Source organism: Streptomyces sp. NPDC052042 (genome assembly GCF_044548345.1).
In the GTDB taxonomy this organism is placed as follows: Bacteria; Actinomycetota; Actinomycetes; order Streptomycetales; family Streptomycetaceae; genus Streptomyces.
On record NZ_JBIUBU010000012.1, the window covers coordinates 115,343 to 171,481 of the forward strand.

48 protein-coding genes and 1 riboswitch (2 of these 49 only partly in view) are annotated in these 56,139 nt (G+C 72.2%); of the genes, 32 read left to right on the forward strand and 16 right to left on the reverse strand.

The genetic code is table 11. From position 1 onward, the window contains the following. On the forward strand, nucleotides 1-373 hold the 3' portion of the coding sequence (locus ACIHCL_RS20860; RefSeq protein WP_399863834.1) for a glutathione peroxidase. 116 nt of this gene lie to the left of the window's left edge; only the last 373 of its 489 coding nucleotides appear in the window; its start codon lies off the left edge, out of view; its stop codon occupies nucleotides 371-373. A gap of 48 nt (nucleotides 374-421) precedes the next feature. Here ACIHCL_RS20860 and ACIHCL_RS20865 read toward each other — a convergent pair whose 3' ends face one another. Further along, nucleotides 422-1,648, reverse strand: a complete 1,227-nt coding sequence (locus tag ACIHCL_RS20865; RefSeq protein ID WP_399863835.1) for an acyl-CoA dehydrogenase family protein — start codon at nucleotides 1,646-1,648, stop codon at nucleotides 422-424. Nucleotides 1,649-1,821: 173 nt separating this feature from the next. Between ACIHCL_RS20865 and ACIHCL_RS20870 the strand changes: the two genes are divergently transcribed. Continuing rightward, complete coding sequence (locus ACIHCL_RS20870) at nucleotides 1,822-2,472, forward strand: TetR family transcriptional regulator (RefSeq protein ID WP_399863837.1); 651 nt, start codon at nucleotides 1,822-1,824, stop codon at nucleotides 2,470-2,472. 33 nt (nucleotides 2,473-2,505) lie between these two features. On the opposite strand, the gene def is transcribed toward ACIHCL_RS20870, so the two are convergent. Continuing rightward, a complete protein-coding gene (gene def / locus ACIHCL_RS20875) occupies nucleotides 2,506-3,060 on the reverse strand; it encodes a peptide deformylase (protein WP_399863838.1) in 555 nt (184 codons plus the stop codon). A 107-nt stretch (nucleotides 3,061-3,167) separates the two neighbouring features. Here def and ACIHCL_RS20880 point away from each other — a divergent pair, with 107 nt between their 5' ends. The 5 genes from ACIHCL_RS20880 to ACIHCL_RS20900 all read left to right on the forward strand — a co-directional run bounded on the left by ACIHCL_RS20880 (nucleotide 3,168) and on the right by ACIHCL_RS20900 (nucleotide 7,623). Then, nucleotides 3,168-4,406, forward strand: coding sequence for a MurT ligase domain-containing protein (locus ACIHCL_RS20880; RefSeq protein WP_399863839.1), 1,239 nt, complete (start codon nucleotides 3,168-3,170; stop codon nucleotides 4,404-4,406). 34 nt (nucleotides 4,407-4,440) lie between these two features. After that, nucleotides 4,441-5,172, forward strand: a complete 732-nt coding sequence (locus tag ACIHCL_RS20885) for a type 1 glutamine amidotransferase (RefSeq protein ID WP_399863841.1) — start codon at nucleotides 4,441-4,443, stop codon at nucleotides 5,170-5,172. Nucleotides 5,173-5,312: 140 nt separating this feature from the next. Then, on the forward strand, nucleotides 5,313-6,338 hold the full coding sequence (locus ACIHCL_RS20890) for a 6-phosphofructokinase (RefSeq protein WP_399863842.1): 1,026 nt from the start codon (nucleotides 5,313-5,315) through the stop codon (nucleotides 6,336-6,338). Nucleotides 6,339-6,448: 110 nt separating this feature from the next. After that, nucleotides 6,449-7,399, forward strand: a complete 951-nt coding sequence (locus ACIHCL_RS20895; RefSeq protein WP_399863843.1) for a cytochrome c oxidase assembly protein — start codon at nucleotides 6,449-6,451, stop codon at nucleotides 7,397-7,399. Between the two features lie 65 nt (nucleotides 7,400-7,464). After that, nucleotides 7,465-7,623 carry a hypothetical protein gene (locus tag ACIHCL_RS20900; RefSeq protein WP_399863845.1) on the forward strand — a complete coding sequence of 53 codons (159 nt, stop codon included), beginning with the start codon at nucleotides 7,465-7,467 and terminating at the stop codon, nucleotides 7,621-7,623. A 58-nt stretch (nucleotides 7,624-7,681) separates the two neighbouring features. Here ACIHCL_RS20900 and ACIHCL_RS20905 read toward each other — a convergent pair whose 3' ends face one another. Next, complete coding sequence (locus ACIHCL_RS20905) at nucleotides 7,682-8,077, reverse strand: SSI family serine proteinase inhibitor (protein WP_399863846.1); 396 nt, start codon at nucleotides 8,075-8,077, stop codon at nucleotides 7,682-7,684. 337 nt (nucleotides 8,078-8,414) lie between these two features. Further along, nucleotides 8,415-10,019 (reverse strand): alkaline phosphatase D family protein, encoded by a 1,605-nt coding sequence (locus tag ACIHCL_RS20910; RefSeq protein ID WP_399863847.1) that lies wholly within the window; start codon nucleotides 10,017-10,019, stop codon nucleotides 8,415-8,417. Between the two features lie 307 nt (nucleotides 10,020-10,326). Here ACIHCL_RS20910 and ACIHCL_RS20915 point away from each other — a divergent pair, with 307 nt between their 5' ends. The 5 genes from ACIHCL_RS20915 to ACIHCL_RS20935 all read left to right on the forward strand — a co-directional run bounded on the left by ACIHCL_RS20915 (nucleotide 10,327) and on the right by ACIHCL_RS20935 (nucleotide 17,572). After that, nucleotides 10,327-13,227, forward strand: coding sequence for a family 78 glycoside hydrolase catalytic domain (locus ACIHCL_RS20915; RefSeq protein ID WP_399863848.1), 2,901 nt, complete (start codon nucleotides 10,327-10,329; stop codon nucleotides 13,225-13,227). After that, complete coding sequence (locus tag ACIHCL_RS20920) at nucleotides 13,224-14,528, forward strand: ABC transporter substrate-binding protein (protein WP_399863850.1); 1,305 nt, start codon at nucleotides 13,224-13,226, stop codon at nucleotides 14,526-14,528. Before ACIHCL_RS20915 ends, ACIHCL_RS20920 begins: the two co-directional genes overlap by 4 nt. Continuing rightward, complete coding sequence (locus ACIHCL_RS20925; RefSeq protein WP_399863852.1) at nucleotides 14,525-15,496, forward strand: carbohydrate ABC transporter permease; 972 nt, start codon at nucleotides 14,525-14,527, stop codon at nucleotides 15,494-15,496. The genes ACIHCL_RS20920 and ACIHCL_RS20925 overlap by 4 nt, the downstream gene beginning before the upstream one ends. After that, nucleotides 15,493-16,392, forward strand: a complete 900-nt coding sequence (locus ACIHCL_RS20930; protein WP_399863853.1) for a carbohydrate ABC transporter permease — start codon at nucleotides 15,493-15,495, stop codon at nucleotides 16,390-16,392. Before ACIHCL_RS20925 ends, ACIHCL_RS20930 begins: the two co-directional genes overlap by 4 nt. A 130-nt stretch (nucleotides 16,393-16,522) precedes the next feature. Next, nucleotides 16,523-17,572, forward strand: a complete 1,050-nt coding sequence (locus ACIHCL_RS20935; protein ID WP_399863854.1) for an NAD-dependent epimerase/dehydratase family protein — start codon at nucleotides 16,523-16,525, stop codon at nucleotides 17,570-17,572. A gap of 95 nt (nucleotides 17,573-17,667) precedes the next feature. Here the strand turns inward: ACIHCL_RS20935 and ACIHCL_RS20940 are convergent, their stop codons facing one another. Both ACIHCL_RS20940 and ACIHCL_RS20945 read right to left on the reverse strand, forming a co-directional pair. Beyond that, entirely contained in the window at nucleotides 17,668-19,245 is a 1,578-nt protein-coding gene (locus ACIHCL_RS20940) for an alpha/beta hydrolase (protein WP_399863855.1), read from the reverse strand. Between the two features lie 484 nt (nucleotides 19,246-19,729). Next, nucleotides 19,730-20,023 (reverse strand): type II toxin-antitoxin system Phd/YefM family antitoxin, encoded by a 294-nt coding sequence (locus tag ACIHCL_RS20945; RefSeq protein WP_399863856.1) that lies wholly within the window; start codon nucleotides 20,021-20,023, stop codon nucleotides 19,730-19,732. A gap of 700 nt (nucleotides 20,024-20,723) precedes the next feature. On the opposite strand from ACIHCL_RS20945, the gene ACIHCL_RS20950 reads away from it, so the two are divergent. The 3 genes from ACIHCL_RS20950 (at nucleotide 20,724) to ACIHCL_RS20960 (ending at nucleotide 22,689) form a co-directional block, all read left to right on the forward strand. After that, a complete protein-coding gene (locus ACIHCL_RS20950; RefSeq protein WP_399863971.1) occupies nucleotides 20,724-21,359 on the forward strand; it encodes an ATP-dependent Clp protease proteolytic subunit in 636 nt (211 codons plus the stop codon). A gap of 7 nt (nucleotides 21,360-21,366) precedes the next feature. Next, nucleotides 21,367-21,675, forward strand: coding sequence for a hypothetical protein (locus ACIHCL_RS20955; protein WP_399863857.1), 309 nt, complete (start codon nucleotides 21,367-21,369; stop codon nucleotides 21,673-21,675). A gap of 371 nt (nucleotides 21,676-22,046) precedes the next feature. Next, nucleotides 22,047-22,212, forward strand: a riboswitch (cyclic di-AMP (ydaO/yuaA leader). 3 nt (nucleotides 22,213-22,215) lie between these two features. Further along, the gene (locus ACIHCL_RS20960; protein WP_399863858.1) at nucleotides 22,216-22,689 is read left to right on the forward strand and encodes a C40 family peptidase; all 474 of its coding nucleotides are present in this window, start codon (nucleotides 22,216-22,218) and stop codon (nucleotides 22,687-22,689) included. A gap of 122 nt (nucleotides 22,690-22,811) precedes the next feature. Here ACIHCL_RS20960 and ACIHCL_RS20965 read toward each other — a convergent pair whose 3' ends face one another. Both ACIHCL_RS20965 and ACIHCL_RS20970 read right to left on the reverse strand, forming a co-directional pair. Next, a complete protein-coding gene (locus ACIHCL_RS20965; RefSeq protein ID WP_399863859.1) occupies nucleotides 22,812-23,243 on the reverse strand; it encodes an ATP-binding protein in 432 nt (143 codons plus the stop codon). A 334-nt stretch (nucleotides 23,244-23,577) separates the two neighbouring features. Beyond that, nucleotides 23,578-24,720, reverse strand: a complete 1,143-nt coding sequence (locus ACIHCL_RS20970) for an 8-amino-7-oxononanoate synthase (protein ID WP_399863860.1) — start codon at nucleotides 24,718-24,720, stop codon at nucleotides 23,578-23,580. A 142-nt stretch (nucleotides 24,721-24,862) separates the two neighbouring features. On the opposite strand from ACIHCL_RS20970, the gene bioB reads away from it, so the two are divergent. The 9 genes from bioB to mug all read left to right on the forward strand — a co-directional run bounded on the left by bioB (nucleotide 24,863) and on the right by mug (nucleotide 34,468). Next, complete coding sequence (gene bioB / locus ACIHCL_RS20975) at nucleotides 24,863-26,032, forward strand: biotin synthase BioB (protein ID WP_399863861.1); 1,170 nt, start codon at nucleotides 24,863-24,865, stop codon at nucleotides 26,030-26,032. Beyond that, complete coding sequence (locus tag ACIHCL_RS20980) at nucleotides 26,025-27,329, forward strand: adenosylmethionine--8-amino-7-oxononanoate transaminase (protein ID WP_399863862.1); 1,305 nt, start codon at nucleotides 26,025-26,027, stop codon at nucleotides 27,327-27,329. Before bioB ends, ACIHCL_RS20980 begins: the two co-directional genes overlap by 8 nt. A 1-nt stretch (nucleotide 27,330) precedes the next feature. Continuing rightward, nucleotides 27,331-28,065 carry a dethiobiotin synthase gene (bioD, locus tag ACIHCL_RS20985; protein WP_399863863.1) on the forward strand — a complete coding sequence of 245 codons (735 nt, stop codon included), beginning with the start codon at nucleotides 27,331-27,333 and terminating at the stop codon, nucleotides 28,063-28,065. Between the two features lie 157 nt (nucleotides 28,066-28,222). Beyond that, a complete protein-coding gene (locus tag ACIHCL_RS20990; RefSeq protein ID WP_399863864.1) occupies nucleotides 28,223-28,642 on the forward strand; it encodes a GNAT family N-acetyltransferase in 420 nt (139 codons plus the stop codon). 305 nt (nucleotides 28,643-28,947) lie between these two features. Further along, nucleotides 28,948-30,288: a hemolysin family protein gene (locus tag ACIHCL_RS20995; RefSeq protein ID WP_399863865.1), complete on the forward strand. Its 1,341-nt coding sequence runs from the start codon at nucleotides 28,948-28,950 to the stop codon at nucleotides 30,286-30,288. Continuing rightward, complete coding sequence (locus tag ACIHCL_RS21000; RefSeq protein ID WP_399863866.1) at nucleotides 30,285-31,304, forward strand: hemolysin family protein; 1,020 nt, start codon at nucleotides 30,285-30,287, stop codon at nucleotides 31,302-31,304. The genes ACIHCL_RS20995 and ACIHCL_RS21000 overlap by 4 nt, the downstream gene beginning before the upstream one ends. Before the next feature lie 237 nt (nucleotides 31,305-31,541). After that, nucleotides 31,542-32,390, forward strand: a complete 849-nt coding sequence (locus ACIHCL_RS21005) for an SGNH/GDSL hydrolase family protein (RefSeq protein WP_399863867.1) — start codon at nucleotides 31,542-31,544, stop codon at nucleotides 32,388-32,390. 68 nt (nucleotides 32,391-32,458) lie between these two features. After that, on the forward strand, nucleotides 32,459-33,892 hold the full coding sequence (gene purB / locus ACIHCL_RS21010) for an adenylosuccinate lyase (RefSeq protein WP_399863972.1): 1,434 nt from the start codon (nucleotides 32,459-32,461) through the stop codon (nucleotides 33,890-33,892). A 21-nt stretch (nucleotides 33,893-33,913) separates the two neighbouring features. Beyond that, the gene (gene mug, locus ACIHCL_RS21015; protein WP_399863868.1) at nucleotides 33,914-34,468 is read left to right on the forward strand and encodes a G/U mismatch-specific DNA glycosylase; all 555 of its coding nucleotides are present in this window, start codon (nucleotides 33,914-33,916) and stop codon (nucleotides 34,466-34,468) included. A gap of 45 nt (nucleotides 34,469-34,513) precedes the next feature. On the opposite strand, the gene ACIHCL_RS21020 is transcribed toward mug, so the two are convergent. Next, nucleotides 34,514-34,951: a hypothetical protein gene (locus ACIHCL_RS21020; protein WP_399863869.1), complete on the reverse strand. Its 438-nt coding sequence runs from the start codon at nucleotides 34,949-34,951 to the stop codon at nucleotides 34,514-34,516. Between the two features lie 456 nt (nucleotides 34,952-35,407). Between ACIHCL_RS21020 and ACIHCL_RS21025 the strand changes: the two genes are divergently transcribed. Next, a complete protein-coding gene (locus ACIHCL_RS21025; protein WP_399863870.1) occupies nucleotides 35,408-36,565 on the forward strand; it encodes an ROK family protein in 1,158 nt (385 codons plus the stop codon). A gap of 280 nt (nucleotides 36,566-36,845) precedes the next feature. Here the strand turns inward: ACIHCL_RS21025 and ACIHCL_RS21030 are convergent, their stop codons facing one another. Beyond that, the gene (locus ACIHCL_RS21030; RefSeq protein ID WP_399863872.1) at nucleotides 36,846-37,613 is read right to left on the reverse strand and encodes a GntR family transcriptional regulator; all 768 of its coding nucleotides are present in this window, start codon (nucleotides 37,611-37,613) and stop codon (nucleotides 36,846-36,848) included. Between the two features lie 636 nt (nucleotides 37,614-38,249). Here ACIHCL_RS21030 and ACIHCL_RS21035 point away from each other — a divergent pair. Both ACIHCL_RS21035 and ACIHCL_RS21040 read left to right on the forward strand, forming a co-directional pair. Next, the gene (locus tag ACIHCL_RS21035; RefSeq protein ID WP_399863873.1) at nucleotides 38,250-39,623 is read left to right on the forward strand and encodes an SWIM zinc finger family protein; all 1,374 of its coding nucleotides are present in this window, start codon (nucleotides 38,250-38,252) and stop codon (nucleotides 39,621-39,623) included. Further along, nucleotides 39,620-42,322: a DUF6493 family protein gene (locus tag ACIHCL_RS21040; protein ID WP_399863875.1), complete on the forward strand. Its 2,703-nt coding sequence runs from the start codon at nucleotides 39,620-39,622 to the stop codon at nucleotides 42,320-42,322. Before ACIHCL_RS21035 ends, ACIHCL_RS21040 begins: the two co-directional genes overlap by 4 nt. Nucleotides 42,323-42,631: 309 nt before the next feature. Here ACIHCL_RS21040 and ACIHCL_RS21045 read toward each other — a convergent pair whose 3' ends face one another. Further along, nucleotides 42,632-43,876, reverse strand: a complete 1,245-nt coding sequence (locus ACIHCL_RS21045; protein ID WP_399863876.1) for a trans-sulfuration enzyme family protein — start codon at nucleotides 43,874-43,876, stop codon at nucleotides 42,632-42,634. A 59-nt stretch (nucleotides 43,877-43,935) separates the two neighbouring features. Between ACIHCL_RS21045 and ACIHCL_RS21050 the strand changes: the two genes are divergently transcribed. Then, on the forward strand, nucleotides 43,936-44,433 hold the full coding sequence (locus tag ACIHCL_RS21050) for an Lrp/AsnC family transcriptional regulator (protein WP_399863878.1): 498 nt from the start codon (nucleotides 43,936-43,938) through the stop codon (nucleotides 44,431-44,433). Nucleotides 44,434-44,481: 48 nt separating this feature from the next. Next, nucleotides 44,482-46,167: a DUF885 domain-containing protein gene (locus ACIHCL_RS21055; RefSeq protein ID WP_399863879.1), complete on the forward strand. Its 1,686-nt coding sequence runs from the start codon at nucleotides 44,482-44,484 to the stop codon at nucleotides 46,165-46,167. A gap of 218 nt (nucleotides 46,168-46,385) precedes the next feature. Here ACIHCL_RS21055 and ACIHCL_RS21060 read toward each other — a convergent pair whose 3' ends face one another. The 4 genes from ACIHCL_RS21060 to ACIHCL_RS21075 all read right to left on the reverse strand — a co-directional run bounded on the left by ACIHCL_RS21060 (nucleotide 46,386) and on the right by ACIHCL_RS21075 (nucleotide 52,577). Continuing rightward, nucleotides 46,386-49,532, reverse strand: coding sequence for an AAA family ATPase (locus tag ACIHCL_RS21060; protein ID WP_399863881.1), 3,147 nt, complete (start codon nucleotides 49,530-49,532; stop codon nucleotides 46,386-46,388). After that, nucleotides 49,529-50,695, reverse strand: a complete 1,167-nt coding sequence (locus ACIHCL_RS21065; protein WP_399863883.1) for an exonuclease SbcCD subunit D — start codon at nucleotides 50,693-50,695, stop codon at nucleotides 49,529-49,531. Before ACIHCL_RS21065 ends, ACIHCL_RS21060 begins: the two co-directional genes overlap by 4 nt. Before the next feature lie 177 nt (nucleotides 50,696-50,872). Further along, complete coding sequence (locus ACIHCL_RS21070; protein ID WP_399863885.1) at nucleotides 50,873-51,820, reverse strand: ornithine cyclodeaminase family protein; 948 nt, start codon at nucleotides 51,818-51,820, stop codon at nucleotides 50,873-50,875. Nucleotides 51,821-51,950: 130 nt separating this feature from the next. After that, nucleotides 51,951-52,577: a YigZ family protein gene (locus tag ACIHCL_RS21075; RefSeq protein WP_399863886.1), complete on the reverse strand. Its 627-nt coding sequence runs from the start codon at nucleotides 52,575-52,577 to the stop codon at nucleotides 51,951-51,953. A gap of 58 nt (nucleotides 52,578-52,635) precedes the next feature. On the opposite strand from ACIHCL_RS21075, the gene ACIHCL_RS21080 reads away from it, so the two are divergent. Beyond that, nucleotides 52,636-53,043 carry a CoA-binding protein gene (locus ACIHCL_RS21080; protein WP_399863888.1) on the forward strand — a complete coding sequence of 136 codons (408 nt, stop codon included), beginning with the start codon at nucleotides 52,636-52,638 and terminating at the stop codon, nucleotides 53,041-53,043. A 69-nt stretch (nucleotides 53,044-53,112) separates the two neighbouring features. Here the strand turns inward: ACIHCL_RS21080 and ACIHCL_RS21085 are convergent, their stop codons facing one another. After that, complete coding sequence (locus tag ACIHCL_RS21085; protein WP_399863889.1) at nucleotides 53,113-53,445, reverse strand: hypothetical protein; 333 nt, start codon at nucleotides 53,443-53,445, stop codon at nucleotides 53,113-53,115. A 724-nt stretch (nucleotides 53,446-54,169) separates the two neighbouring features. Here ACIHCL_RS21085 and ACIHCL_RS21090 point away from each other — a divergent pair. Further along, nucleotides 54,170-55,246 (forward strand): XRE family transcriptional regulator, encoded by a 1,077-nt coding sequence (locus ACIHCL_RS21090; RefSeq protein WP_399863890.1) that lies wholly within the window; start codon nucleotides 54,170-54,172, stop codon nucleotides 55,244-55,246. Between the two features lie 389 nt (nucleotides 55,247-55,635). Then, nucleotides 55,636-56,139: the 5' portion of an aminoglycoside N(3)-acetyltransferase gene (locus ACIHCL_RS21095; RefSeq protein WP_399863891.1), read on the forward strand. The gene runs 357 nt beyond the window's last position; only the first 504 of its 861 coding nucleotides appear in the window; its start codon is at nucleotides 55,636-55,638; its stop codon lies off the right edge, out of view.

A 56,139-nucleotide genomic window follows, 5' to 3' on the forward strand; every position in this document is an offset into this window, starting at 1 on the left:
GCAGTACGCGGGTCTGGAACGGCTCCAGAAGACGTACGCGGACCGCGGCTTCACCGTGCTCGGCGTGCCGTGCAACCAGTTCGCCGGTCAGGAGCCGGGGAGTGCGGAGGAGATCCGGACCTTCTGCTCGACGACGTACGGGGTCACCTTCCCGCTGCTGGAGAAGACCGAGGTGAACGGCGAGGGCCGCCATCCGCTCTACGCCGAACTGACCGCGCTGGCGGACGCGGACGGCGAGGCCGGTGACGTCCAGTGGAACTTCGAGAAGTTCCTCGTCTCGCCGACGGGCGAACCCGTCGCGCGGCTGCGTCCGGGAACGGATCCGGAGTCCCCGGAGCTCGTCGCCGCCATCGAGGCCCAGCTGCCCGCCTGACGGCCTGCTCCGCGCGGGCCCGCGGGCGGTGCGGGCCCGCGCGCCGCGTCAGCGGATCTGCATGCCCGAGAGGCTGCGGGCGATCACCAGGCGCTGAATCTCGCTCGTGCCCTCGAAGATGGTGTAGATCGCCGCGTCCCGGTGCATCCGCTCGACCGGGTACTCGCGGGTGAAGCCGTTGCCGCCGAGGATCTGCACGGCCTGCGCGGTGACCTTCTTGGCCGTCTCGCTCGCGTAGAGCTTGGACATGGAGCCCTCGGCCGAGGTGAACGGTTTTCCGGTGGTGGCCATCCAGGACGCCCGCCAGACCAGCAGCCGGGCCGCGTCGATCTGCGTGCGCATGTCCGCGAGCTGGAAGGCCACGCCCTGGTTGTCGATGATCGGCCGGCCGAACTGGGTGCGGGTCTTCGCGTAGTCCAGCGCCACCTCGTAGGCGGCGCGGGCGGTGCCGACGGCCATGGCGCCGACCGCGGGCCGGGACGCCTCGAAGGTGGCCATCGCCGCGTTCTTCACCCGCTCGCCGCCGGACGCGGCGCGCTCCCGGGCCCTGGCCAGCCGCTGGTCGAGCTTCTCCTTGCCGCCGAGCAGGCAGTGCCCGGGGACCCGCACGTCCTCCAGGACGACCTCGGCGGTGTGCGAGGCCCGGATGCCGTGCTTCTTGAACTTCTGGCCCTGGGAGAGGCCGGGGGTGTTCGGCGGCACGATGAACGAGGCGTGCCCCTTGGAGCCGAGCCCGGGATCGACCACCGCGACGACGACGTGGACGTTGGCTATGCCTCCGTTGGTCACCCAGGTCTTGGTGCCGTTCAGCACCCACTCGTCCTTCGCCTCGTCGTACACCGCTCGGGTACGCATCGAGGCGACGTCGGAGCCCGCGTCCGGTTCGGAGGAGCAGAAGGCCGCGACCTTGACGTCGTCGGCGTCCCCGTACATCTGCGGGATCCAGGTGCCGATCTGCTCCTCGGTGCCGTTGGCGAGGACGCCCACGGCCGCCAGGCCCGTACCGACGATCGACAGGGCGATGCCCGCGTCGCCCCAGAACAACTCCTCCATCACCATCGGGATGCCGAGCCCGGTGGGGTCGAAGAACTGCTGGGCGTAGAAGTCGAGGGAGTAGATGCCGACCTTGGCCGCCTCCTGGATGACGGGCCAGGGCGTCTCCTCACGCTCGTCCCACTCCGAAGCCGCCGGGCGGATCACGTCGGCGGCGAAGCCGTGCAGCCAGTCGCGGACCTGCTTCTGGTCGTCGTTGAGTTCGAGCGTGAAATCGGCCATCGTCCCCTCCGGGTACTGCACTGGAAATCCGCCATTACCGACGGTAACAGCAGTCTGTTACCGCCAAGTAGCCTCTGTCAACCACTCGGGTGCCGATCCACGCGGCCCCGGAGCAGGGTGTTACTTTGCGCAGGCAGGACGCAATGGCACGGCAGGGGCGGGGAGAGGGCGACATGGAAACCACACCACGGGCCGAGCGGCAGCGGACAGCGGCCGAGAACCGCCGCCGCGAGCTGCTGGAGGCCGCCGACCGCGTGGTACTCAGGGACGGACCGGGCGCCTCGATGAACGCCATCGCGGCGGAGGCCGGGATCACCAAGCCCATCCTCTACCGCCACTTCGGCGACAAGGGCGGCCTCTACCGCGCCCTCGCCAAGCGCCACACCGACGCCCTGCTGATCGCCCTGCGGGCGGCGCTCGACGCGCCCGCCGAGCGCCGTCGGCGCGTGGAGTCGACGCTCGACACCTACCTCGCGGCGATCGAGGCCCGGCCGCAGGTGTACCGCTTCCTGATGCACCCGTCCGACGACTCGGCGGTCTCGGTCGAGCGGGGCTTCGACGTGGGGCGGCACTCCGCCCCGCTGCTGCGCAGGCTCGGCGAGGAACTCGCCAAGGTGATCGTCGAACGGGTGGACCTGGGCCCGGACGGCGAGGCGACGGCCCGCATCTGGGGGCACGGCATCGTCGGCATGATGCACGCCGCGGGTGACTGGTGGCTGGGCGAGCGCCCCTGCTCCCGCGAGCAGCTGGTCTGGAGCCTGGCGGATCTGCTGTGGGGCAGGCTGGCCGCCGTGGACGACCGGCCCGAGGGCCCGGGTTTCTGAGGAAAGGGACCCTCCGGACTCCCCGCGCCCCGGTCAGCCGTCCCGCGCCCAGGGTGCCCGGCGGGCCGCGCGCAGCGCCCTGGACCGGCGCAGCCCGGTGAGCCGGTCCGTGTAGACCCTGCCTTCGAGGTGGTCGCACTCGTGCTGGAGGCAGCGGGCGAAGAAGCCGGTCCCGGTGACCCGGACCGGCTCGCCCCCGATGGTCACGCCCTCGACGACGGCCCGGTCGAAGCGCTGGGTGCCTGCCTCGACTCCGGGCAGCGAGAGACAGCCCTCCGGGCCGCGCACGGTGACGCCGTCCGCCTCGACCAGTCGCGGGTTGACGACGTGTCCGAGGTGCCGGACGTCCTCGTCGTCCGGGCAGTCGTAGACGAACACCCTCAACGGGACACCGATCTGATTGGCCGCGAGCCCCACACCGCGGGCCGCGTACATGGTGGCGTACATGTCCTCGACGAGGCGGGCGAGCGACGGGCCGAAGTCCGTGACGGGTTCGCAGACGCCGTGCAGCACCGGATCTCCGAACAGACTCATGGCGCGAACCAGTCCGGAACTGCCGGGGATCGGGCGTTTTCGCATGGCGGCCATCGTACGTTCCGCCGGGCCCGCGCCCTTCCCCACGGTGCCGAGGTGCGGTCCTCGCACCGGACATCGATAGGCTGGTGCGCGGACCGATGCAAGGAGGATCTAGGACGATGGCAGGCAACACGGAGCCGCTGTCGCCGCGGGCGAAGCTGGCCGTGACGGCGGGTAGGGCCGCGGCGGCGGTGTCGCGTGCCGCGGGGCGCGGCAGCGGATCGGTGATCGGCGGCCGGGTGGCGCTCAAACTCGACCCCGACCTGCTGGGGCGGCTGGCGCAGCACCTGGACGTGATCCTCGTGTCGGCGACGAACGGCAAGACGACGACGACCCGGCTGATCGCCGAGGCCCTCCGGGCCGCGGGCCCGGTCGTGTCCAACGCGCTCGGCGCGAACATGCCCGCGGGCATCACCTCGGCGCTGGCGGGCGGCTCGGACGCGCAGTACGGCGTGATAGAGGTCGACGAGAAGTACCTCGCCGGAGTCGCGCGGGACACGACGCCCAAGGTGATCGCCCTGCTCAACCTCTCCCGCGACCAGCTGGACCGCGCCGGGGAGACCCGGATGCTCGCGGAGAAATGGCGCGAGGGTCTGTCCGGCTCGAAGTCCGTGATCGTCGCCAACGCCGACGACCCCCTGATCGTCTGGGCGGCGTCCTCGTCCCCCAACGTGGTGTGGGTGGCGGCCGGCCAGGCATGGAAGGACGACGCCTGGTCCTGCCCGTCCTGCGGCGGTGTGATGCAGCGCCCCGGTGACGACTGGTTCTGCGGCGAGTGCGGATTCCGCCGCCCGGCCCCCAGCTGGGTGCTGCACGGCGACTACGTCCTGGACCCGCACGGTTCCGCCTGGCCCATCCGCCTCCAGCTGCCCGGCCGCGCCAACAAGGCCAACGCCGCCACGTCCGCCGCCGTGGCCGCCGTCTTCGGTGTGCCGCCGCAGGTCGCGCTGGAGCGCATGTACCAGGTACAGGCCGTCGCCGGCCGCTACGACGTGGTGACCTTCCAGGGCCGCGAGCTGCGGCTGCTGCTGGCGAAGAACCCGGCGGGCTGGCTGGAGACGTTCTCCCTGATCGACCCGCCGCCCAGCCCGGTGGTCCTGTCCGTCAACGCCCGCGGGGCGGACGGCACGGACACCTCCTGGCTGTGGGACGTGGACTACACCCAGCTCGCCGGCCACCCGATCTTCGTGCTCGGCGACCGCAAGCTGGACCTCGCGGTGCGGCTCGAGGTGGCCGGTGTCGACTTCCGGGTCTGCGAGAGCCTCGACGAGGCCGTGCAACAGGCCCCGCCCGGCCGGATCGAGGTCATCGCCAACTACACCGCCTTCCAGGACTTGCGCCGCCGTGTCGGCAACTGACCCCGGTCCCGGCCACCTCCGGAGAGGACGAAGCATGAGCAACAACGGTCTGCGCGTGGTCTGGGTCTACCCGGACCTCCTCAGCACCTACGGCGACCAGGGCAACGTGCTGGTGGTCGAGCGCCGGGCCCGGCAGCGCGGCCTGGAGGTCCAGCGCGTCGACGTGCGCAGCGACCAGCCGATCCCGACGTCCGGCGACATCTATCTGGTCGGGGGCGGTGAGGACCGGCCGCAGCGCCTCGCCGCCGAGCGGCTGCGCCGGGACGGCGGGCTGAACCGGGCCGCCTCCAACGGCGCCATCATCTTCTCGGTCTGCGCGGGGTACCAGATCCTCGGCCACGAGTTCATCAACGACCTCGGCGAGCGCGAGCCCGGCCTCGGGCTGCTCGACGTGGTCTCCACCCGCGGCGAGGGGGAACGGTGCGTCGGCGACGTGCTCGCCGACATCGACCCGCGGCTCGGTCTGCCGCCGCTGACCGGGTTCGAGAACCACCAGGGCGTCACCCACCTCGGGCCGGCGGCGCGGCCGTTCGCCCGGGTGCAGTTCGGCCGGGGCAACGGCACCGGGGACGGCACGGAGGGCGCGTACAACGACACCGTCTTCGGCACGTACATGCACGGGCCCGTGATGGCGCGCAACCCGCTGATCGCGGACCTGCTGCTGAAACTGGCGCTGGACGTCAACGCCCTGCCCCCGGCGGACGACCGCTGGTACGAGGCGCTGCGCGCCGAGCGCATCGCCGCGGCGACCCAGCCCGCCTCATGAGGCGTTTTCCGCTCAGCTGAGCAGCGTCCAGCAGGCGGACGCCCGGTTCGGCCCCGCCACCGCACGCCGGTAGGGTGGCGGGGATCCAGCCGGACGACGGGGTCCGGCCGTCGGCCCACGTTGCAAAGGTTTCCCGGGCAATGCGAATTGGTGTGCTCACCTCCGGCGGCGACTGCCCCGGCCTGAACGCCGTCATCCGGTCCGTCGTGCACCGCGCGGTGGTCGACCACGGCGACGAGGTCATCGGCTTCCACGACGGGTGGAAGGGGCTCCTGGAGTGCGACTACCGCAAGCTCGACCTCGACTCGGTCGCCGGCATCCTCGCGCGCGGCGGCACGATCCTCGGTTCCTCCCGGGTCCAGCCCGCCCATCTGCGCGGCGGCGTCGAGCAGGCCAGGGGGCACGTCGCGGACCTCGGTCTCGACGTGATCATCCCGATCGGCGGAGAGGGGACGCTGAAGGCGGCCCATCTGCTGTCCGAGGCGGGCCTGCCGATCGTCGGCGTGCCGAAGACCATCGACAACGACATCGCCGCCACCGACGTGACCTTCGGCTTCGACACCGCCGTCGGGGTCGCCACGGAGGCACTCGACCGGCTCAAGACCACCGCGGAATCGCACCAGCGGGTGCTGATCGTCGAGGTCATGGGCCGCCACACCGGCTGGATCGCCCTGCACTCGGGCATGGCGGCCGGGGCGCACGCCATTGTCGTGCCGGAGCGGCCCTTCGACATCGACGAGCTGACCGAGCTGGTCGGCAAGCGCTTCTCGGCCGGGAAGAAGTTCGCGATCGTCGTCGTCGCGGAGGGTGCCAAGCCGCGCGAGGGCTCCATGCAGTTCGAGCAGGGCGCCACGGATGTCTACGGGCACGAGCGGTTCGCCGGAGTGGCGACGCAGCTCTCCACCGAGCTGGAGCAGCGCCTGGGCAAGGAGGCCCGCCCGGTGATCCTCGGCCATGTGCAGCGTGGCGGCACCCCGACGGCGTACGACCGCGTCCTCGCCACCCGTTTCGGCTGGCACGCGGTGGAGGCGGCGCACCGCGGCGAGTTCGGGATGATGACGGCGCTGCGCGGCACGGACATCACGATGGTGCCGCTGGCGCGGGCCGTCGAGACCCTGAAGACGGTGCCGGCCGAGCGGTACTCCGAGGCCGAGTGCGTGCTCTGACGATCTCCGCCACGCATAGCCGCCCCCGGTCGCAACCGTGACCGGGGGCGGTTCTACCCTGGTCGGGACAACCGGCGCGTATCGGGGACGTCCCCAGCGGGAGTGAACAGATGGATCACAGCGGGCACGGCATGAACATGGACCTGCCGCCGTTCACGCTGGAACGGGGGCTCGAGTTCTCCCCCGACGCGTTCTTCCTCATCGGCTGCCTCCTCGCACTCGTCCTGTACGGGTACGGCGTGCTGCGGCTGCGGGGACGCGGGGATGCGTGGCCGGTCGGCCGGACCTTCTTCTTCGTCACCGGCGTGCTGAGCATCGCCCTGGTGATGTGCACCAAGCTCAACGACTACGGCATGGTCATGTTTAGCGTGCACATGGTGCAGCACATGGTGATCAGCATGCTGTCGCCGATCCTGGTGCTGCTGGGCGCTCCGGTGACCCTGGCGCTGCGCGCGCTTCCGGTCGCGGGCCGCGGCCGCACCGGACCGCGCGAGCTGCTGCTCAAGCTGCTGCACAGCCGGTACATGCGGGTCATCACGCATCCGGTCTTCACGATCCCGATGTTCATCGCCAGCCTGTACGCGCTGTACTTCACGCCGCTGTTCGACTTCCTGATGGGGTCGAAGACCGGGCATGTCGCGATGATGGTGCACTTCCTCGCGGTCGGCCTGGTGTTCTTCTGGCCGATCATGGGCGTCGACCCGGGCCCGCACCGGCCGGGCTATGTGATGCGGATGCTGGAGCTGTTCGCGGGGATGCCGTTCCACGCCTTCTTCGGCATCGCGCTGATGATGGCCACGACGCCGATGGTCGAGACGTACCAGCATCCCCCGGCCTCGCTCGGCATCGACGCGCTGAGCGACCAGAGCGCGGCGGGCGGCATCGCCTGGGCGTTCAGCGAGATCCCCTCGGTGCTGGTGCTGATCGCCCTGGTCTTCCAGTGGTACCGCTCCGAGCAGCGGGCGGCGAGGCGCTCCGACCGTGCGGCGGATCGGGACGGCGACCAGGAGCTTCAGGCGTACAACGCCTATCTCGCCTCCCTGCAGGCGCGCGGACGGTAGCGGCGGGCCCGCCTCCGGGCGAGGATGGCACCCACGGCCGCGGGGCCGGTGAGGAGGGTGCGGACATGTCCGGGTCCACGAAGTCCATGGGAGTGCTCACGACGGTCGCCCTGGTGGCGGTCACCGCGTACACCGTGGCGCTGGGAAGCAGTGGCTGGCTCTGGTTCGGCTGGGTGGTGCTCGGGCTGATCACTCTGGGGATGGCCGCGATGCACCGGTCCTGAGCCGCCTCCTTCCGGGCGGGTGGCCCGGAAGGAGGCGCGTTGCGGTCCCGGGGCCGGTTCAGAAGCGGAAGACCGGTCCGGTGGCGACGTCCAGTTCGCAGGCGTTGGAAAACGTCCTGCGCCAGGAGACGCGGCGCCCGTCCCAGATACCGGTGGCCTCGGCCGTCACCGGGTCGAACTCCTTGGTGCACAGGTGCGGGTCACCGGGCAGGGCGTCGAGATCGCCGCCGGCCGCCGCGATGTCCGCGCAGGCTGCGGCCGTGTGCGGGTGGTGTCCGCCCGGCCGGGGCGGACAGACCAGTCCGACGCCTCGGATCCAGGTGTGCCCGCCGCCCGAGACGGTGAGGAAGAGGTCGCCCTCGGGCGCCGGGCCCACGGACGGGGCGGCCGTCGCGGGTGCCGCGGCGGTGAGGGCGAGCAGGGCGGTGGTGGCGAGTACGGCGTGCAGGCGCATCCGGGTTCTCCTCTGGCTGGGGCACGGGGTGTCTCCCGGCCGGCCGGGCGTGTCCCCGGGGTGATCGGGACGCCCGGCCGTCGGGGAACCCCGCATGGTGCTCGCGGGGGTTCGCACGGTCCAAGGCGCCGCGCCGCTACTCCCCCGTCCGGGGGCGGCCCGTGCACCCCTGCGGAGCAACGGACACCGGCGGGAGCCCCGCCCGTGGAGCCGCGCGCCCCGCGTCCACCCGTGCGGACCACGCGCCCCGGCACCGCCCGGACCACGGCTTCTCCCGGTGCGGCCGGGTCCGGGCCCCGCCCCGGCCCGCTTCTCCCCCGGCATGGCCCCGCACCGCTCAGGCGGGCCGGACCCCGGGGCGGCCCGCCTCGGTCACGAGCGAGAGGCGGGTCGAGACGGGGGCGCCGGGGGCCGTGACGTACGGGAGCACCCGGAAGTCGGCCCGGCACCGCTCCCGGGTGAGCGAGCAGCGCACGTACCCTCGCTGGAAGTTGGTGAACTTGATGTGCTCGTTCGCGGCGAGGATCCGGGCGCCGGACGGGTCGAGGTCCATGCCGTCCTTCGAGGTGGAGATGGACGAGCCGACGAACTCGACGCCGAGCGTGGGGGAATCCGGGTCGCCGAAGTCGCGCTTGAGGTCGGCGGCGAGGTGGCGGTGCATGTCTCCGGTGAGCACGACGGGGTTGTTCACGGAACGGTCGGTGATCTCCTTGAACAACCGCCTGCGCGCGTCGACGTAGCCGTCCCAGAAGTCCATCACGAAGGACTGGCCGGGGCCGGGCTCGGTGTCGACCTGCGAGACCGGGATCTGCTGGGAGATCATGTTCCAGGTGGTGCCGGAGCGCCCGAGGCCCCGGTACAGCCACTGCTCCTGCTCCGGGCCGAGGATGGTCCGGCCGGGTGCGAGCCGTTCCTCGCAGCCGCTCCTGATGCCGTCGCCGCAGGGCTGGTCGTCGCGGAAGAGCCTGGTGTCGAGGATATGGAAGGTGGCCATCCGGCCGTAGCGCAGGCGGCGGTACATCCGGGCCTCGAAGCCCTTCGGTCTGTTTCCCAGCCGCAGTGGCAGATGCTCGTAGTACGCCTGGAAGGCCGCCGCCGCCCGCTGCCGGAAGGCCGCCGGGTCCTGGTCGGGTTCGTCGTCGGCCTTGGACCGGTCGCGCGCCCAGTTGTCCTCGACCTCGTGGTCGTCCCAGACGACGGCGAACGGATGGGCCCGGTGGGCGGCGATGAGGTCGGGGTCGAAGCGGTGCAGGGCGTGGCGGTTGCGGTACTGCACGAGGGTCGTCGGCTCGGGACGCAGTTCGGCGGCGACGGGGACGCCGCGCACGCCGCCCATGGCGTCGATGGGATTCTCGTAGATGTAGTCGCCGAGGTGCAGGACCAGGTCGACGTCCTCCTCGGCGAGGTGCCGGTAGGCGGTGTAGAAGCCCTCGAACCACGCCTGGCAGGAGACGAAGGCGAAGCCGAGTTCCCTGGGACGGCCGTCCGGCGGGGGCGCGGTGCGGGTGCGGCCGACGGGGCTGTGCACACCGCCGGCGCGGAAGCGGTAGTAGTAGTGCCGTCCGGGTCGCAGGCCGGTGACCTCGACGTGGACGGAGTGGGCGAGTTCCGGCACCGCCCGCGTCTTCCCCCGCCGGACGACGGACCGGAAGCGTTCGTCGTGGGCGACCTCCCATTGGACGTCGACGGCGTACGGGGGCATGCCGCCGGTCCCGTCCGGGGTCAGGGGCCACGGCGCGAGCCGCGTCCACAGCACCACCCCGTCCGGCCACGGATCGCCGGACGCCACTCCCAGGGCGAACGGGTCGTCCCGCAGGGGTGCGTCCCCCCAGGCGTCGGACGCGGTCAGCCCGGCCGTGGCGAGGGCCATGCCGACCGCTCCGCCGAGCATCGCCCGTCTTCCGAACCCCCTGGTGTCGCCCGCACCGCTGTTCATTCGCATGCGACTCGTCCCTTCGTCGGGCGGAATCCCGTCCGGTACGAGATGGGATCGGCGCGTGATTTCACGTCCGCACCTGTGTTGATCACACGGTGAATATCACAGGGGATCAGACGCCACAAGACCGCACGCCGGGTCCTTAATTCCTTTTGAACAGGGGCAGTTGAGCGGGATTCGACCAGGTGACGGGAGGTGCGGGACCGAGCCGCACCATAGCCTTGACACCCCTTTGAGGGGCTTCTAGTCTCCACGCCACAGAATGGCCGTTAGATTTCACAACGGGAAACTCGGGCGACGGAAGGACGTGCTCGTGTCCGGTTCCTCGGCAGTGGACGCGACCCGCTCAGCCGGTGGGAGCCCCGAGGAACGGCCCGGTGCACGGCCGCTCGGGCTCTCGGGCCTGCGGTGCGAGCACCGCACCACCCCACTGGGCATCGACGAACCGTCACCGCGGCTCTCCTGGCGGTCGGCGTCCGACCTGCGCGGCGACGACCCCGTGGCCTACCGGGTCCGGGTCGCCGAACGCCTCGCGGACCTGGACGGGGGCGAGGGACTCCTCTGGGACACCGGCCGGGTGGCGGACGGCGGCGCGATCGCCGTGGTGTACGCGGGGCCCGCCCTGCGCGAGCACACCCGCTACCACTGGCGGGTCTCCGTCTGGACGGCTCGCGCGCAGCGGCCCGTCGACGCCACCTCCTGGTTCGAGACCGCCTTCGTCGGCGCCGCGTCGTGGCGGGCCTCCTGGATCGCCCACGACCCGCGCCCGGTCGACGTGATGGACGCCCCCACCGAAGGCTCCCTCGCGCTCGACAGCCACGGGCTCGCGCCGTGCCCGCTGCTGCGGCGCGCCTTCGCCACCCCGGCCGTCACGCGCGCCCGGCTCCATGTGAGCGCCCGCGGCCTGTACGAGGTCCGGCTCAACGGCGTGCGCGTCGGGGACGCCGAACTCGCGCCCGGCTGGACCGACTACCGCCGCCGCGTCCAGTACCAGACGTACGACCTCACCGCCCTGCTGCGGGACGGCGAGAACGTGCTGGCCGCGACCCTCGCCGACGGCTGGTGGAGCGGATTCGTCGGCTTCGAGCCGCGCAGGGCCGGGGCCCACTACGGCGCGTTCCCCTGGTTCCTGGCCGAACTCCACCTCGCCGGCCCGGACGGTCCGGGCAGCGTCGTCGCCACCGACGGCGCCTGGCGCACCGGCACGGGCGCCGTCCGCCACGCGGATCTGCTGATGGGCGAGTGCCACGACCTGCGGTACGGGACCGAGGGCTGGGACCTGCCCGGCTTCGACGACTCCGGCTGGTCGCCGGCCCTGGTCACGGACGCCGGCCACCGGCTGCTCGTGGCCTCCGTCGACGAGCCCGTCCGGGCGATGGCCCGACTGCGTCCGCGTGCGGTGACCCGCCTCTCCCCCGATGCGCACATGGTCGACTTCGGGCAGAACCTGGCCGGCCGCGTGCGGCTGCGGATCGGTGAACTCGCCGCCGGGGCACGGGTGGTGATCCGGCACGCCGAGGTACTGGACGAGTCGGGCCGTCTCTACACGGCGAATCTGCGCACCGCCGCCGCGACCGATGTGCTCGTCGGGGACGGCCGCCGGGACATCGTGTTCGAGCCGCGCTTCACGTATCACGGGTTCCGCTACGCCGAGATCAGCGGGCTCCCGGACCTCGCCGCCTCCGACGTCGTCGCGGTGGCGCTGCACAGCGACACACCGTGGGCCGGGGAGTTCGACTGCTCGGACGCCGAACTGCGGCGGCTCCACGCGTGCGTGGCATGGGGGCAGCGCTCGAACTTCGTCAGTGTGCCCACGGACTGTCCGCAGCGCGACGAGCGGCTCGGCTGGATGGCCGACGCCCAGGTCTTCCTGCCGACGGCCGCGCTCAACGCGGACGTGGCCGCGTTCTTCACCAAGTGGCTGCGCGACGTCGACGACGCCCGCACCCCCGACGGCGGGTTCGGCAACGTGGCCCCGCGCATGGTGGGCGTCGCGGACGAGGGCGCGCCCGGCTGGGGCGACGCCGGGGTGATCGTCCCGTGGCACCTCCACCGGGTCTACGACGACGACCGGTTCCTGGCCCGCGCCCTGGACGGCATGTGCGCCTGGGTGGAGCTGATCCGTCGTCACAATCCGGACCTGGTCTGGCGCAGACGGGTGGGTCCGCACTTCGCCGACTGGCTCGCCCCCGGGCCGCCCACCCCCCGTGAGGTCGTCGCCACGGCGTACTTCGCGCACAGTGCCCGCCTCACCGCGAGGGCCGCCGGCGTCCTGGGCCGCGAGGACGTCGCGGTCCGTCACCACCGGCTGGCCGACGCCGTCCGCGCCGCGTTCACGGAGCACTTCGTCACCGTCGAGCGCTCCGCCGGCGGCCGGCCGGAGGTGCGTGTCGCCGGGGACACCCAAACGGGCTGCCTCCTCGCGCTCGCCTTCGACCTGCTGTCCCCGGAGCTGGCCGACGCGGTCGCGCGCCGTCTGGCCGAACTCGTGGAGGACGCGGGCCCCGCCCTGCGGACCGGGTTCCTCGGGGTGGCGCTCGCCGCGCCCGTCCTGGACGCCCACGGACGGGCCGATCTCGCCCACGCGCTCCTGCTCCGCGACGAGGTCCCGTCGTGGCGGTTCCCGCTGCGGCACGGCGCCACCACCGTCTGGGAGCGCTGGGACGGGTGGACCCCCCAAACGGGCTTCAGGGCGCCGTCGATGAACTCCTTCAACCACTACGCGCTCGGCTCGATCGGCGAGTGGCTGTACCGCGGTGTCGCCGGGCTCGACCAGGCGCCGGACTCGACCGGGTACCGGCACCTGCGGATCAGACCGCGCCCCGGTGGCCTGCGGCACGCACGGGCCCGGTACGAATCCGTCCGCGGCACGGTCGAGGCGGGCTGGGAGCGCGAAGGCGGCCGGATCATCCTGCGCGTACGGGTGCCTCCGGGCGCCACCGCCGACGTGTACGTGCCCACCACGGACCCCCGCTCGGTCCGCGAGTCGGGAACGGTCCCGGACACCGGCGGCGGCCACCTCACCCTGCTCGGGTCCGCCGCCGACCACGTCCTGTACCGGGTGGCCTCGGGCACCTACCGCTTCACCGCCGCCTTCCCGCCGCCGGGTGCGCAGGACGGCCCCACCCAGTCGGCTTCCGTCCCGGCCCGCCCGGTGCCACCACCGGTGGCGACGCCTCCGTCCGCCCGCCCGCCCGAGGAGGACCCACCATGACGAAGGGCTTCCCCGACCGGCCCGGCCGGGGTGCGTTCGACCGCCGCGGATTCCTCCGGACCGGTGGCTCGCTCGCGGCGCTCGCCGCGCTCCCGCCCGCGCTGACGGCCTGCTCCTCGAAGAGCGGCTCCGGAGCGCTGCGCGTCGTCGGCGTCGCCGATCAGCAGCGGCCGCTGGAGGAGCTGATCGGACGGTACCGCGCGTCCCGCCCGGACGCCCGGTTCTCGACCTCCTTCGCGCCCACCGACCAGGTGCAGACGCTGGTGCGCACCCGGCTCGCCGGAGGCAACGCCCCCGACGTCCACGTGCTCTACCCCGGCAGCGGCAGCGCCATGTCGATGGCCGAGCTGGCCCGCGCCGGGCTGCTGACCGACCTCAGTACCCAGCCCTGGACCGACGAGGTGCCGGAGAGCTTCCGTGCGGCGTACCGGCACGAGGGCAGGACCTATCTGTACTCGGCGGGAAGCAGCGTCATCGGCGCCGTCCACAACAAGAGGGTCTTCGCCGGGGCGGGCGTCGAACCTCCCCGGACCTGGAGCGAACTCCTCGACGTGTGCGCCAGGCTGAAGGCGAGGGGCGTGGTGCCGATCGCACTCGGCGCGCAGACTCCCTGGGTCACCCAGCTGATCACGTACGCCCTGGTGCCCAACGCCGTCCACGCGAAGAACCCCCGTTTCGACGCCGACATGGCCGCGGGGCGGGCGCGCTTCCGCGGCTCCGGCTGGGCCGACGCACTGGGCCGGTACCGGGAGTTGCAGCGCCGCGGCTTCTTCAACGCCGATCCCAACGGCACGACCTACGAACAGCAGACGGCGATGGTCGCGAGCGGGCGCGCGGCGATGGCCGTCCAGGTCTCCGCCGTGCTCGGCGCCTTCCGCCGGGCCGCGAGGGAACCGGACGACCTCGGCATGTTCCCGTTCCCCGGCGGTGACGATGCCGCGGACCAGTGGATTCCGGCAGGGATCGTCGTCGGCCTCGGCATCTCCGCGCACTCCCGCAGAGCTTCATCGGCGAAGGCGTTCGTCGAGTTCCTGGGCAGGCAGGAGAACGTCGACCGCTGGGCGCGGTCCGTGGCCGCGATCCCGTTCACCCGCGGCCCGTCCACCCGCGTCGATCCCGTGCTCAAGGACTTCCTGCCCCTCATGGACGGCGGCCGGGCCGTCCCGTTCATGGACCAGGGATGGCCCAACGCCGAGGTGCAGCCCGCCCACTTCGCCGCCGTGCAGGACCTGCTGGCGGGGAAGACGGACGTCGACGGCGCCCTGCGGCGGATGGACGAGGCGTACGGGAAGACGCCGTGACGGGCACGTCCGAGCGGCCCGCCCCCGCCGCCGCGGGCCGCTCCGGGCGCGGGGCGGGCGGCGGCCCCCGGCCCGCCGCCCGCCGGGTCCGACGCCGCGACCACACCATGCCGCCGTGGCCGTTCGTGGTGCCCGCGCTCGTGGTGTACGGCGTCGTCGTGCTGTACCCGAGCCTGGCCGGGGTGCTGTACGCCTTCACCGACTGGTCCGGCATCGGCGGCTTCTCGTTCACCGGCCTCGGCAACTTCCGCATCCTGCTCGACGACGAGCGCGCCCTGGCTTCCGTCGGCAACACCCTGCTGCTCACCGTAGCCGTGGTCGTCGTCCAGAACGGCGTCGGGCTGCTGCTCGCGCTGGGCGTCCATGCCCGCATCAGATCCCGGGCCGTGCTGCGGCTGGTCTTCTTCGCCCCGGCCGTCGTCAGTCCCGTGATGGTCGCGACCCTGTGGAAGTACGTCTACAACCCGGAGAACGGCGCCGGGCTCAACGGTCTCCTGGGCGCGGTGGGGCTCGGCGCTCTGCGCCGGGACTGGCTGGGCGACCCCTCGCTCGTCCTGTGGTCCGTCGCGGCCATGGTCGTGTGGCAGTACGCCGGCTACTCGATGGTCGTGTTCCTCGCCGGGCTCCAGGGCGTGCCCGTCGAACTCCACGAGGCCGCGCGCATCGACGGCGCCGGGACCTGGCAGCGCTTCCGCCACGTCACCTGGCCGCTGCTGGCCCCGGCCCTGACGATCAACGTGATGCTGTCGACCATCGGCGGCCTCAAGCTCTTCGACCAGGTCTACGCCGCCACCAACGGCGGTCCGGGCACGGCCAGCGAGACCCTGTCGACCGTGCTGTACAAGCAGGCGTTCGTCTACGGGAAGTTCGGCTACAGCACCGCGGTGGCCCTCGTGCTGGCCCTGTTCGTCGCCGCGGTCTCGCTGGTCCAGCTCCGCGCCCTGCGCGCGAGGGAGGTCACCTTGTGAGTTCCACGACGACCGCGTCGCCCGTGAGGAGGCGCCCCGGACGCGGACGGAGCGGGCACCGGGGCGGATCCGCCTTCCGGCGGGGATACGGGCCCTATGTGCTGGAACTCGCCCTGGTGGCCGTCGCCGTCGTGTTCCTGTTCCCGGTGTACGCGCTGGTCACCCTGGCGCTGAAGGACCCCCGGCAGATCGCCGAATCGCCGCTGGCCCCGCCCGCGCCGCCCACCCTCGCCAACTTCGGGGATGCCTGGTCCTCCGCGAAGCTCGGCCCGGCCCTGGCCAACAGCACGGTCATCACCGCCACCAGCCTGCTGCTCCTCGTCGTGCTGGGCTCCACCGCGGCCCGCTTCCTCGCCCACCGCGCCCGCGGCGTCGGCTACGGGCTGTACGTCCTCTTCCTGCTCGGCATCGTGCTGCCGTTCCAGCTCGGCATGATCCCCCTCTACGAACTCGTCGACGGCCTGGGCTGGCTCGGCACGTACCAGGGCATGGTGCTCTTCTACACGGGCATCCAGCTTCCGTTCACCGTCTTCCTGTACACCGGTTTCGTCCGGGCCCTGCCGCCGGACTACGCGCAGGCGGCGCTCATCGACGGCTGCGACCACCGCCAGGCGTTCACCCGGGTCGTCTTCCCGCTGCTGCGCCCCGTCACCGGCACCGTGATCATCCTCAACGCGGTGTTCGTCTGGAACGACTTCTTCACCCCGCTGCTGTACCTCGGCGGATCCGACAAGGAGACCGTGCCGGTGGGCGTGTTCGCCTTCGTCGGCCAGTACGTCTCCGACCACGGACTCGTCTTCGCCGGACTCGTGCTGGCCGCGCTGCCGGTCCTGGTGGTGTTCGCACTCCTCCAGCGCTATGTGATCAAGGGCTTCGCGGGCGGTCTCAAGGGCTGAGGGGCACGCATGGCACACCGGGACGGCCTGCGCCGGACCGGGAGAGTTCCCGCAACGCTCACGCCGACAGCGAATCCGCGCTCGGTGAACTCCGCTGCCGTGGACGACGATTCCGGCCTAGCGTCGCCCCATGAGCATCGGACGCGCATGGGTACTGGGAGCGACGGGACAGATCGGGCGGGTGGCCGTGCGGGCACTCGTCGAGGACGGCTGGGAGGTGACGGCCGCTTCGCACGGCGGTGGCAGGGACGAGCGGTGGGACGGCGCGGTGCGCACGATGGCCCTCGACCGGAACGAGGACGGGGCGCTCGCGGCGGCACTGGGCGACGGCTGCGACGTCCTGGTCGATCTGGTGGCGTACGGGGCGGACCACGCCCGGCAGTTGACCGGACTCGCGGACCGCATCGGTTCCGCGGTGGTCATCTCCAGCGGCGCGGTGTACGCGGACGATCAGGGGCGCGGCTTCGACACGCACGACGAACCCGACGGGGCCCCGCGCTACCCCGTGCCGATCCCGGAGACGCAACGCACCGTACCGGCGGGCGACACCACGTACGCGACGCGGAAGGTCCGACTGGAGCAGGATCTGCTGGCGGCGGGCGAGGCGCTGCCGGTGACACTGCTGCGGGCGGGGGCGATCCACGGCCCGCACTGCCGCTCGCCCCGCGAGCTGTACTTCGTGAAGCGGGTCCTGGACGGCCGGGCGCGGCGGGTGCTCGCCTTCGGGGGCACGTCCCGTTTCCATCCGGTCCATGTCTCCAACCTGGCCGAGCTGATCCGGCTGTCCGCGCGGCGGCCCGGTTCGCGGGTGCTCAACGCCGGTGATCCGCAGGCGCCGACGGTCGCGGAGATCGGCGAGGCCGTCGACGCGGTGCTCGGGCGGCGGACCGAGAACGTGCTGATGGCGGGCGCGCCCGGGGAGGACGGGGTCGGCGCCACCCCGTGGAGCGGCGCCCATCCCATCGTCTACGACCTGGCCGCCGCGGAGCGCGAACTCGGGTACCGGCCGGTGACCGGGTACGTGGAGTCGCTTCCGGAGACCGTCGCATGGCTCGCCGGCCAGCTGGAGGGCCGGGACTGGACGGAGGCGTTCCCCGTCCTGCTGCGGCTGTACGGGAAGCGGCTGTTCGACTACGCGGCGGAGGACGCCTGGCTGGAGTCGTACGACCGCGGGGCATGAGACGGGTGCACCGCGCACGGAAGGGCGGCCGGTGGTTCGGAACCACCGGCCGCCCGTGGCCGCCGCTCACGCTCGTCGCGGCCGTGCTCGTGTCGTCAGGGCTTCGGAGTGGCGTGCGGGGCGCACGTCACGTCGGCGCGGTCGGTCCTGCCCGTGAGCAGGTAGGTGTCCACCCGCTCGTTGATGCAGGGGTTGGCCTGGCCGGTCACGCCGTGCGAACCGGCGTCCCGCTCGGTGATGAGGCGCGATCCCTTGAAGCGCTTGTGGAGCTCGACGGCGCCCTCGTACGGGGTGGCGGCGTCGCGCTCGGCCTGCACGATCAGCACCGGCGGAAGGCCCTTGCCGGTCTTCACGTTCAACGGGGTCTGCTGCTTGGCCGACCAGGTCGCACAGGGCAGGTTCATCCAGGCGTTGGCCCAGGTCATGAACGGGTGGCTCTCGTGCAGCCGGGTGTTGTCGCGGTCCCACTTCCGCCAGTTCGTGGGCCACTTGGCGTCCGTGCACTCGACGGCCGTGTAGACGGCGTTGCCGTTCTCCGAAGCGATGTTCCCCGCGATGTCCAACATGTTCGGGGCGGCGGCGTCGATCAGGGCCTTGGTGTTGCCCTTCAGGTAGGCGCTCCAGGTCCGGGCGACGGGCGCCCAGGTGGAGTCGTAGTAGGGGGCGCTCTGGAAGAAGTCGATGAGTTCGGCGGGGCCGACGACGCCGCCGATCGGGTTCTTCTTGGCGGCGGCGCGGAGCTTCAGCCACGCCTGCTCGACCTTCTCGGGGGTGTCGCCGATGTGGAAGGTGGAGTCGTTCTTCGCGACCCATGCCTTCCAGTCGTCCCAGCGCTTCTGGAAGGCGACGTTCTGGTTGAGGTTGGCCTGGTACCAGATGTTGTCCCGGGCCGGGTTGACGACGCTGTCGACGACCATGCGGCGGACGTGGTCCGGGAAGAGCGTTCCGTAGACGGCGCCCAGGTAGGTGCCGTAGGAGACACCGAGGAAGTTGAGCTGCTTCTCACCGAGGGCGGCACGGATGACGTCCAGGTCGCGTGCGGTGTTCGGCGTGGTCATGTGCGGCAGCATGTCGCCGCTGCGTTCGGCACAGCCGTCCGCGTACTCGGCGGCGAGCTTGCGCCGGGCCAGCTTGTCGGCCTCGGAGTCGGGCACGGGGTCGGCCTTGGGGGCCTTGACGAACTCCTGGGGGTCCACGCAGGAGATCGGCGCCGAGTGTCCGACACCGCGCGGGTCGAAGCCCACGAAGTCGTACGCCTTGGCCGTGTTCGCCCAGAGCGCGTTGTTGTTGGTGATCCGGGTCGGGAACCGCAGCCCCGAACCGCCGGGGCCACCCGGGTTGTACAGCAGGGCGCCCTGTCGCTCGTCCTTCGTGCCGGTGCTGACGTGCCGGTCGACGGCTATGCGGATCTGCTTGCCGCCGGGCCGGGTGTAGTCGAGCGGCACGGTCACCCAGCCGCACTGGATCGGCGTGACCAGCCCCCAGTCGGCCGGACAGTCCTTCCAGTCGATGCCGGCCCGGGCAGCGCGGGCCGCCGCCAGTTCGACACCGCGCGCCTCGGACACGTGGTGGTGACGGCCCTCGGCGGCGGCCGTCGGCGCGGTCGCCGCGCCCGATACGAGCACGCCCGCCACCAGGGCTCCGGCCGAGCCGAGAGCTGCTGTGCGTCTCACGTGGAACCTCCCCCAGGCCTGAAGTGCCGCCGGTGACGGCGTGGTTCATCCAGGACCTTTCGCGGATCCTGTCGGCTGGGAGGATCCTGAGGACAGGCTGCGTACCCACTCTTTACCGAATCGATAGCCGGACACCCGTGTCCCGCTGAGCGGTGCACGGCTCTCAGGCCGTCTCTCACTTCTTCGGCAGGCGGTGCCGCAGCCGCACGCGCCGGGCGTGCGCCGCCCGCGGAGCTGCGCGGGCGCGCTCTTCCGGCCCGGACACACGAGGAGAGCCGTTCGGATCGGCCGAGGCGCGGTCACGCACGGTTCGGTGACGGCCCGACACCGTCGGCGCCCGCTCGTGATCGCGGGGCAGGGCGCGTCCGGGAACTCAAGGGCCCTGGGCGCACGGCTCCCGCAGGCGCGGGCTTGTGACACGCACGGGGCGTCTGGAACTGCCTGCGTCAGCACGGCTCCCGCACGCGCGCCTGTGACAGGGCTCTCAGCGGCCCGGCTCGTCGTGTCCCGTGCGCCCCGTGTGCTCGGCCGCGATGCCGAACCGTCGCCGTTCGCCGGGAGCGGACGAGGAGGAGCCGATCGAGGAGACCGAGCTGATCACCCGCTCCTCGGCCGCCTCCGCACCGCTTTCCAGCCGCTCCAGGTCAGCGGCCGATACGAGCGCGACGAGCGGCTTGCCGTGCCGCGTCACGACCACTCGCTCGCCGCCGTAGACGACGCGGTTGATCAGTTCGGCTAGCTCGGCTCGGGCTTGCGTCACCGGAATCTCATAGGCCATGCCCCCTAGCCTATGTAATGTCCACCGGGTCCGTCCTGGTCCGTAGCGACAGCGAATATCCAGGTCAGAGGCTCGTCGTGTCCCGTGCGCTCTCGTTTGCGAGAGATGTGCGAGACGAGGTGGGACGAAGAGTTTTCCGGTCGCCCCGAATCGCACCGACCTGAACAGCACACGAAGCAATCGCCACGGGCCGACCGCGCCGCGCGCGACGGCCGCCGGACTCACGCCCAGGCGCACCGATGCCTTCACAGACCCCGGCAGATGCAGGCACGCCGCCGTCAGCGACCTGCCGATCAGGCTCGGACCGAACGCCACCAGAACTCCCGGTTTGCGCGGAACGCGGGAACCACGGACGCCGGGACAGGATCCGGCCGCGCCACGAGACCAGGGCAAGGTGTTCGGCCCGGTCGCCTCGACGCCGACCGCCCGGCGGCTGCCGACCGCCGTCGACGAACGCGCACCGGACCGACTGCGCCCGGCTCGCGCTCAGTCCCGGGAAGTGGCCTGACAACCAAGGCTGTCATGACAGATTGCGAGATCTTCACCCTCAGCGAACCGCACAAATTACCTCTGACCTGGTCATTTTGATGGATCACCAGGATGCGTCCCTGCATAAACATCTGTACGTCCTGTACATTTTTTACAGATGCGGGCCCGGCACGGGTCCGCGCAGAGCGCACCGAGGAGAGGCGACGCCATGCTGTTCCGCCCCACCGCCCGCTACGTCCTGCCCGAGTTCACCGAGCGCACGGCCCACGGGACCCGCACCCTCGACCCGTACTCCAAACTCCTGGCCGAGCGGATCATCTTCCTCGGCACCGAGATCGACGACACCGCGGCCAGCGACCTGATCGCGCAGCTCATGTATCTGGAGCACGCCGCTCCGGACAGGCCCATTTCCCTTTACATCAACTCCCCGGGAGGGTCGTTCGCGGCCATGACCGCAGTCCACGACACGATGGAGTACCTCACCTGCGAGGTGGAGACGTACTGCCTGGGGCAGGCGGGCGACTGCGCCGCCTTGCTGCTCGCCGCCGGCGCCCCGGGGCGCCGGCACGCACTGCCCGGAGCGAGGGTCGTGATGCGGCAGCCCGCACTCGCCGAGCCCGTCCACGGCCAGCCGTCCGACCTGGAGATCGAGGCACGGGAACTGGCACGGCTCCATGAGACGCTCGTCACCCTCCTGGCCCGCCACACGGGCCGCAGCTCCGGACGGATCGCCGAGGACATCGAACGCACCCTCGTTCTCAACGCCCCGGGAGCCCGCGCCTACGGCCTGGTGGACCACGTCCTGGAGAACCGGAAGACGTCGTTCCCGTCGCACGGTTCCAGGTGAGGCCACGATGCGTCCGCCCGAATGGCCCCCGCTGCCGGCCCTGACCCGCGCGGAAGGGGAGTTCATCGACCGCTATCTCGACGTCGTCGACCAGGTGGGGCGGATCAATCCGGCCCGCGGCGGCGACACCTACGCGGCCCTGCGCGCCGCGCAGGCCTTGGCCTCGCACGCGAGGGCGCTGCGGAACGCCCTGGCGCTCATGCACGAGCGCGGCGAGGCGCGGATCCATGCCGGGACCCTGGCGCGGGCACTGCGCGCCCTGGACGGGGAACGGCGGTCCGGCCGCGTCACCTTGCCGTCGGACTCATCGAATTGACGGGTCGTCCGCTCGATGGGCGGGAGGGATTCCCGGCCGGTCCCTCCGCGCGACACGCCCGATGGGCAAGCCGCTTTCCCTACGCTCTTCAGCGTAGAGAGTGCCGTTTTCGCAGAAATCCCAACTTGCGGATTCCGGGCGATCGCTGATCGAGAACGCGTCTTCCGCCCCTGGTGCGCGACCGAGCTCACCAGGCCGCCACAGTTCCCGAAAGCGTCAACTCCACTCGAACAGATCAGTCGTGAGGAGTCTCACATATCATCGTTTCAGTTCGGAAATCTGACTATCGGTGAGACAAGATCCCTGGGACGACAAGCCCCCGCCACCGAGGCGGGGCGGTCCGTGCGGACGCCGAGTCCTGCCGCCGCCCGGATGACTGGTCGACAGAAGTGGATCGGCAGGAGTGGAGGACCCAAGCACAACGGGTCGACCGGGAACACCGGCCGACCCTCGGGGTGAAGCCGCCGAGCGCGGCCGGGCAACTTCGCCAGCCCGAACCCGACAGGTCATCCTTCACAGGCGGCTGACGAAGGGTTGCGCATGACTGCGCAGGTTCATGTCCCGTCTCTGCTCGCCCGGGCCGGTACCGCCTCGGTGCTGACACTGGCCGCCGTCGGGGGCACCATGCTCGCGCCGGGCGGCGCCACCGAGGCCCAGGCGGCGGCTCCGTCGCTGAAGGCGCTCAACGTCGCGGCCTCCAAGAAGGGGGCGCCGTACCGGTGGGGGGCCACCGGCCCCTCCCGCTTCGACTGCTCGGGGCTGACGGTCTACTCGTTCAAGAAGGCGGGCAAGAAGCTCCCCCGCACGGCCCAGCAGCAGTACAACAAGACCCGCCACGTCTCGTCCTCCCGCCGCCAGCGTGGAGACCTGGTCTTCTTCCACTACGGTCGCAACGTCTACCACGTGGGGATCTACGCCGGGAACAACAAGATCTGGCACTCACCGAGGACCGGCGCCGTGGTCCGGCTGGAGAAGATCTGGTCGAAGAGCGTCTACTACGGACGCGTCCGCTGACGTCCCGTCCGGCGGACCGGAGCCGTCGCAGACTCCGGTCCGCCGGGCAGGCCCGGCCCATCCACCGCGACCGGTGCCCGCCGGCGCACCGCTCCGGGCCCTCGGCGGACGGGGCCTGCCGCTCAGTGCGGCGCGGAGGCCTTCCACGGGAGTTCGATCCAGACCGTCTTGCCGCCGTCCGCGGTGGGCGTGACGGACAGCCGCCCGCCGCACTCCACGGCCAGCATGCGGATGATCGCCATCCCCCGGCCGTTGTCCTGCTGAACGGCGGCGGGCAGTCGGCGGGGCCGACGCGGGTGGCTGTCCGTCACTCCGAGAAACAGCCGTTCCTCCCGCTCCAGCCGCAGATCGACGGTGAAGGTGGGCGATTGCCCGAGGGTGTGCTGAATGGCGTTGGTCGCCAGTTCCGAGACGACGAGTCGGACGGCGTCGGCGAACTCGGCATCCGCGGCCAGGCCCCATTCGGTGAGCACCTGGGACACATGTCCACGGGCCGCCGGGACCGATACCGGCTCGCTCGGCAGAGTGATGCTTGCTTCCCGACGATCTGCCATGGCCGGCCACCCCTCTCCCACCCGGACCGGTACGCACGCTCGGTCCTGGTTGCGCTTCGCGCCAGACTGCCACCGCTCCCGCCCGTTGTGACGGGGTTCCGCCAAGATAGGTGGACCACTGTCGCCCGATGCGGTGAAATCCGTCCAGGAAAACCGTACGTGCGCGCCAGTGCCCGCCGGGGGCGAGCCGCCTGTGCAAGGGGGCGGGGCCGCGCATCCGGGTGGCCCGGCCCCGCGCCGCCCCCTCGCGTGTACCGGCGGAGCCCAGGACGGCGCACCGTGCTCCGGGGACCGGCCGGCCAGGCGGCCCTTCGCGGTCCGCGCCGGGTTCCGGTCAGCCGGCGGGGGCGGTGCGCCGCACGGTGTCCACCGCCTCGGCGATCTGCGCCTCGGTCAGGTCGGCCCGCGCGGTGAGCCGCAGTCGCGAGACGCCGTCGGGCACCGACGGCGGCCGGAAGCATCCGACCGTGACGCCCGCCTCACGGCAGTCGGCCGCCCAGCGCACCGCCGCGTCCGCCGACGGGGCCCGTACGGAGACCACGGCGGCGTCGGGACGCACGGCCGCCAGTCCGGCCCCGGTCAGCCGCTCGTGGAGCCCCGCGGCGACCTCACGGACCCGCGCGGCGCGGTCCGGCTCGCGGCGGAGCAGGAGGAGGCTGCCGAGCGCGGCGCCCGCGGCGGCCGGTGCCAGACCCGTGTCGAAGATGAACGTCCGGGCCGTGTTGACGAGGTGCTCGATCACCCGGGCGGGGCCGAGGACCGCTCCGCCCTGGCTGCCCAGGGCCTTGGAGAGGGTGAGCGTGGCGACGATTCCGTCGCCGCCCGCGAGCCCCGCGGCGGCCAGGGCGCCCCGGCCGCCCTCCCCCAGCACTCCCAGGCCGTGCGCGTCGTCGACGAGCAGAGCGGCGCCCTCCGCCCGGCACGCCTCGGCGAGCGACGGCAGCGGCGCGGCGTCGCCGTCGACCGAGAACACCGAGTCGGTGACCGCCAGCCCGCGGCCGTCACGCGTCCGCAGGGCCTTGCGCACCGCGTCGGGGTCGGCGTGCGGGACGACGACGGTCTCGGCCCGGGACAGCCGGCAGCCGTCGACGATCGAGGCGTGGTTGCCCGCGTCGGAGACGATCAGTGCGTCGCGACCGGTCAGGGCGGTGAGGGCGGCGAGGTTGGCCGCGTACCCGGACGACAGCACCAGAGCCGCCTCGAACCCGCAGAATGCGGCCAGTTCGCGTTCGAGTTCGGCGTGCAGGGCGGTGGAGCCGGTGACGAGTCGTGAACCGGTCGCGCCGGCGCCCCAGCGGCGCGCGGCCTCGGCCGCCGCGCCGGTGACCTCGGGGTGCCGGGCGAGTCCCAGATAGTCGTTGCTCGCGAGATCCAGGGACTGCGTCTCGGCGGTCCTCGGGCGGAGCGCACGGACGAGTCCGGCCTCCGCGCGGCGGCGCGCCGCGTCGTCGATCCAGTCGAACGGGGCGAAGGACATGAGCGGTCCCTTTTGTAGGCAGTTCACAGACCCTAACCGTGGCGCCACCAGGTCATGGTGTGGCAATACACACACCCTTCGCGGGGTCTGTTGTCCGGTTCCTCCTTGGCTACGGGGTGTGCCATGGGACAGGATCAGCGCCATGGACCTCCTGAACACGCTGGTGGACAAGGGTCTGCGGCGCGAGCCGCCGACCCGTGAAGAAGCCCTCGCCGTTCTGGCGAGCTCGGACGACGATCTGCTCGACGTGGTGGCCGCGGCCGGAAAGGTGCGCCGTCAGTGGTTCGGGCGGCGGGTGAAGCTGAACTATCTGGTCAATCTCAAGTCCGGTCTCTGCCCCGAGGACTGCTCGTACTGCTCGCAGCGGCTGGGCTCGAAGGCGGAGATCCTCAAGTACACCTGGCTGAAGCCGGACGAGGCGTCCAAGGCCGCCGCGGCCGGGGTGGCGGGGGGCGCCAAGAGGGTGTGCCTGGTGGCGAGCGGGCGCGGGCCGACGGACCGCGACGTCGACCGGGTGTCCCGGACCATCGAGGCGATCAAGGAGCAGCACGAGGGCGTCGAGGTGTGCGCCTGCCTCGGCCTGCTGACGGATGGTCAGGCCGAGCGGCTGCGGGCGGCGGGCGCCGACGCGTACAACCACAACCTCAACACGTCCGAGGGGACGTACGGGGACATCACCACCACGCACACCTACGCGGACCGGGTGGAGACCGTGCGGCAGGCCCAGGGCGCCGGGCTGTCGGCGTGCTCCGGTCTGATCGCGGGGATGGGCGAGAGCGACGCCGATCTGGTCGACGTGGTCTTCTCACTGCGCGAGCTGGACCCGGACTCGGTTCCGGTGAACTTCCTGATCCCGTTCGAGGGGACCCCGCTGGCGAAGGAGTGGAACCTCACCCCCCAGCGGTGCCTGCGCATCCTGGCGATGGTCCGGTTCGTCTGTCCGGACGTGGAGGTGCGGCTGGCGGGAGGGCGCGAGGTGCATCTGCGCTCGATGCAGCCGCTGGCCCTGCACCTGGTCAACTCGATCTTCCTCGGTGACTACCTCACCAGCGAGGGGCAGGCCGGGCAGGCGGATCTGGACATGATCACGGACGCCGGTTTCGTGGTGGAGGAAGCGGACACGACGACGCTTCCCGCGCACCGCGCTCCGGCGGGCGGCGGCTGCGGCGGTCACGACGGCGGGTGCGCGCCGTGCGGCGACGCCGCGCCCGAGGAGGAGACCGCGGGCTCCGGTGACGCCGGGTCCGCGCGCCCGGACCTGGTGGCGGTGCGGCGTCGCGGCGCTGGTACGGATCTCGCCCCCAATGCCTGAGTCCCTCTCCCTCGCCGAGTTGCGGGCCCTGGACCGGAACCACGTCTGGCACCCGTACGGCCCGATGCCGGGACGCCAGGAGCCGCTGGTCGTGGAGTCCGCGTCCGGGGTGCGGCTCCGGCTCGCCGAACCGGCCCACGGGCAGCACGAGTTGGTCGACGGGATGGCGTCGTGGTGGTCGGCGGTGCACGGCTACAACCACCCGGTGCTCAACGCGGCGGCACGCGGTCAGCTGGACCGGATGAGCCATGTGATGTTCGGGGGGCTCACCCATGAGCCGGCGGTACGGCTGACCGCCCGGCTGGTCGAGATCACCCCGGAGCCACTGCGGCATGTCTTCCTCGCCGACTCCGGTTCGGTGTCGGTCGAGGTCGCGGTGAAGATGTGCCTGCAGTACTGGCGCTCGGTGGGACGGCCCGCCAAGCAGCGGCTGCTGACCTGGCGCGGCGGCTATCACGGCGACACCTGGCAGCCGATGTCGGTGTGCGACCCCGAGGGGGGCATGCACGAGCTGTGGTCGGGTGTTCTGCCCCGGCAGGTCTTCGCGGGCGCCCCGCCGGCCGGTTTCGACGCGGATCCGGACCCGGAGTACGTACGCCACCTGCGGGAACTGATCGCGGAACACGCGGACCGGCTGGCGGCGGTGATCGTGGAACCGGTGGTGCAGGGCGCGGGCGGGATGCGGTTCCACTCCCCCGCCTATCTGAGGGTGCTGCGCGAGGCGTGCGACGCCCACGACGTCCTGCTGGTGTTCGACGAGATCGCCACGGGCTTCGGCCGTACGGGGAAGCTGTTCGCGTCCGGGCACGCGGGGGCGTCCCCGGACGTCATGTGTGTCGGCAAGGCGTTGACCGGCGGCTATCTGACGATGGCGGCGACGCTGTGCACCTCACGGGTCGCCGAGGGCATCTCGCGGGGCGAGGTGCCGGTGCTGGCGCACGGTCCGACGTTCATGGGCAATCCCCTGGCCTCGGCGGTGGCGTGCGCGTCCCTGGACCTGCTGCTGGGCGGGGACTGGGAGGGGGACGTCGAGCGGATCGGGGCGGGGCTGCGGAACGGTCTCGCCACGGCGGCGGAGCTGCCCGGGGTACGGGATGTGCGGACACTGGGCGCGATCGGTGTCGTACAGCTCGACCACGAGGTGGACATGGCCGCCGCGACCCGTGCGGCGGTGCGGGAAGGGGTGTGGCTGCGGCCGTTCCGCGACCTCGTCTACACCATGCCGCCGTATGTGACGGACGACGACGACGTGGCGCGGATCTGCCGGGCCGTGTGCGCGGCGGCGCGGGAAGGCTGAGATGGGCGTTCTGGTGGTGACGGGGACGGACACGGAGATCGGCAAGACCGTCGTGACCGCGGCGGTTGCCGCGGCGTGGCGGGACCGGCGGGTCGCGGTCCTCAAGCCCGCGCAGACGGGCCTGGCGCCCGGCGAGCCAGGGGACGCCGAGGAGGCGGCACGGCTGGCGGGCGCCCATGTCACGGCGGTCGAACTGGCCCGATTCCCCGAGCCGTTGGCGCCCGCCACGGCGGCCCGGAGGTCCGGCCTGCCGCCGGTGCGCCCGTACGAGATCGCCGAGGCCGCCCAGAAGCTGGCGACCGAGCACGACGTGGTGCTGATCGAGGGCGCGGGCGGTCTGCTCGTGCGCTTCGACGACGAGGGCTCGACCCTCGCCGACGCGGCCCGGCTGCTGTCCGCCCCCGTGCTGGTCGTGGCGCGGGCCGGGCTGGGCACGCTCAACGCCACCGCGCTGACCTCCGAGGCCCTCCGGGTCCGGGAACTGGAGTGCCTCGGCGTGGTGGTGGGCAGCATGCCCGCCCAACCGGACCTGGCCGCGCGCTGCAATGTGGCGGACCTTCCGGTGGCGGCCGGCGCCCCGCTGCTGGGGGCGGTTCCGGCCGGGGCGGGGGCGCTGGCGCCTGCGGACTTCCGTGCGGGGGCCAGGAGTTGGCTGGCGGCGGAACTCGGAGGGACCCGGTCGGCGGCGCCGCATCGGAAGCCGCGAGCCGGTGAACCTCTCCGGTCGCGGCACTAGTTCCGGAAGCGGCGCCGGGGCCGGCGGGACGGCGCCGGCGCGAAGGGGGCGCGGGCGGCCGGGAGCGGCGTTCTCCCGCCTCCCGTCGACCGGCCGGACCTCCGAGCGGCGTGGAAAGCGCTCGCGGAGGGGGTCGGCGGTCTGGTTGGCTCGTCCCGTGAACGATCTGCACATACGCCGCGCCAGCCCGTCGGACATCGAAGCCGTACTGCGGTTCTGGCACACGGCCGCGGAAGGCACGAGCATCACCGACGACCGTGCCGGCGTGGCCAGGCTCATCGCACGGGATCCCGAGGCGCTGCTCCTCGCGGAGCGCGACGACGCCCTCGTGGGCACCGTGATCGCCGGCTTCGACGGCTGGCGGTGCTCCGCCTACCGGCTGGCCGTCCACCCCGACCACCGCCGTCAGGGAATCGCCACCGCCCTGCTGGCGGCCGCGGAGGAACGCTTCGCCGGCCTGGGCGGGCGACGGGTCGACGCCATGGTCCTGGAAGCCAACGAGCGGGCGCACCACACCTGGGCCTCGACCGGCTACCACCGCGAGGACCACTGGCGGCGCTGGGTCAAGCCGCTGTGACCGGCGGCGAGGACCGGGGCGAAGACCGCGGGCACAGCCCGTGGACGCCGGTGAGCGGGCCGGAGCGGCGTCACACGACGCGGTGAAATCCCTGGCGGGCAGGAAAGGGTTCCATAGGAAAGCGAGCGACTTTGCTGATCCTTTACCATGGATGTGCTCTGACCCGATCCCTCCGAAAGGTGTGTACGTCCGCCCATGGGCGAGCCCCCTAGTCATAGACACAGCCATAGACACAGCCGAAGCAGTCACGACCGACATCGAGCGGTCCCCCCGCCCCTGTCCGATCATGGGACGGAGGTGAACCGATGACCGAAGTGCTTCTGCTGCTCGTCGCGGTACTGCTCTCCCTCGCATGCGGGGCGTTCGTCGCCGCCGAGTTCTCGTTGACGACGGTCGAGCGCGGCCAACTCGAACGCGCCATCGAGCAGGGCGAGCGCGGCGCGGCGAGCGCGCTGAAGGCCGTGCGCAGCCTCACCTTCCAGTTGTCCGGCGCCCAGCTCGGCATCACCGTCACCAACCTGGTGGTCGGCATGCTCTCCGAGCCGTCCATCGCGAAGCTGATCCGGGGGCCCGTGGAGGCCGTGGGCCTGCCCCCCGGCGTGGCGTCGTCCGTGGCCCTCGTGCTGGGAACCGCCCTGTCCACGGTGTTCCTGATGGTCGTCGGCGAACTCGTCCCGAAGAACTGGGCGATCTCGTCACCGCTCGCGGTGGCGAAGGCCGTGGCGACCCCGCAGCGGGCCTTCACCGCCGTGTTCCGGCCGTTCATCGGCCACCTCAACAACACCGCGAACCGGATCGTGCGCCGCTTCGGGCTGGAGCCCGCCGAGGAGCTGGCCTCCGCCCGCGGCCCGCAGGAGCTGGTGGCCCTGGCCCGGCACTCCGCCAAGGAGGGCGCCCTGGAGGCGGACACCGCCGAACTGTTCGTCCGCACCCTCCACCTGTCGGAACTCACGGCCCAGCACGTCATGACGCCTCGGGTGCAGGTCACCGCCCTGGACGTGCAGGCGACCGCCGAGGACGTCGCGAACGCCACCCGTGCCACCGGCCTGTCCCGGTTCCCCGTCTACCGGGGCAATCTCGACACGGTCGTCGGCGTGGCGCACATCAAGGACGTCCTGGCCATCCCCGCCGAGCAGCGGCCCCGTACGCGCGTCTCGCAGATGCTGCACGAACCCCTGCTCGTGCCGGAGACCCTCACTGTGGACCGGCTCCTCGACCAGCTGTCCGGGAAGCTCGCGATGGCGGTCGTCATCGACGAGTACGGGGGTACGGCCGGGGTCGTGACCCTGGAGGACATCGTCGAGGAGGTCGTCGGCGAGGTGCGCGACGAACACGATCCGCACGAGACGCCGGACCTGTCACCGGCCGGTGAGGACGCCGACGGACGGACCCTGTGGTCCGCCGACGGCGCCGCCCGCCTCGACCAGCTGCAGCGAATCGGGCTGCGGGTGCCGGACGGCCCGTACGAGACGCTCGCCGGGCTCGTCGCCACCGAGGTCGGGCGCATCCCGGTCGTGGGCGACACCGTCGAACTGGCCGGCTGGCGGATCGATGTCGTGGACGCCTCCGGGCGCCGTGCCGCGCGGGCCCTCCTGCACGCGCCGCTGCCCGGCGAGGACGACGAACGGACGGAGGACGCCCGATGACCGCCGTCCAGCTCTTCATCGGACTGGCGACCCTGGTCGTCAACGCCTTCTTCGTCGGCGCGGAGTTCGCGCTGATCTCCGTGCGCCGCAGCCAGGTCGAGCCGCAGGCCGAGGCCGGGGACCGGCGGGCCCGGAGTGTCATCTGGGGCCTGGAGCACGTGTCGGCGCTGCTCGCGGCGGCACAGCTGGGCATCACCCTGTGCACCCTGGTCCTCGGTGTCGTCGCCGAACCGGCCATCGCCCACCTTCTGGAGCCCGTCTTCGACGCGGTGGGGGTGCCCGACGGGCTGGTCCACCCGATCTCGTTCGTGATCGCGCTCTCCGTCGCCACCTACCTGCACATGCTGCTGGGCGAGATGGTGCCGAAGAACATCGCCCTGGCCGAGCCCGTACGGGCCGCCCTGCTGCTCGGGCCCCCGCTGGTGGCCCTCGCCAGGGCGCTGCGCCCGGTGATCTTCACCATCAACGCCTTCGCCAACGTGCTGCTCAAGCTCCTGCGGGTCGAGGCGAGGGACGAGGTGGTCGCCACGTTCTCCGACGACGAGATGGCCCGGTTGGTGAAGGACGCCGGGGACGCCGGGCTCGTCGACGACCGTTCGGCCGAGCGGCTGCGCTACGCGCTCGAACTCGGCCGTCGGCCGGTGCGGGAGGTGGCGCTCCCGGTGGAGAGGGTGACGCATACCCGGATCGGGACGACGCCGGAGCAGTTGGAGCGGCTCTCGCACGAGACGGGCTTCTCCCGCTTCCCGGTGGTGGACGGCGAGGGCCGCATCCTGGGCTATCTCCATGTGAAGGACGCCCTGGACGCCACCCCGCGCGACCTGCCGTTCCCCGTGACGGCGATGCGGCCGATCGCCAGAGTGCGGGCCGAAACCCCGCTCGACGACGTGCTGACCGCGCTGCGGCGCAGCCGCACCCATCTGGCGGCGGTGCTCGACGAGCACGGCAAGCTGGCGGGGATGGTCACCATGGAGGACGTCCTGCGGGAGCTGATGGGACGCTCGCAGGCCCAGTGAGGCGGCGCCGGTCCGCGGCCCGGTGGGACGGGTCGCCCGCGCGACTGCGCGGCCGGTCTCCCGGGCGGCGGGGCCCGCTGCCCGGGAGACGGGTGGCGGGTGCCGCCCTCCGGACGGCCGGGCCCCTGTGCCGACGGGGCGTTCGCACGGCGCGAGGGGCCGCTGGCCGATGAGACGTGCGGTGGGTTCCCCCTGCCCCGAAGGGACCGGACCGCACCGCGATACGATCGCGTCGCCATGGAGATGAATGCCTCGTACAGCAGTCTGGTCGCGGTCGGCGACTCGTTCACCGAGGGCATGTCGGACCTGCTGCCCGACGGCACATACCGGGGCTGGGCCGATGTTCTCGCCGGCCGGCTCGCGGCCCGCACGCCGCGGTTCCGTTACGCGAACCTGGCGGTACGGGGCAAGCTGATCGGCCAGATCGTCGACGAACAGATCGATGCCGCCGCCGCCCTGCGGGCGGACGTCGTCACGCTCGTCGGCGGGCTCAACGACGCGCTCCGGCCCAAGTGCGACATGGGCATGGTCCGCGCACGGTTCGAAGAGGCCGTCGAACGCCTTGCGCCCTCGTGCGGAACGCTCGTGCTGATGCGCAGTCCCGGGCGGCGCGGTCCGGTGATGGAGCGCTTCCGGCCGCGCATGGAGGAGCTGTTCTCCCTGGTCGACGAAGTGGCCGCCCGCCACGGCGCCTCCGTCGTCGACCTGTACGGAGCGCCGGCCCTGGGCGACCCCCGCCTGTGGGACGTCGACCGGCTGCACCTGACGGCCGACGGGCACCGCAGGGTGGCGGAGGCGGTCTGGCAGACGCTGGGACTGCCGCCCGAGAGCGAGTGGCGGACCCCGCTCCCGCCCGCCGCCGCTCCGAAGTGGGCGGCACGGCGCGTCGCGGATCTCCATTTCGCCCGTCAGCACCTGCTGCCGTGGATAGGCCGCCGGCTGACCGGCCGTTCCTCCGGGGACGGGCGTACCGGCGCCCAGTACAGCACCGAACTGGGACGAGCGTTCTGGATCACCCCGGAGCACGACGGCGACCCCGGCCCGGTGGCCTCGTGGCACAGGGTGGACGTGACCCCTCTCTCATAGCAACCCACAAACCCGGCCACGGCGCCGGCCTGCACGAACCGCCAGTAGAATCTGGCCATGTGACTGCTGTGTCTGCGAAGCCTCGCATCCCCAATGTCCTGGCCGGCCGCTACTCCTCCACGGAGCTGGCCGTCCTCTGGTCCCCCGAGCAGAAGGTGAAGCTGGAGCGCCGGCTGTGGCTGGCGGTGCTGCGCGCGCAGCAGGACCTCGGGATCGAGGTGCCGGACACCGCCCTCGCCGACTACGAGCGCGTCCTGGAACAGGTCGACCTCGCCTCGATCGCCGAGCGGGAGAAGGTCACCCGGCACGACGTCAAGGCCCGCATCGAGGAGTTCAACGACCTCGCCGGGCACGAGCAGATCCACAAGGGCATGACGTCCCGGGACCTCACCGAGAACGTCGAGCAGCTCCAGATCCGGCTCTCGTTGGAACTCATGCGCGAGCGCACGGTGGCGGTGCTGGCCCGGCTGGGCAAGCTGGCCGCCGAATACGGCGAGCTGGTCATGGCCGGCCGCTCCCACAATGTCGCCGCGCAGGCGACCACCCTCGGCAAGCGGTTCGCGACCGCCGCGGACGAACTCCTGGTGGCCTACGGACGGCTGGAGGACCTGCTGGCCCGCTATCCGCTGCGCGGCATCAAGGGCCCGGTGGGCACGGCCCAGGACATGCTCGACCTGCTGGGCGGCGATGCCGAGAAGCTCGCCGCGCTGGAGCGGCGGATCGCCGAGCACCTCGGCTTCGCCCACGCCTTCACCTCCGTCGGACAGGTCTACCCCCGGTCGCTCGACTACGACGCGGTCACCGCGCTGGTGCAGCTGGCCGCGGCGCCGTCGTCCCTCGCCAAGACGATCCGTCTGATGGCCGGGCACGAGCTCGTGACCGAGGGCTTCAAGCCGGGCCAGGTCGGCTCGTCCGCGATGCCGCACAAGATGAACACCCGCTCCTGCGAGCGCGTCAACGGCCTGATGGTGATCCTGCGCGGCTACGCGTCGATGACCGGCGAACTGGCGGGCGACCAGTGGAACGAGGGCGACGTGTCCTGCTCGGTGGTCCGCCGGGTGGCGCTCCCCGACGCGTTCTTCGCGTTCGACGGGCTGCTGGAGACGTTCCTGACGGTGCTCGACGAGTTCGGGGCGTTCCCGGCCGTCGTCGCCCGCGAACTGGACCGCTATCTGCCGTTCCTCGCCACCACCAAGGTCCTGATGGGGGCGGTGCGTGCCGGTGTCGGCCGTGAGGTCGCCCATGAGGCGATCAAGGAGCACGCCGTCGCCTCGGCCCTGGCCATGCGCGAACAGGGTGCCGAACGCAACGAGTTGCTCGACAAGCTGGCCGCCGACGAACGCATCCCGCTGGACCGGGCGCAGCTGGACGCCCTGATGGCCGACAAGCTCTCTTTCACGGGGGCGGCGGGCGACCAGGTCGCCGTGCTGGTCTCCCGGATCGGGGAGATCGTCGAACAGCACCCCGAGGCCGCCGCGTACCGGCCGGGCTCCATCCTCTGACGGTCTCCCCCACCGCAGCCGATGACGCCCGACGAGCTCCTGGCCGCCCGCGACCGCACTGTTCCCGATGTGGTCGCGGACGGCCTGAGCGTGCTGTTGTGCGGGATCAATCCGAGCCTGATGACCGGGGCGACCGGTCATCATTTCGCCCATCCCGGCAATCGTTTCTGGCCCGTGCTCCATCGGTCGGGTTTCACCCCTCGGCTGCTGAATCCGGCGGAGCAGTCGGAACTGCTGCGCTACGGCCTGGGCATCACGAACGTGGTCGCGCGGGCCACCGCACGCGCGGACGAACTGTCCGCCGAGGAGTTCCGCGAGGGCGGGCGGATACTCGCGGCCAAGGCCGAATGGCTGAGACCCCGGTGGCTGGCGGTCGTCGGCGTCACCGCCTACCGCACGGCGTTCGGCAGGCGGACCGCCCGGATCGGCCCGCAGGACCACACGATCGGCGGCGCCCGGGTCTGGGTCCTCCCCAACCCCAGCGGTCTGAACGCCCACTGGACGATCCGGACGATGGCCGAGGAGTACGCGCGCCTGCGCGCCGTTGTCGAGCAGGAAGGCCCGACGGACGCGTGAGGAGCCCGTAGCCCGTCGTGTCACCGCACGGCCCGCCCGGCCCCGTCACGGTGGATCGACCTCCGTCACCACGACGTTCAGCTCGCAGCCCGGACCGTCCTCCTCCAGGTAGAGGCCCATGGCGATCCAGCGGTCCTCGATCCGCCACAGCTGGAGGTACTCGCAGCCCGCGACCGTGTCGGCCCACGCCTCCGGTATCTCCTCACCGGCCGTCATCCGGGCCTGCGCGCTCCACAGGCTGATCGTCTGCGGCTCGCCCCAACGGCTGATGAGCAGCGTCAGCAGCGCGTCGTGTTCCGCGAGGCACTGGGTCCGGTGTTCCAGCCGTACCGCCTCGTCCCCGTCCCCGTGGTCGATGTCCGCGTGCAAGGACGCCGTGTGATAGCCGGGCCCGCTGACTCCCGAACCCGACCGGTCGCGCTCCGCGGGAAAGGCACGGGTGCGCATCCCGTCGATGAGGCGGAGGTGATGTGCGGTGGTCATGCCGTCAGTAAACCCCCCGGCACTGACATTCGCCTGCGCGCTGCGGCCTTTGAAAGGCACTCAACTCCTTCTCCCGGCCCTCCCCCTCCCCGGCCCGCCCCGCGGTTCGGGGCCGCTCCCGGGATCCTGGTGGAACACCAGCTGCTGGGCACGGTCGGCCGGATACCGCGCGACGCGAGTCGGCGGTTCCCCGGCCGATGAATCGGGATCCGTCGAGCGCGGAGAGCACCGTGAATCCCGTGGTCGATGCGGAGGCGTGGACCCCATGTCGCCGTCCTGTTCGCCGAGTTGGAGGCCCGGGACCGCACCGAGCCGCTGATCGCCGCGCACGAGTCCGGGTTCGTCGCCCCGAGCCGGGTCCGCCGGCCCCGGATGTCCGTTCCGGTCCACGGTCGCCCGGCACTCGGTCAGCGAGTACCATCCGCCTGACATGCGCACGAGCTGGGAGGACAGACCGTGGGGCGGCTGACCGGTGGTGATCCTTCACTGCTGCGGCGGATCAATTCCGCAGTGGTATTGCACGCCCTCCGGGGCGCCCACTCGCCCACGCTCACGGACCTGACCCGGATCACGGGCCTGTCCAGGCCGACGGTCGAGGGCGTCATGGAAGGGCTCTTCGAGGCCGGGCTGGTCGTCGAGTCGGTGCCCGACGAGGGCGAGGCCCGGCGTCAGGGGCGCCCGGCCCGGCGGTTCAGGTTCCGCGCCGAGGCCGGTCATCTGCTCGGTATCGAGATCGGCCCGCACCGGGTCTCCACCCTGCTCGCCGAGTTGGACGGCCGGATCATCGGGTCGAGCTCGCGTGAGGTGTCCGTGACGGCATGCGCCGATGAACGGCTCGACAAGGTCCGCATGGTGGTGGCCGACGTTCTGCGGCGGACGGGTGTGGCCCGGAGCAGTCTGCGCGCCGTCGGCGTCGGCAGCCCGGGCATCGTGGAGGCAGACGGGACCGTACGGCTGGGCACCGCGCTGCCGGACTGGACGGGGCTGGCGCTGGGCGAGCGGCTGAGGCGTTCGTTCCGCTGTCCCGTCCTCGTGGAGAACGATGCCAACGCCGCGGCGGTCGCGGAGCACTGGAAGGGTGCCGGCGCCGGGTCCGACGACATCGTGTTCGTCCTGGCCGGGCTGAGCCCGGGGGCCGGCTCGCTGATCGGCGGGCGGCTGCACCGCGGATTCGGTGGTGCGGCGGGTGAGATCGGCGCCCTGCACCTGCTGGGCCGGGAGGCCACGCCGGAGCGGCTGCTCTCGACGACGGACACGCCGCTGGAGCCGTTGGACGAGGCCGCGGTCGCCTCCGTGTTCGCCGAGGCGCGGCGCGGCGACACCCGGGCACAGGCGGCGGTCGAACGGTTCATCCGGCGTCTGGTGCACGATGTCGCGGCGCTGGTGCTGGCCCTGGACCCGGAGCTGGTGGTCGTCGGCGGGTGGGCCGCGGGACTGGACGGTGTGCTGGACCCACTCCGCCGTGAGCTGGCCCGCTACTGCCTGCGGCCACCGCGTGTGGCACTGTCGATGCTCGGCGAGGCGGCGGTGGCCACAGGTGCGCTGCGGCTGGCTCTCGATCATGTCGAGGAGCAGCTCTTCGCGGTGGAGGGAACGGTGACGGCCCGCCACTGAGCTCGACGGGCCGGTCACGGGGACCGTGACACGTCCACCGGCACCCGGCGCTCGCGTTCACGTCTGATGCGCTTCAGGGGCGGAGCCGGTGCCGTGGCCGGGAAGCGCTAACGGATGGCTCGCGGCGTCCGGTGCGGTGCGTCGCACGACGCAGGAGCGCCCGCATACCGGATGTATGCGGGCGTTTCGACAATACGGCGAGGCGCCCCAGCTGCCGACGGGCGCCCGCCAGGGATCAGGGAGCGCCCTCAGGTACCGGAGCCCTCCGTCCCGGCCGTGTTCAGGAAGCCTGCCGCTCCTGACCGTGGTGGCTGATCTCCAGGTCGCCCGAGTCGCCGAAGGTGAGCCGGCAGGTGTCGGCGCGGTAGGTGGCGACGGAGAGCGCCACGGTACCGCCCGCCGCCAGGTAGCGGGTGGTGACGACGAGCACGGGGGCGCCGGGGAGCCGGTCGAGTTCCTTGGCGTCGTCCGCGCGCGCCGAGCCGAGCTCCACCGACCGGTCCTGTCCGTCGAGGCCGAGGCGGTGCAGTTCGCGCAGGACGCTGCGGGCCCGGACGGGGCCGGACGACGCGTCGATGGAGGACAGTCCGGGCACGGACGACGACGGGACGTAGAGCTGCTCCGCCGCGATGGTCTGCGCCTGGGCGACGCGGATGCGCCGGACGATGTGGACCGGCTCGTCGCCGTCCACACCGAGCTCGGTGGCCACCGACGCGGGCGCGACCGCGGTCGAGCAGCCGACCGGCTGCCACGCTTCGCCGGCCGCGCCGCCGGACCAGTCGCGCTGCCCCGTGGAGACGGCGACCCCGACGCGCGGCGGGGCGACCGTGGTCCCGACGCCGCGGCGCCGCTGGAGCCTGCCCTCCAGTTCGAGCTGCTCCAGAGCCTGCCGGAGCGTGGCTCGGGCGACACCGAACCGAGCAGCGAGGTCACGCTCGTTGGGCAGGATCTCACCCACGGCGAAGTCCGAGTCGAGTGCCTCACTGAGCACGGTCTTGAGATGCCAGTACTTCGGCTCTTGCACCGATTCCAGCTGTGTGGTCCCCACCCTGTCCTCCGCAATCCCCAGCGGGCTTTCCGCGACGTTGTTTATTAAAGGTTCCTGCCTAACGGTGAGACCATAGGACGGGATACCACCTTGGTCAAGACCAATCCTCCTGCGGTCACGCAGAGAAAGGACACCTTGCCGCAGAGCGTTCACAGGACGTTCGCGGTGCCGTGAACCGCCCGCAGTGGAAAGACCACCCGTGGCCGGGTGGGTCGCGGAGTCCCGGAGGGCAGGGGCGGCAGCACCGGAGCGGTCACCGACCGTCACGCCACGATGAACGGGCGCCCCAGCATCGTGGAGTCGGCCGTCGAAGAGTCCGCGGATCGGCCGTCGGAGGGCTGCCCTACCGGCCGCCGGTCGACCAAATCACCGAGCTTGTCAGGGTTACGCACGATGTGCCCGCACGGATGATCCCGTTCGCGGCACCACCCGGACGACGGAGTCCGGGTCCCCAGCCGGGAGCGCGGGCAGCGCCGACCCGCCGTCGATTTCCACCGCCCGCACATCGCCGTCCTGGATCCGCACCTGGGCGACCCCCGCAGGAGGCGGCCAGAGGGCGTCAGCCGGTGGCGGAGTCACGACCACCGGAACCGCGTACCATGATCAATGTCAGTGGTGGGTTCTACGGTTTCTTCCATGACCCGATCCGTTCAGGCCTTGGCCTACGCACGCCCTTCTGCCGTGGAGACCTCGCGGTCCGGCCGGCTCCTCGGCCTGGAGACGTCAGGTGGGCTCACGCCCCGGGGCGCCGAACCCCATCCGCGGTTCTTCTCCGGCTTCCTCACCTCTCCGGGTGTCGCCGCCCGCGGCTTGCTGGCCGTGGCGGACGTGGCGTCCGCGCGCTACTACCAACGGACCCTGCCCGCGTCGCTCGACCCCGTGGTGACGGGCAACGGCGACCGGCTGCGTTTCGAGTCGTTCTCCGGCTGCTGCGGGGTGTACGCGCGCCTCGACGTGCTGCGGGAAGGGCTGGACGGCGCCGAGACGGGGCACGGCACGACGAACGTGGACGTCAACAACCCCCTGCGGGAAGCACTCTCGCGCCTGATGGGGGATGATCCGCTGCACCTGCGGGTGGGCCCGGACGAGATGGCCGTGACCACGCTGGACGGGCCGGTCGTGGAGAAGAAGGTGCCGCTGCCCGATCGCTGGCTGCGCGGCTTCGCCGAGGCGCAGGTGGTGTCGGCGGGCTTCGACCTGCGGGCCGAGTTGCCCGCCGCCGAGGCCGTGCGGTTCCTGCGGTCGCTGCCGCGCACGTCGGGGAACGCCTCGCGCGGTGCGCGCTGGATGGTTTCGGCAGGCAGGTCGTTGCGGCCGACGACGCGTCCGGGTGCGGGAGCGGTGTGTCTGCCGGGCCCCGAACGGCTGGCGGCGCTCCAGCGGGTGCTGCGTCATGCGACGTCCCTGCGGGTGTACGGGCCGGTGACGGACGGGGAGGCCACCGCGAGCGCCTGGGAGGTGGTGCTGCCGGGCATGCGGCTCACGCTGACGCTGTCGCCCGAGGCCTCGCGCGGCTTCTCCGGTGAGGGAGGGGTCCTCGAAGCGCTGGCCACCGAGGACGCCGCGGCCGACGCCGAGCTGGTGTCGCTGCTGCTGTCCTGGGAGCCGCGTATCGAGCCCGCCGATCTGGCGGAGCGGTCGGGCCTGACGGTGGAACGGGTACGGGCCGCGCTGACCCGGCTGGGGACGGCCGGCCGGGTCGGTTACGACCTCGCGGACGCGGCCTACTTCCACCGCGAGCTGCCCTACGACGCGGACCGCGCCGAGCGGCACAACCCGCGTCTGGTCGCGGCCCGGCGACTGGCCGCATCGGGCGCGGTCGTGCTCGACGGGGACGCGGCGGCCGTGTCCTCGGGCGAGCGCCGTTACCAGGTGAGAGAGAAGGACGGAATGCTCAGCTGTACCTGCCAGTGGTGGATCGACTACCGCGGCCGCCGGGGCCCGTGCAAGCACGCCCTGGCCGTACGGATGGTCCGTCGGGGCGCGCCGGTCGCCGGGGGTGTGCGATGAAGGAACTGCTCACCGCCGTCCGGAAGGGGCGGGTGAAGGAGGTCCCGGCTCTGGTGGCCGGGCTGGACCGGACCGAACGCCGGGCGGCGCTGGAGGAGTTGAAGTCCCTGCGCAAGGAGGCGCGGGGCTGGCACTGGAATGAGCGGGATCGGTCCCGCGATGCCCTGTTCGTGGCCGGGGCCGGCTGTCACACCGGGGCGGCGGCCTGCGCCACCTGGCTCGGTGGCCGGGATCTGGTGGGGTGGCGGCGGCCCCCGTTCCGGCGGGTCGTCGAGGTGCTGGCGGATCGCGACCCCGCCTGGATCGCCGATGTGGTGAACCGGCTCGCGTCACGGCCCGCGGCGGTGGAGTCCGCGTTCGACCTCATCAACGGCCTGATGCAGCTCGCACAGTGCCCCGTCCCCACCACGGACGCCTTCGTCCGCGGCTGGGCGGAGTCCGTCTCCAGCGAGCCCTGGCAGACACGGAGGACACGCCCTCTGACCGACATCCTCCGGGACGATCCGTACCTGCCGGTCCTCCTCCCGCGTGTCTTCGAGTTGCCCGAGCTGCCGCCGCAGATGACCTGGATCGAGGAGACGTCGCAGAATCCGTGCCAGTGGCTGGTGGCGCTTGCCCAGTTGGTCGACGAGGGCCTGGTCGAGCGGACGGCGCTCCTGGAGATGTGCCTGGCGCGGCTGCTCCGGGGCGGAAAGCCCACGGAACAGCGCTTCTGCCTGGCGATGGTGCGACGGCTGGAGATGACCGAGCAGGAGGAGACCGGTCATCTCGCCGACTGGATCGCCATGGCGGCGGACGGGCTCTCCGCCGTGGCCGGTCACGCCCAGGCGGTGCTCGGTCGGATGGACGAGCGCGGCGAGCTGCCGGTTCGGTCACTGGCGGAGGTCTCGGGTGCGGTGTTGTTCCGCGCGGAGAAGAAGCTGGTCCGGTCCCAGCTCGTGCTGATCGGCAAGGTGTTGCGACGCGATCCGTCGACGGCCGGCGAGTTGCTGCCCGTCGTCGCCGAGGTCTTCGGGCACGAGGACATCGGACTTCAGGAGCGGGCGCTGAAGCTCGTGACGCGGTACCTCTCCTCCGCCGGTGACGCGGCGCGGGAGGAACTGGCCCTCTCGGCGGAGCATTTGAACCCGGTGCATCACGCGGCCGCGGCCGAGGTGTTCGGCGGCCTGCTGGGCGACCGGCCGACGACGGAGGCGTACGAGGAGATGCTGCCGCTGCCTCCGGTACCGCTCCCCCTCGCGCCGGCCCCGGCAACGCTGGTCGAACTCGTCGAGGAGGTGGCGCTGCTGACTCGTGATCTGCGGTCCGGATTCGCCTCCTCCGGTGCGCCCCTCGACATGTCCGCGTTCGAACGGACACTGGACGGACTGGTGCGGCACGCCCATGCCGACCGGGCGGGCCTGGTCGACGCGCTGCGTGGGGCGCTGACCGGTCACTGGTGGATCGACGGCGAGTACAGCCCGCATCACAAGCGGTGGCTCATCTCGAACGCGGGTATCGAGATCGTCGTCGCCGCGCTCCTCGGCCGGGAGACGGGGCGGGACATGGAAGTCGGCCGTCCGTCGGGGAAGTCCCGGTGGGGCTGCGTCCACGCGGCACTGGACGGGATCCGCAAGGCCCGTCTGTGGGAGGCGGCCGACGCCGTGCAGGACGGCCGGCTGCCGTTTCTCCTGGCCGTACCCACAGCGCGCGCCGGCTCGCTCGATCCGGCCGTGCTGGTGGACCGGCTGTGCACCTATCAGCGGCTGGGGGTCCGGCCGGGCGAGATCGATTTCGGTCAGGCCCTGCTCCGTGTGCCGCGCGGCGAGAACCGGCACGAGGCCGCGGCGGCGGCCGCGGCTCTCGGCACCCCGGAGGGGGACCGTCTCGCGGCATGGCTGCGGATCGCCGAACCGCTCGCCCAGGCGCACCGCTTCGACCTGCCGAAGCAGACCCACAAGACCGGCCGCCTGGTGTCGACGCCGGGCGTCTGGACGCACCGTGTGCTGATGGCCACCGAGGAACGCCCGTTGATCCAGCGGGAGTTCCCTCGTCCGTTCCACTGGCTGGGGCAGCCGCACACGCCCACGCACGACCTCTGCTACCACTGGGGTGACCGGCCGGAGGGCTGGACCTCCTCCCTGCCTCAGGACGCGGAGACGCTGGCCGCCTGGCTGCTGCCGAACATCTCGATCGGCGCGGTCGAGGAGATACGGGGTACCCCCCGGCCGCTGCCGTCGCTCGCCGAGCTCGACGCGCCCGCGGGCCAGGCGGTCCATCTGGCGGTCGCCTACTGCCTGGCCTGTCGCCACCAGGAAGACCGCCTTCTGGCGGTGGACGCCCTGCTGATGCTCGCCGCGCGCCACCAACTGGACGCGGCACTGCTGGGAGAGCAGCTGACGGCTCTCCTCGATCACGGTCTGGCGAAGCCGAACCGGATCGCGGAATCCGCCCGTACCGCCGCCGCCACCGGCGCGTACCGAACGGTGCTCCGCGTGCTGGCCGCGGTCCTGCCCGGGCTGCTGGCCCGCCAGAAGGCCCCCCGCGGACTGAGTGATCTGCTCACGGTGGCCGCCGAATGCGCGGAACACTGCGGAGCGGTGCGGGCCGAGCCGATACCCGGGCTGGCCGAGACGGCGGCCCGTGGCGGCTCCTCCCAGCTGGTACGTCAGGCGGTGCGTCTGAAGACCGCCTGGGATCAGGGGGCGGGACCCGCGTGACCGACCACGGCACCACCGTGTGACACACCCGCATTCGTCGCACACGGAACGCGGCAGGGGCCGGGAGGAGACGGCCGACCCGGGCGGAGCGCATGGACTCCCCCGGTGGGCAGGGGTGTTCCCGGCACCCGACCGGTCAAAGCGCCCCGCCCCGGGGGACACCCGGGCCACCGGACATCCGGCGCCCGGACACCCCCGGCCACCGGCCGTCGCACGGCGGCCGGGGCCGCGCGGAAGGTCGTCCGCGAGGCCCCCGCCCGCCGCGCGCCGGCCCGCCGGGGAGCCCGGGCCGTCGCACAGATCCGCGCCCTATACGGGACGTGCCTCGGGAAGCGCCGTCACCGGCACCGGCATCGCTTCGGACACTCCGTCCGCCTCGGACGCCGGTCCCGCGTCGTCGGAGCCCAGCGCCTGCGAGAGATCGGCCCACAGGTCCTCGACGTCCTCCAGCCCGACGGACATGCGCAGCAGCCGGTCCCCGACACCGGACGCCTGCCGGTCGCCCTCCTCCACGATGCGGTGGCTGATGGAGGCCGGGTGCTGGATCAGGGTGTCGACGCTGCCCAGGCTCACCGCCGGCGTGATGAGCCGTACGGCCGAGATCACCCGGTGCGGATCCCCCTGCACCTCGAACGAGACCATCGCCCCGCCGATCTCGGGGTAGTGGACCCGGGCGACGCGGGGGTCGTCCGCCAGTCTGCGGGCCAGTTCCGCGGCGGTCGCGGAGGCCGCCCGTACCCGCACCGGGAGCGTGGCGAGCCCGCGCAGCAGCAGGTATCCGGCCATCGGGTGCAGCACGCCGCCGGTGGCGAAGCGCACCTGCCGCAGACCGGCGGCGAACTCCTCGTCGCAGGCGACGACGCCGCCCATCACATCGCCGTGTCCACCGAGGTACTTGGTGGCGCTGTGCAGCACGATCCGGGCACCGTGCTCCACCGGCCGCTGGAGGACGGGCGTGGCGAAGGTGTTGTCGACGAGCAGGGGCACCGACCCGCAGGAGTGCGCGACCGCCCGGATGTCGATCTCGGCGAGCGTGGGGTTGGCGGGCGTCTCCAATATCACCAGACCGGTGTCCGGCCGGATCGCCTCGGCGATGCCCGCCGGGTCGGTCCAGGTCACCTCGGTGCCCAGCAGGCCGGTGCCGAGGAGGTGGTCGCTGCACCCGTAGAGCGGGCGGACCGCGACCACGTGACGCAGCCCCGCGCCCGCCCGGACCAGCAGCACGGCGGTGAGCGCCGCCATTCCGCTGGCGAACGACACGGCGCTCTGGGTCCCTTCGAGCCGGGCGAGCGCGTCCTCGAACCGGGCCGTCGTCGGATTGTCCAGGCGTGCGTAGACGGGCGGGCCGTCGGGCCGGGCACCGGTCGCGGCGAAGGCGTCGATCCGCCCGGCCTCGCCCCTGGAGTCGTAGGAGGGGTAGGTGGTGGACAGGTCGATCGGCGGGGTGTGCAGTCCGAGGGCCGCAAGATCGTCGCGGCCCGCGTGCACGGCTTCGGTGGCGAGCGCGCGGGAGCGGGGGGCCGCCGGGGGCGCCATGGAGGAGTCGGTGTCCATGACAGTACTCTGAACATCACCCGGGCGCTTCCGCGCATATCCCGTGCTACGTTCGACAGATGTCCGAATCCGTCGCTCTCGACCCGGTGGATCTGCACATTCTGCGGCTGCTGCAGAACGATGCCCGGACCACCTACCGCGAACTGGCCGCCGAGGTCGGGGTCGCCCCGTCGACCTGTCTGGACCGGGTAGCCAGATTGCGTCGTTCCGGAGTCATTCTCGGCCACCGGCTGCGCCTGGACCCGGCACGGATCGGCCGGGGCCTGGAGGCCCTGCTCTCCGTACAGGTACGTCCCCATCGCAGGGAGCTGATCGGCCCGTTCGTCGAGCGGATCAGGGCGCTGCCGGAGTCCCGCGCGCTGTTCCATCTCACCGGGCCCGACGACTACCTGGTCCATGTCGCGGTCGCCGACACCGCGGATCTTCAGCGCCTGGTGCTCGACGAGTTCACGTCGCGGCGCGAGGTGGCCCGGGTCGAGACCCGGCTGATCTTCCAGCAGTGGGAGTGCGGACCGCTGCTGCCACCGGCGGCCGGTGCGACGGGAACAGGCCCCTGAGACCGAATGCTGATGACGCGGAGGTCCCCGCCGTACGAGGATGTCCGCATGTCAGAAATCTCCGGCAGCGCACTGCCCCGCCAGGTCGCCGACGCCTACGTCGACGCATACATCGAACTCGACCCGGTCGCCGGCACCTACCTGGGTGTCGCGGCGAGTTCGCGGCACCTCCCCGACTTCTCCCCCGCCGGGCAGGAGGCCCTCGCGGAACTCGCCCGCACCACCCTCGCGCAGCTTGACGCCGCCGAACGGCTGCCCGGCGCGGACACCGACGCCGAACGCCGCTGCGCCCGTCTGCTCCGCGAGCGCCTCACGGCGGAACTTGCCGTTCACGAGGCCGACGAGCGGCTGCGCACGGTCTCCAACATCCACTCCCCGGCGCACAGCGTCCGCGAGGTGTTCACGGTGACGCCGACCGAGACGGACGAGGACTGGGCGGCGGTCGTGGACCGGCTGCGCGCGGTGCCCGCCGCGCTGGAGGGGTACCGCGCGTCGCTGGCGCTCGGTCTGGAGCGCGAGCTGTACGGAGGTCCGCGCGCCACCGCGACGTTCATCGATCAGCTCGACGAGTGGGCGGGCAACGGCGGGACGGGCTTCTTCGAGGAGTTCGCCGCCGCCGGTCCGGCGTCCCTGCGCGCCGATCTCGACGAGGCCGCCGGGCTGGCGGCGAAGTCGGTCGCCGAGCTGCGGGACTGGATGCGCGACGTGTACGCCCCCGCGGTCGAGGGAGCGCCGGACATCGTGGGCCGCGAGCGGTACGCGCGCTGGTCGCGCTACTTCAACGGCACGGACCTGGACCTCGACGAGGCGTACGCGTACGGCTGGTCCGAGTACCACCGGTTGCTCGCCGAGATGAGGACGGAGGCCGAGAAGATCCTGCCGGGCGCCGGTCCGTGGGAGGCGCTGGCCCACCTCGACGTGCACGGCAAGCACATCGAGGGCGTCGAGGAGGTCCGGGCCTGGCTCCAGAACCTGATGGACGAGGCCATCGAGGCGCTCGACGGGACGCACTTCGAACTCGCCGAGCGGGTGCGGAAGGTGGAGTCCCGCATCGCCCCGCCCGGCGGCGCCGCGGCCCCGTACTACACGGGCCCGTCCGAGGACTTCTCGCGCCCCGGCCGTACCTGGCTCCCCACCATGGGCGAGACCCGATTCCCCGTCTACGACCTGGTCTCGACCTGGTACCACGAGGGCGTGCCCGGCCACCACCTGCAGCTCGCCCAGTGGACGCACGTCGCCGACAGCCTCTCCCGCTACCAGGCGTCCATCGGCATGGTGAGCGCCAACTGCGAGGGCTGGGCGCTGTACGCCGAGCGGCTCATGGACGAACTGGGCTTCCTGCCCGATGCCGAGCGCCGCCTCGGCTACCTGGACGCGCAGATGATGCGCGCCTGCCGGGTGATCGTGGACATCGGCATGCACGCGGAGATGGAGATCCCCGCGGACTCCCCGTTCCACCCCGGTGAGCGGTGGACCCCGGACCTGGCCCAGGAGTTCTTCGGCAATCACAGCGGCCGGCCCGCCGACTTCGTGGAGAGCGAACTCACCCGCTACCTCTCGATGCCCGGTCAGGCCATCGGCTACAAGCTGGGCGAACGCGCGTGGCTGCTCGGCCGGGAGAACGCCCGCACGGCGCACGGCGACGCGTTCGACGCCAAGGCGTGGCACATGGCGGCCCTGTCCCAGGGGCCGCTTGGACTCGACGATCTGGTGGACGAGCTGTCCAAGCTCTGACCCTGCCGGCTGACGCCCTTCTCCTCCCCGTTTGCCGAACGCTCGCGCCGGAGCGAGGAGAAGGCGGTCGCAGGCCCACTGCCCGCCCGGCCGGCATCCAGCTCTCCCGGAACCGGCCGGCCTCTGGGGCACGGGGCCGGCCGACGCGGGCGGCGGACCGCCCCGGCACGACCGGCCGCGGTTCGGGTCCGGCGGGACGGAGCCGGGCTCCACCGGCCTCAGCCGTCGGCCGTGCCCGTCACGCGGTGCCGTACCGCCGATCCGTCGCGCTCCTTCACCACTTCGAGCTGTGCCGGGATACGGCGGCGCAGATCGGCGACGTGGCTGACGATGCCGACGCTGCGGTCCCGTTCCCGCAGCGAGTCCAGCACGTCGAGCACCTCGTCGAGCGTCTGGTCGTCCAGGCTGCCGAAGCCCTCGTCGATGAAGAGGGTGTCCAGCCGCACGCCGCCCGCCTCATCGGTGACGACGTCGGCGAGGCCGAGCGCGAGGGCCAGCGAGGCGAAGAACGTCTCGCCGCCCGAGAGCGTCGCCGTGTCGCGTTCGCGGCCGGTCCAGGCGTCGACCACATGGAGGCCGAGACCGGATCTGCGGCCTCCGGACCGGGCGTCGGAGTGGACCAGTGTGTACCGGCCGGACGACATGCGTTCCAGCCTCGCGGTGGCCGCGGCGGCGACCTGTTCGAGCCGTGCGGCCAGCACATAGGACTCCAGCCGCATCTTGCGCTCGTTGTCCGCGGAGGTGCCGGCGGTGAGCGCGGCCAACCGGGCCACCCGGTCGTACTCCTCGCGCAGCGGGCCGAGCCGGCGCACCTCGTTCGTGGCGGCACGCGACAGCCGGGCCAGTTCGGCACAGCGCTCCTGTGCGGCGGACAGTGCCGCGGCGGTCTCCCGCAGCAGCCGCTCGGCCGTGTCGCAGGCGGCCTGCGCGGCGTCCACCGAGACCGGCGGCCCGTCGGCGGCGGTGCGGGCCGCGGTCTCGGCGAGCCGGTCGGCGACGGCGGCGGACTCCGACTGCCAGGCATCGGTCAGCCGCTGGAGTTCGCGCTGTTCGGTGTCGGTCAGCAGGCTCGTGGCGGCGTCCTGCGGGGTGTCGAACCCGGCCCGGAACGCGGCGTCGGCGAGTCGGCCGTCGGCCTCCTTGCGGCGTTGCGCGGCCGTCTCCTCCTCGCGTACCGCCGCGGCGGCCGCGGCCAGCAGCCCCGCCCTCCGCTCCAGCAGCTCGGCGTGCTCGGCGACGCTGGCGCGATCGCCCCGGGCGGCGGCCAGTATGGCTTCGAGCGACGCCTGTTCCCGGTCCAGGCCCTCCCGCAGGGAGGTGCGGGCCGCGACCCGGCGCTCGGCCAGCCGCAGCCCTTCCAGCCGCTCGGCCTGTTCCCGCTCGGCGACCGCCAGTGCCTCGCGCGCCGCGTGGGTCCCGGCGGCGGCGCGGTGCGCCTCGGCGTGCCGACGCGTCAGCTCCCCGACGCATTCGTCCAGTTCGACGACGGTGGGGTCGGCGGCGGCTTCCACAGGGGGCTCGGCGGGGGGCGGTGCGGCCCCGGAAGCGGTCGCCCCGGTCTCCGCGGACCGGGCGGCGTGAGCGGCCCCGGCCCGTTCGGCGTCCTCAGCGGCCCTCGGCTGCGGCACGGCCGACCGTGCGGCCTCCCGGGCCGTCCGGTGCTTCTCCCGCAGGATCCCCAGTTCCCGGTCGGCCAGGGTGCGCGCCTCCTCTGCCCGCCGGTGCGTGTCGAGGGCCCGTTCCTCGGCGGTCCGGTCGACATGGCCGTCGGTGGGGCGGGCGGGGGCGGGGTGGTCGGGCGATCCGCACACCTTGCAGTGCTCGCCGTCCACCAGCTCGGAGGCCAGTTCCGCGGCGATGTCGCGCAGGCGCCGTTCGCGCAGCTCCAGCCATGCCTCGTGGTCCCCGGCGGCGCGTTCACGGGCCAGCGCCAGCCGCTCGGCGGCGGCCGACACCTCCTGGGCGAGCTCGTCGCGTCGCCGGGCCGCCGCCAACCGGGTCCGGGCGGGTTCCAGTCGTCCCGCGAGCTGTTCCGCGAGGGTCGCCGCCTCCTGGGCGTCCTCGATGCGGGCCCGCAGCTCGTGCCGGGTGGCTTCCCAGTCGGCCAGCCAGCCCTTCGTCTCCTGGATCAGTTCGTCGTCGGCCCGGGCCTGGCGCTCCAGGCCGGCCCGTTCGTCGTCGATCTCCGCGCTGCGCCGCTCGGCGCGCTGCGCGGCGTCCAGACCGCCGAGTTCCTGGCGCAGCGTCCGTTCCAGTCCGGCCAGTTGTTCGGCGCCGGCATCGGCGAGGGAGGCGGGCAGCAGCGCACAGGCGAGGTTCCGTGCCTCATGGGCCTCGCGGTGGGCACGTTCGGCGTCCTCGCGCAGGTCCAGGGCGGGGGCGACCTGGTCGGCCTTGCGGGCGCGGGCGAGGCGTTCGTGGCGCCGGTCGTGGTCGGGGCGGCCGGATTCGAGGGCGGCGGCGCGGCGCCGGGTCTCCTCGTACCGCTGCCGGAGGGCGGCGCGTTCCCGCTCGGCGTCGAGGGCCAGACGGGAGGCGGCCTGCCGCTCCTCGGCCAGGGCCAGGGCGGAGGCGGCGCCGTCGAGCCGTTCCCGGGCGCCGCTGCGGGCCTGCGCGGCCCATTCCAGCACGCTGTCGGCGAGTCCGGGATCTCCGGGCTGGAGGGCGGGGAGCGCGGATTCGCGGGCGGCCGGGCCGGCCGCCTGGGCGATCCGCTGGGCGGTCGCGAGGACGCGTTCGTCCCCGGCCCTGACCTGTGCCTCGGCCGTACGGCGGAGCTCGGCGAGCCGGTCCTCCACGGCGGCGAAGCGGCGGGTGTCGAAGAGCCTGCCGAGCAGTCTGCCGCGCACCTCGGCGTCGGCCCGCAGAAAGCGGGCGAAGTCACCCTGCGGCAGCAGCACCACCTGGCAGAACTGGTCCCGGCTCATCCCGATGAGCCGGGTGATCTCCTCGCCGATCTCCTGGTGCGAGCGGCTCAGCGACCGCCAGCCGCGCTCCGGAGCGTACTCGCGCAGCCTGCTCTGGGCCTTCTCCGTCGTGAAGCCGTCGCCCTTCTTCTTGGGACGCGGCTGCGCCGGGCGCCGGGCGACCTCCAGGCGCCGGCCGCCGACGGTCAGTTCGAGGGTGACCTCGGTGGGCACGTCCGCCGGGGCGTGGTCGCTGCGCAGGGAGGCACCGGGGGTCTGGCGGGCACCGGGCACCGAGCCGTACAGGGCGTAGCAGACGGCGTCGAGGACCGAGGTCTTCCCGGCTCCGGTCGGCCCGTGCAGCAGGAAGAGCCCGGCCGACGAGAGCGCGTCGAAGTCGATGTGCTGGGTGCCGCCGAACGGCCCGAAGGCCGTGAGCGTGAGTCCGTGCAGCCTCACCGGTTCACCTCGCGCGCCGCGTCGTCCACCCGAACGTGGTCGAAGGCTCCGCGCAGCACCGCGCGTTCCCGTTCGTCCGCCGCCGCGCCGCCGCGCACGTGTGCCACGAAGTCCTCCGCGATCTGCTGGTCGTCGCGCCCTTTGAGGCGCTGTGCGTACGAGGCGAGCGGGTCCTCGGGGGCCCGGTCGGGGTCGAACACGAGGCTGAGCGTGTGCGGGAACCGCTCGGCGAGGCGGGCCATCGGTTCGGTGGGGCGTGCCGGATCGGTGAGCGTGGCCTCGACCCAGGAATCCTGGTGGCGTTCGAGCGCGGGGTCGTCGAGCAGGGCGTCGAGCCGGCCGTGGATCCTGGCCAGCGGGCGGGGCACCGGGCAGTCGACGCGTTCGGCGGTGACGGTGCCCGAGGCGTCGAGGTCGACGAGCCACATGGTCTTGCGGTGGGTGGCCTCGGAGAAGGAGTAGGCGAGCGGGGAGCCCGAGTAGCGGATCCGCTCGGTGACGGTCTGGCTGCCGTGGAGGTGGCCGAGGGCCACGTAGTCGACGCCGTCGAAGACCCCGGCGGGCACGGCGGCGACCCCGCCGACGGTGATGTCGCGTTCGCTGTCGCTGGGCTCTCCGCCTGCGACGAAGGCGTGGGCGATCACGACGGATCTGGTGCCCGCCGGGCGGGCGGCGAGGTCGGCGCGCACCCGGTCCATGGCCGCGCCCAGCACCGCCTCGTGTCCCGTCCGCTCCGCGCCGAGGACGTCCTTGACCAGAGCGGGCTCCAAATAGGGCAGCCCGTAGAACGCCACGTCGCCGTGGGCGTCCGGCAGGACGACGGGGGTGGCGCAGTGGGCGGGGTCGGTGCGCAGGTGGATCCCGGCCCGTCCGATCAGCCCGGCGCCGACGCCGAGCCGACGCGCCGAGTCGTGGTTCCCGGAGATCATCACGGTGGGCACACCGGCGGCGGCGAGCCGGTGCAGCGCGTCGTCGAAGAGTTCGACGGCGGGCAGCGGGGGCACGGCCCTGTCGTACACGTCGCCCGCCACGACGACCGCGTCGACCTCGTGCTCGCGCACCGTCGCCACCAGGTGGTCGAGGTAGGCGGCCTGGGCGTCGAGCAGGGAGACCCGGTGGAAGGACCGGCCCAGGTGCCAGTCCGAGGTGTGCAGAATTCTCACGTGCCGGCTCCGCCCCGCGTCATTGTCTTCCTCCGCCCCCGCTGCCGCTTCCGTCCCCGCGCCGTGACCGCACCACCGGTCCCGTTCCGGCCACTTCCTTCGGCCGCTCCGGTACCGGTGGGCACACCATTCTCGCCGCCCCCAGTGTTCCATCGGACCTGGCGGTGCTCGGCGCCTTCAGCCGAGAAGATCGACCGGCGTGCCGACGGAGAGCCGTTCCGCCCGCTGGTGGGCGTCCCAGGCAAGGGCCAGGTCCTGCCAGGGGAGCCCGACGGGCGCGTAGACGGTGCGGTCCGTATCCGCGACGCGGCCGGGACGGGTCCCTGCGAGCAGTTCGCCGAGGGTGGCGTGCGCGGCCCCGGGAGGCAGCCCCACCGCGGCCAGGGCGCCCGTGGCCGCGGCCAGTTCGCGGTCGTCGACGACCAGCAGTGCGGATTCGAGCAGCTCGGCGGCGAGTTCCCGCTTGCCGGGCTCGTCGGCGCCGAGCGTGGTGAGGTGCTGTCCAGGACGGGTGTCGGCGAGGCTCAGCAGCGGGGTCCGCGACCAGGTGGCGAGCAGGACAGTGTCCGCCACCGCGGCGACCCCGGCCGCCGAACCGAGGACACGGCCGTGGTGACGCCGGGCGAAGTCCGCGGCGCGCTCCGGGTCGGTGTCGTGCACCACCAGCTCGCGGAAGTCGCGCAGAGCTCGCAGGCCACGCACCGTGATCTCGGCCTGGGCACCCGCTCCGATGACGCCGAGCACCGCTTCGCCCGCCGGGTCGGGGGCAGCGAGGACGTGGGTGCCCAGGGCCGCGGCCAGGCCGGTCCGCCATGCCGTCACGGTGGCGGAGTCGAGCAGGGCGAGGAGTTCGCCGTCCCGGCCGCTGTGCAGGCAGATCACACCGCGCAGCGCGGGCCGGGCGCCCGGGAACTTGGCGTTGACCTTGACGGTGTAGGCGTCCACGCCGGGCAGCAGCCCGGGCATCAGGGCCGTTGCCGTGCCCGGGAACGGAAGTCCGGTGCGGATGCGCTGCCCGGGAACGGTGGCGGCACCGGCCCGGCGAAACCCCTCGCGCAGGGCCTCCAGGCAGGATTCCGGTTCGAGGACGGACAGGAGATCGCTGCGGGTCAGGAGCCGGGTCATGACCCCATTGTCCGCTGCGCCCGCCGCGGTCCCGCACCGCCCCTCGTCCCCGCGCACGCGCCGTGCGCCGTGCCCCGGCCGAGTGCCCCAGTACGCGCGTGGGTCGTTGGCGTCCCGGCCGGCGCCGCGGTCAGGCGTCCCCGTACGCCTCTCCGCCGAGTTCCAGCCGGGCCTCGCCCGCCGTCGCGTCGGCGAGCCAGCCGCGGAACGACTCGACGTCGGCGTCCGGCAGCCCGATCTCGATGACGACGGATTCGGTGTAGCTGACGCCGCGCACCGACCGGCCGGTGGCCCGCAGATCGTTTTCCAGCTTGCCCGCCCGCTGGTGGCCGATGGTGATCGTGGCGAGGCGGAACCGCTGCCGGGTGATGGTGCCGAGGGCGTCGATGGCCTCGCCGACCACTCCCCCGTACGCCCGGATCAGACCCCCGGCTCCGAGCTTCACCCCGCCGTAGTAGCGGGTGACGACGGCGACCACGTATCGCATGTCCCGGCGGGTCAGCATCTGCAGCATCGGAACGCCGGCGGTGCCGCCCGGTTCCCCGTCGTCGCTGGCCTTCTGCACGGAGGCGTCGGCACCGATCACATAGGCGAAGCAGTTGTGGGTGGCGGTGGGGTGTTCGGCACGTACGCGTGCGATGAAGTCCTGCGCCTCCTGTTCGCTGGCGGCGGGGGCGAGCGCGCAGATGAAACGCGACCGGTTGATCTCGGTCTCGTGCACGCCCGCTCGGGCGACGGTCCGGTACTGCTCCTGCATCCGGCCAGCCTATGCCCCGTCCGGGAACAGCCGGAGGTCGCCGTCCGTTGGCCCGATCATGTACGCAGACTCGGAGACGATCCGCAGGATTCTTCTGGACACCGGCGACACCTGGGCCGTGGTCGGCCTGTCCGACAACCCGTCGCGCGCGGCCCATCACGTCGCCGAGGTGCTCCAGCGCTTCGGCAAGCGGGTGGTGCCGGTGCATCCGAAGGCGGAGCCGGTCCATGGCGAACAGGGGTACGCCTCACTGACCGACATACCGTTCCCGGTGGATGTGGTGGACGTCTTCGTCAACAGCTCCCTGGCCGGCGCCGTGGCCGACGAGGCGGTGGCGGTGGGCGCGAAGGCGGTCTGGTTCCAGCTCGGGGTGGTCGACGCGGACGCGTACGAGCGGACGCGTGGGGCCGGGCTGGACATGGTCATGGACCGCTGCCCGGCGATCGAGCTTGATTCCCTTCGTTAGCGCACCCTGCGGGGAGATCGACAGAGCCCCGTCCTCCGGGTGCGGCGGAGGACGGGGCTCAGTCGCTGGTCAGGTCACGTGGCCGCAGCTCTGGCATACGAATTGGGACATACTCGTCGGGTTACCGTTGTCATCCGTCTCCACGGTGCGGTACATCGTGCCGCCGCACTGCGGGCAGCCTTGCGTCTCTATCCCCTGTCCCATCCTGGCCTCCATCTCGGCAATGGCCGCGCGATCATTGATTCGGCGTGGGTCGAGCTTGTCCAACTCGTCGTCCAGGAGCGCTATCGCGCCCACCCGCTCAGCCTCCCGCTGCTCGACATCAGCGGCCGTGTCGCCGACAACAGCGAAACGGGGGCACGCCGGGCAGACCTCCCGGCCGGCGTATACATCCGCGGCCATGGGGACGCTGCACCGAGGACAGATCACCTACTACACCTACCCGTCTACTCCCCTGGCAAAATGGTGGCCCCGTTAGTGCATGAATCTACGGCGTGTGCGCCGCCCGTCCGACGAGGAACGCGACGACTGCGACCCACGGCAGCGAACGCGACGACGCGGCCGTCGTACGGGCGCTCACGCGCCCTCCAGGCGGCTCACCATCGCCACGTCGGACCACTCGCGAGCGAAGTGGGCGTGGTCATGCAGACGGCCCGTGTGCGTCATGCACGCCTCATTGACAGCATCAATGTCGGCCGACGGGTCAATCGACCACCCGCAGTCAGGTGATAGGCATCGTGCGGTCAGCGATACTTCGCTCTGGGGCGCCGTCGTGATTTTGTGCATGACGTATCTCAGTACAGATTTCATCGGGTCCTCTGCCGCTTGGTGTACGGGTGGGGATGGCGCCGGATTTCCACGGCGAGTTCCGTAGCGTGCGACGGATCGAACGCGGGGCCAGGCGTAGTTGCCTGGCGCCACTGCTTTATGAGTACCCCGCAGATATCGCACCCTGTCGCCCGCCGGGGCGGTGTCGGCGCTCTGCCGCCCAACTCCACCGGACGTGGCACCCACATTGTCTCCACCCCTGCCCGTGCGAATTCCGTTGTGAGGACTCTAGGGAAACCAATGCGAGCCGGGTGGTGACTCGATGGTGACTGCGTGGTGACAGGTCTATTCTGGCGTCATGGACGGGGAGGACTTCATCGGCAGTGTCCGCGAGGTGCTGAGCCGCCGCGGGATGTCGATCCGTGCTGCCGCACGCGAACTGAGCTACGACCACGCCTACTTATCGCGCGTGTTGTCGGGGAAGCAGGAGCCGTCCCTACACCTCGCCGATGGACTCCGCGCCCTTGTGAGGGATGATGCGCGGCCACTGGCGTTGGTCGATCAGGAGCTGGACGACGACGGCTACGTGCGATCCGCCGTAGCTCATCTGCTACAGCACACCAGCCGGTTTGGCGGCGCACATGTGGCCGATGCTGTCGTCCAGGTGTGGCGGGCTGAGCAGCGCAAGCTGGACCGGCTTGCAGAGGCGTCGACACAGCTTGTGGGCGCCGTCAGCGAGATCGCGCAGATTGCCGGGTGGATCCTCATCGATGCCCACCGGACCGACGAGGCGCGACGCGCGTTCGTGGAAGCGCAGATGCTTGCGCGCCAGGCCGGCGACGGCCCACGGCTGTGGTTCTCCCTGGACATGCTTTCCATGCACGGCGTGCAAGAGGACCGCCCCAGGGAGGTGCTGCGCATCTCTGACGAGCTGGATTCGGCCTACGGGCTGCCTCCCCGGGTCGCTCTGATCACCCGCGTCCGCCGTTCGCGCGCACTGGCACAGGCAGGAGAGCGGTCCCGGAGCCTGGCCGAGATGAACCGTGCCCGCGGAGACCTTCAGGAGTCCGTCAGCCCCCGGGATCCGGCGTGGGTTTGGTGGATCACCGAAGCGGAGGTGGTCGGGCATCTCGGCGAGGTGCTGATGTCACTCGGCGACTACGCTGCGGCAGTTCCCCACTTCCAGCACGCCCGAGAAGCCACCCCGCCTGGTGGGCGCAGGTGGCTGGATTGCAGCGTTGCCGAACTGTCCGCGCTCACTGCGGCGGAGGCGTGGCGGGACTGTGACACGCTCCTTACCAGCCTGGCGCCGCTGCTCGATGTCGTGGCGTCCACTCGCAGCCGCACGCGTCTGGCGCAGACCCTCCGGGTCGTCGAGCGGGATGCCCCGCCGTGGCTGGCGGCCACCGCGCGGGACGTGGCGGAGGCGTGCTGACGTGCTACCAGTCGGCAGCCGTGTGCCCCTTCCCGTCGCACGTAGTGCACTCGATCACATCCGGCTCACCCTGACGCAGGGGGCCGTCGCACTCGTGCGCGGAGGGGCTCTTCGTCCGCCCCGTGCCGTGGCACTCCCAGCACACGACACGGCCGATAGGGATCTCGATGTCTGCCGCGATCGAGATACCCGTGTTGGACGGCTAGTTCCGTGACCTGCGCCCTCCGCCCTGCAGGAGCGTCGTCCGGTCTCGGGCCCGGCTGCGCGGTGTCCGCGCGCGGTGCGGCGGCCGTACGGCGTGACTGCCGCGCGGCACCCTCGCGGTGTCGCGCCTTCTGTCCGGCTGCGCGGGGTGTCACATCGGCGGGCGGCTGGGAGAATGGCGGGCCATGATGACCACGACGCCGTCGCCGGGCGTCCACCACGGCCGGGCGGAGCTCGCGGCGCAGCTCTCCGGGCTGGGTGTGGAACGGGACGGGGCCCTGCTGGTCCATGCCTCGATGCGGGCGGTGGGCCGGGTGGACGGCGGGGCCCGGTCGGTGGTGGGAGCGTTGCGGGACGCCCTCGGCGAGGGCGGCACGCTCGTCGTCCCGTCCTTCACCCCGGAGAACTCGGACACCTCTCCGCAATACCTCGACCGGGTACGCGGTCTGACCGACCGGGAGCGGGCGGACGTGCGGGCGCGGATGCCCCCCTTCGACCCGGCGAAGACGGCCGCGCCGTCGATGGGCCGGCTCTCGGAGACCGTGCGGCTGACCGAGGGGGCGCGGCGCAGCGGCCACCCGCAGACGTCCTTCGCGGCGATCGGTCCCCTGGCCGGTGAGCTGATGGCCGGTCACCGCCCCGATTGCCATCTCGGCGAGGACTCCCCGCTGGCGCGTCTCTACGAACTG

What these genes read in the sequence shown, in the direction of transcription:
- ACIHCL_RS20870 (WP_399863837.1), top strand. Translation starts at nt 1,822, where the DNA reads ATGGAAACCACACCACGGGCCGAGCGGCAGCGGACAGCGGCCGAGAAC.
- ACIHCL_RS21055 (WP_399863879.1), top strand. Translation starts at nt 44,482, where the DNA reads ATGTCAGAAATCTCCGGCAGCGCACTGCCCCGCCAGGTCGCCGACGCC.
- ACIHCL_RS21090 (WP_399863890.1), top strand. Translation starts at nt 54,170, where the DNA reads ATGGACGGGGAGGACTTCATCGGCAGTGTCCGCGAGGTGCTGAGCCGC.
- def (WP_399863838.1), bottom strand. Translation starts at nt 3,060, where the DNA reads ATGGCCGCCATGCGAAAACGCCCGATCCCCGGCAGTTCCGGACTGGTT.
- ACIHCL_RS20935 (WP_399863854.1), top strand. Translation starts at nt 16,523, where the DNA reads ATGAGCATCGGACGCGCATGGGTACTGGGAGCGACGGGACAGATCGGG.
- ACIHCL_RS20890 (WP_399863842.1), top strand. Translation starts at nt 5,313, where the DNA reads ATGCGAATTGGTGTGCTCACCTCCGGCGGCGACTGCCCCGGCCTGAAC.
- ACIHCL_RS20900 (WP_399863845.1), top strand. Translation starts at nt 7,465, where the DNA reads ATGTCCGGGTCCACGAAGTCCATGGGAGTGCTCACGACGGTCGCCCTG.
- bioB (WP_399863861.1), top strand. Translation starts at nt 24,863, where the DNA reads ATGGACCTCCTGAACACGCTGGTGGACAAGGGTCTGCGGCGCGAGCCG.
- ACIHCL_RS20865 (WP_399863835.1), bottom strand. Translation starts at nt 1,648, where the DNA reads ATGGCCGATTTCACGCTCGAACTCAACGACGACCAGAAGCAGGTCCGC.
- ACIHCL_RS21050 (WP_399863878.1), top strand. Translation starts at nt 43,936, where the DNA reads ATGTCCGAATCCGTCGCTCTCGACCCGGTGGATCTGCACATTCTGCGG.
- ACIHCL_RS20905 (WP_399863846.1), bottom strand. Translation starts at nt 8,077, where the DNA reads ATGCGCCTGCACGCCGTACTCGCCACCACCGCCCTGCTCGCCCTCACC.
- bioD (WP_399863863.1), top strand. Translation starts at nt 27,331, where the DNA reads ATGGGCGTTCTGGTGGTGACGGGGACGGACACGGAGATCGGCAAGACC.
- ACIHCL_RS20960 (WP_399863858.1), top strand. Translation starts at nt 22,216, where the DNA reads ATGACTGCGCAGGTTCATGTCCCGTCTCTGCTCGCCCGGGCCGGTACC.
- ACIHCL_RS20895 (WP_399863843.1), top strand. Translation starts at nt 6,449, where the DNA reads ATGGATCACAGCGGGCACGGCATGAACATGGACCTGCCGCCGTTCACG.
- ACIHCL_RS20965 (WP_399863859.1), bottom strand. Translation starts at nt 23,243, where the DNA reads ATGGCAGATCGTCGGGAAGCAAGCATCACTCTGCCGAGCGAGCCGGTA.
- ACIHCL_RS20970 (WP_399863860.1), bottom strand. Translation starts at nt 24,720, where the DNA reads ATGTCCTTCGCCCCGTTCGACTGGATCGACGACGCGGCGCGCCGCCGC.
- ACIHCL_RS21035 (WP_399863873.1), top strand. Translation starts at nt 38,250, where the DNA reads ATGACCCGATCCGTTCAGGCCTTGGCCTACGCACGCCCTTCTGCCGTG.
- ACIHCL_RS20910 (WP_399863847.1), bottom strand. Translation starts at nt 10,019, where the DNA reads ATGCGAATGAACAGCGGTGCGGGCGACACCAGGGGGTTCGGAAGACGG.
- mug (WP_399863868.1), top strand. Translation starts at nt 33,914, where the DNA reads ATGACGCCCGACGAGCTCCTGGCCGCCCGCGACCGCACTGTTCCCGAT.
- ACIHCL_RS21040 (WP_399863875.1), top strand. Translation starts at nt 39,620, where the DNA reads ATGAAGGAACTGCTCACCGCCGTCCGGAAGGGGCGGGTGAAGGAGGTC.
- ACIHCL_RS21045 (WP_399863876.1), bottom strand. Translation starts at nt 43,876, where the DNA reads ATGGACACCGACTCCTCCATGGCGCCCCCGGCGGCCCCCCGCTCCCGC.
- ACIHCL_RS20885 (WP_399863841.1), top strand. Translation starts at nt 4,441, where the DNA reads ATGAGCAACAACGGTCTGCGCGTGGTCTGGGTCTACCCGGACCTCCTC.
- ACIHCL_RS20945 (WP_399863856.1), bottom strand. Translation starts at nt 20,023, where the DNA reads ATGGCCTATGAGATTCCGGTGACGCAAGCCCGAGCCGAGCTAGCCGAA.
- ACIHCL_RS20995 (WP_399863865.1), top strand. Translation starts at nt 28,948, where the DNA reads ATGACCGAAGTGCTTCTGCTGCTCGTCGCGGTACTGCTCTCCCTCGCA.
- ACIHCL_RS21070 (WP_399863885.1), bottom strand. Translation starts at nt 51,820, where the DNA reads ATGACCCGGCTCCTGACCCGCAGCGATCTCCTGTCCGTCCTCGAACCG.
- ACIHCL_RS20920 (WP_399863850.1), top strand. Translation starts at nt 13,224, where the DNA reads ATGACGAAGGGCTTCCCCGACCGGCCCGGCCGGGGTGCGTTCGACCGC.
- ACIHCL_RS21075 (WP_399863886.1), bottom strand. Translation starts at nt 52,577, where the DNA reads ATGCAGGAGCAGTACCGGACCGTCGCCCGAGCGGGCGTGCACGAGACC.
- ACIHCL_RS21000 (WP_399863866.1), top strand. Translation starts at nt 30,285, where the DNA reads ATGACCGCCGTCCAGCTCTTCATCGGACTGGCGACCCTGGTCGTCAAC.
- ACIHCL_RS21085 (WP_399863889.1), bottom strand. Translation starts at nt 53,445, where the DNA reads ATGGCCGCGGATGTATACGCCGGCCGGGAGGTCTGCCCGGCGTGCCCC.
- ACIHCL_RS20980 (WP_399863862.1), top strand. Translation starts at nt 26,025, where the DNA reads ATGCCTGAGTCCCTCTCCCTCGCCGAGTTGCGGGCCCTGGACCGGAAC.
- ACIHCL_RS21080 (WP_399863888.1), top strand. Translation starts at nt 52,636, where the DNA reads ATGTACGCAGACTCGGAGACGATCCGCAGGATTCTTCTGGACACCGGC.
- ACIHCL_RS21020 (WP_399863869.1), bottom strand. Translation starts at nt 34,951, where the DNA reads ATGACCACCGCACATCACCTCCGCCTCATCGACGGGATGCGCACCCGT.
- ACIHCL_RS20955 (WP_399863857.1), top strand. Translation starts at nt 21,367, where the DNA reads ATGCGTCCGCCCGAATGGCCCCCGCTGCCGGCCCTGACCCGCGCGGAA.
- ACIHCL_RS20880 (WP_399863839.1), top strand. Translation starts at nt 3,168, where the DNA reads ATGGCAGGCAACACGGAGCCGCTGTCGCCGCGGGCGAAGCTGGCCGTG.
- ACIHCL_RS21005 (WP_399863867.1), top strand. Translation starts at nt 31,542, where the DNA reads ATGGAGATGAATGCCTCGTACAGCAGTCTGGTCGCGGTCGGCGACTCG.